At 67.2% G+C, this 54852-nt stretch carries 58 protein-coding genes and 1 pseudogene (1 of these 59 only partly in view); 19 read left to right on the top strand and 40 right to left on the bottom strand.

Going from position 1 to position 54852, the window contains the following annotated elements; genetic code table 11:
* From creB to AC1RWI_RS00280, 4 genes are all read left to right on the top strand, one after another.
* Positions 1–347 carry the 3' end of a two-component system response regulator CreB gene (gene creB / locus AC1RWI_RS00295; protein WP_492863758.1) on the top strand. The gene continues 352 nt to the left of window position 1, outside the view, so only the last 347 of its 699 coding nucleotides appear in the window; its start codon lies beyond the left edge, outside the window; the stop codon is at positions 345–347.
* Positions 348–388: 41 nt separating this feature from the next.
* Positions 389–1831, top strand: a complete 1443-nt coding sequence (gene creC, locus AC1RWI_RS00290) for a two-component system sensor histidine kinase CreC (RefSeq protein WP_492863756.1) — start codon at positions 389–391, stop codon at positions 1829–1831.
* Between the two features lie 128 nt (positions 1832–1959).
* A complete protein-coding gene (gene creD / locus AC1RWI_RS00285; RefSeq protein WP_492863754.1) occupies positions 1960–3393 on the top strand; it encodes a cell envelope integrity protein CreD in 1434 nt (477 codons plus the stop codon).
* Positions 3394–3409: 16 nt separating this feature from the next.
* Complete coding sequence (locus AC1RWI_RS00280; protein ID WP_043343046.1) at positions 3410–3643, top strand: hypothetical protein; 234 nt, start codon at positions 3410–3412, stop codon at positions 3641–3643.
* 50 nt (positions 3644–3693) lie between these two features.
* Here AC1RWI_RS00280 and slmA read toward each other — a convergent pair whose 3' ends face one another.
* The 3 genes from slmA to argB are packed head-to-tail and all read right to left on the bottom strand — an operon-like array spanning position 3694 to position 6315.
* Complete coding sequence (gene slmA, locus AC1RWI_RS00275) at positions 3694–4353, bottom strand: nucleoid occlusion factor SlmA (RefSeq protein WP_043343042.1); 660 nt, start codon at positions 4351–4353, stop codon at positions 3694–3696.
* A complete protein-coding gene (locus tag AC1RWI_RS00270; protein WP_043343039.1) occupies positions 4350–5330 on the bottom strand; it encodes a pyrimidine 5'-nucleotidase in 981 nt (326 codons plus the stop codon). The genes slmA and AC1RWI_RS00270 overlap by 4 nt, the downstream gene beginning before the upstream one ends.
* A gap of 55 nt (positions 5331–5385) precedes the next feature.
* Positions 5386–6315 carry an acetylglutamate kinase gene (gene argB, locus AC1RWI_RS00265; RefSeq protein ID WP_006162725.1) on the bottom strand — a complete coding sequence of 310 codons (930 nt, stop codon included), beginning with the start codon at positions 6313–6315 and terminating at the stop codon, positions 5386–5388.
* Positions 6316–6597: 282 nt separating this feature from the next.
* Between argB and AC1RWI_RS00260 the strand changes: the two genes are divergently transcribed.
* From AC1RWI_RS00260 to AC1RWI_RS00250, 3 genes are all read left to right on the top strand, one after another.
* The gene (locus AC1RWI_RS00260; protein ID WP_043343036.1) at positions 6598–7179 is read left to right on the top strand and encodes a sigma-70 family RNA polymerase sigma factor; all 582 of its coding nucleotides are present in this window, start codon (positions 6598–6600) and stop codon (positions 7177–7179) included.
* A gap of 90 nt (positions 7180–7269) precedes the next feature.
* A complete protein-coding gene (locus AC1RWI_RS00255; protein WP_043343035.1) occupies positions 7270–7497 on the top strand; it encodes a zf-HC2 domain-containing protein in 228 nt (75 codons plus the stop codon).
* Positions 7494–7721, top strand: coding sequence for a cysteine-rich CWC family protein (locus tag AC1RWI_RS00250; protein ID WP_043343034.1), 228 nt, complete (start codon positions 7494–7496; stop codon positions 7719–7721). Before AC1RWI_RS00255 ends, AC1RWI_RS00250 begins: the two co-directional genes overlap by 4 nt.
* Here the strand turns inward: AC1RWI_RS00250 and AC1RWI_RS00245 are convergent, their stop codons facing one another.
* Positions 7722–8234, bottom strand: coding sequence for a DMT family transporter (locus AC1RWI_RS00245; protein WP_043343033.1), 513 nt, complete (start codon positions 8232–8234; stop codon positions 7722–7724). It abuts the gene before it with no gap.
* A gap of 94 nt (positions 8235–8328) precedes the next feature.
* Here AC1RWI_RS00245 and AC1RWI_RS00240 point away from each other — a divergent pair, with 94 nt between their 5' ends.
* Positions 8329–9264: a LysR family transcriptional regulator gene (locus AC1RWI_RS00240; RefSeq protein WP_043351158.1), complete on the top strand. Its 936-nt coding sequence runs from the start codon at positions 8329–8331 to the stop codon at positions 9262–9264.
* Between the two features lie 35 nt (positions 9265–9299).
* Here AC1RWI_RS00240 and AC1RWI_RS00235 read toward each other — a convergent pair whose 3' ends face one another.
* The gene (locus AC1RWI_RS00235; protein ID WP_043343032.1) at positions 9300–9779 is read right to left on the bottom strand and encodes a copper chaperone PCu(A)C; all 480 of its coding nucleotides are present in this window, start codon (positions 9777–9779) and stop codon (positions 9300–9302) included.
* Positions 9780–9993: 214 nt separating this feature from the next.
* Here AC1RWI_RS00235 and AC1RWI_RS00230 point away from each other — a divergent pair, with 214 nt between their 5' ends.
* Together AC1RWI_RS00230 and AC1RWI_RS00225 are read left to right on the top strand one after the other, a co-directional pair.
* On the top strand, positions 9994–11397 hold the full coding sequence (locus AC1RWI_RS00230; RefSeq protein ID WP_043343031.1) for an ATP-binding protein: 1404 nt from the start codon (positions 9994–9996) through the stop codon (positions 11395–11397).
* Complete coding sequence (locus tag AC1RWI_RS00225; RefSeq protein ID WP_492863749.1) at positions 11394–12017, top strand: response regulator transcription factor; 624 nt, start codon at positions 11394–11396, stop codon at positions 12015–12017. The genes AC1RWI_RS00230 and AC1RWI_RS00225 overlap by 4 nt, the downstream gene beginning before the upstream one ends.
* A gap of 23 nt (positions 12018–12040) precedes the next feature.
* On the opposite strand, the gene AC1RWI_RS00220 is transcribed toward AC1RWI_RS00225, so the two are convergent.
* A complete protein-coding gene (locus AC1RWI_RS00220) occupies positions 12041–12337 on the bottom strand; it encodes a hypothetical protein (protein ID WP_043343029.1) in 297 nt (98 codons plus the stop codon).
* Between the two features lie 259 nt (positions 12338–12596).
* Positions 12597–13178: a hypothetical protein gene (locus AC1RWI_RS00215; RefSeq protein ID WP_043343028.1), complete on the bottom strand. Its 582-nt coding sequence runs from the start codon at positions 13176–13178 to the stop codon at positions 12597–12599.
* A 255-nt stretch (positions 13179–13433) separates the two neighbouring features.
* Here AC1RWI_RS00215 and AC1RWI_RS00210 point away from each other — a divergent pair, with 255 nt between their 5' ends.
* A complete protein-coding gene (locus tag AC1RWI_RS00210; protein ID WP_052494401.1) occupies positions 13434–13985 on the top strand; it encodes a YcnI family copper-binding membrane protein in 552 nt (183 codons plus the stop codon).
* Between the two features lie 79 nt (positions 13986–14064).
* Here AC1RWI_RS00210 and hslU read toward each other — a convergent pair whose 3' ends face one another.
* From hslU to AC1RWI_RS00190, 4 genes are all read right to left on the bottom strand, one after another.
* Complete coding sequence (gene hslU / locus AC1RWI_RS00205; protein WP_043343026.1) at positions 14065–15396, bottom strand: ATP-dependent protease ATPase subunit HslU; 1332 nt, start codon at positions 15394–15396, stop codon at positions 14065–14067.
* A 92-nt stretch (positions 15397–15488) separates the two neighbouring features.
* The gene (gene hslV / locus AC1RWI_RS00200; RefSeq protein WP_006162714.1) at positions 15489–16025 is read right to left on the bottom strand and encodes an ATP-dependent protease subunit HslV; all 537 of its coding nucleotides are present in this window, start codon (positions 16023–16025) and stop codon (positions 15489–15491) included.
* A gap of 242 nt (positions 16026–16267) precedes the next feature.
* Complete coding sequence (locus AC1RWI_RS00195; RefSeq protein ID WP_043343022.1) at positions 16268–17254, bottom strand: tripartite tricarboxylate transporter substrate-binding protein; 987 nt, start codon at positions 17252–17254, stop codon at positions 16268–16270.
* A gap of 328 nt (positions 17255–17582) precedes the next feature.
* On the bottom strand, positions 17583–18482 hold the full coding sequence (locus tag AC1RWI_RS00190) for an alpha/beta fold hydrolase (RefSeq protein WP_492863745.1): 900 nt from the start codon (positions 18480–18482) through the stop codon (positions 17583–17585).
* A gap of 147 nt (positions 18483–18629) precedes the next feature.
* On the opposite strand from AC1RWI_RS00190, the gene AC1RWI_RS00185 reads away from it, so the two are divergent.
* The 6 genes from AC1RWI_RS00185 to AC1RWI_RS00160 all read left to right on the top strand — a co-directional run bounded on the left by AC1RWI_RS00185 (position 18630) and on the right by AC1RWI_RS00160 (position 25675).
* The gene (locus AC1RWI_RS00185; RefSeq protein ID WP_492863743.1) at positions 18630–19151 is read left to right on the top strand and encodes a Fur family transcriptional regulator; all 522 of its coding nucleotides are present in this window, start codon (positions 18630–18632) and stop codon (positions 19149–19151) included.
* A gap of 101 nt (positions 19152–19252) precedes the next feature.
* A complete protein-coding gene (locus tag AC1RWI_RS00180; RefSeq protein ID WP_043343014.1) occupies positions 19253–20341 on the top strand; it encodes a CobW family GTP-binding protein in 1089 nt (362 codons plus the stop codon).
* Positions 20342–20930: 589 nt separating this feature from the next.
* Positions 20931–21350, top strand: a complete 420-nt coding sequence (dksA, locus tag AC1RWI_RS00175; RefSeq protein WP_006164034.1) for an RNA polymerase-binding protein DksA — start codon at positions 20931–20933, stop codon at positions 21348–21350.
* A 253-nt stretch (positions 21351–21603) separates the two neighbouring features.
* The gene (gene zigA / locus AC1RWI_RS00170) at positions 21604–22899 is read left to right on the top strand and encodes a zinc metallochaperone GTPase ZigA (RefSeq protein ID WP_043343004.1); all 1296 of its coding nucleotides are present in this window, start codon (positions 21604–21606) and stop codon (positions 22897–22899) included.
* Positions 22889–23356: a hypothetical protein gene (locus AC1RWI_RS00165; protein WP_492863740.1), complete on the top strand. Its 468-nt coding sequence runs from the start codon at positions 22889–22891 to the stop codon at positions 23354–23356. Before zigA ends, AC1RWI_RS00165 begins: the two co-directional genes overlap by 11 nt.
* A 168-nt stretch (positions 23357–23524) precedes the next feature.
* Complete coding sequence (locus AC1RWI_RS00160; protein ID WP_492863738.1) at positions 23525–25675, top strand: TonB-dependent receptor; 2151 nt, start codon at positions 23525–23527, stop codon at positions 25673–25675.
* Between the two features lie 65 nt (positions 25676–25740).
* Here AC1RWI_RS00160 and AC1RWI_RS00155 read toward each other — a convergent pair whose 3' ends face one another.
* Positions 25741–26364, bottom strand: a complete 624-nt coding sequence (locus AC1RWI_RS00155; protein ID WP_043343001.1) for a glutathione S-transferase family protein — start codon at positions 26362–26364, stop codon at positions 25741–25743.
* Between the two features lie 283 nt (positions 26365–26647).
* On the opposite strand from AC1RWI_RS00155, the gene AC1RWI_RS00150 reads away from it, so the two are divergent.
* The gene (locus AC1RWI_RS00150) at positions 26648–28234 is read left to right on the top strand and encodes an ABC transporter substrate-binding protein (RefSeq protein WP_492863735.1); all 1587 of its coding nucleotides are present in this window, start codon (positions 26648–26650) and stop codon (positions 28232–28234) included.
* A 69-nt stretch (positions 28235–28303) separates the two neighbouring features.
* Here AC1RWI_RS00150 and AC1RWI_RS00145 read toward each other — a convergent pair whose 3' ends face one another.
* Together AC1RWI_RS00145 and AC1RWI_RS00140 are read right to left on the bottom strand one after the other, a co-directional pair.
* Positions 28304–30712: a hypothetical protein gene (locus AC1RWI_RS00145; protein ID WP_492863733.1), complete on the bottom strand. Its 2409-nt coding sequence runs from the start codon at positions 30710–30712 to the stop codon at positions 28304–28306.
* Positions 30713–30729: 17 nt separating this feature from the next.
* Positions 30730–32259: an SLC13 family permease gene (locus tag AC1RWI_RS00140; protein WP_492863731.1), complete on the bottom strand. Its 1530-nt coding sequence runs from the start codon at positions 32257–32259 to the stop codon at positions 30730–30732.
* A gap of 158 nt (positions 32260–32417) precedes the next feature.
* On the opposite strand from AC1RWI_RS00140, the gene AC1RWI_RS00135 reads away from it, so the two are divergent.
* Positions 32418–33155, top strand: coding sequence for a GntR family transcriptional regulator (locus tag AC1RWI_RS00135; protein WP_492863729.1), 738 nt, complete (start codon positions 32418–32420; stop codon positions 33153–33155).
* Positions 33156–33165: 10 nt separating this feature from the next.
* On the opposite strand, the gene AC1RWI_RS00130 is transcribed toward AC1RWI_RS00135, so the two are convergent.
* From AC1RWI_RS00130 to AC1RWI_RS00005, 26 genes and pseudogenes are all read right to left on the bottom strand, one after another.
* Positions 33166–33780: a GNAT family N-acetyltransferase gene (locus tag AC1RWI_RS00130; RefSeq protein WP_492863727.1), complete on the bottom strand. Its 615-nt coding sequence runs from the start codon at positions 33778–33780 to the stop codon at positions 33166–33168.
* Positions 33781–33800: 20 nt separating this feature from the next.
* Complete coding sequence (locus AC1RWI_RS00125) at positions 33801–33926, bottom strand: hypothetical protein (RefSeq protein WP_492863725.1); 126 nt, start codon at positions 33924–33926, stop codon at positions 33801–33803.
* Positions 33923–34519 (bottom strand): GatB/YqeY domain-containing protein, encoded by a 597-nt coding sequence (locus AC1RWI_RS00120; RefSeq protein WP_416050215.1) that lies wholly within the window; start codon positions 34517–34519, stop codon positions 33923–33925. Before AC1RWI_RS00120 ends, AC1RWI_RS00125 begins: the two co-directional genes overlap by 4 nt.
* Positions 34520–34591: 72 nt before the next feature.
* Entirely contained in the window at positions 34592–35524 is a 933-nt protein-coding gene (locus AC1RWI_RS00115) for an MBL fold metallo-hydrolase (protein WP_492863723.1), read from the bottom strand.
* 22 nt (positions 35525–35546) lie between these two features.
* Positions 35547–36236 carry a 2-hydroxychromene-2-carboxylate isomerase gene (locus tag AC1RWI_RS00110; RefSeq protein ID WP_043342982.1) on the bottom strand — a complete coding sequence of 230 codons (690 nt, stop codon included), beginning with the start codon at positions 36234–36236 and terminating at the stop codon, positions 35547–35549.
* Between the two features lie 12 nt (positions 36237–36248).
* Positions 36249–36518 carry a DUF1289 domain-containing protein gene (locus AC1RWI_RS00105; RefSeq protein ID WP_043342979.1) on the bottom strand — a complete coding sequence of 90 codons (270 nt, stop codon included), beginning with the start codon at positions 36516–36518 and terminating at the stop codon, positions 36249–36251.
* A gap of 60 nt (positions 36519–36578) precedes the next feature.
* A complete protein-coding gene (locus tag AC1RWI_RS00100) occupies positions 36579–37136 on the bottom strand; it encodes a YbaK/EbsC family protein (RefSeq protein ID WP_492863721.1) in 558 nt (185 codons plus the stop codon).
* A 25-nt stretch (positions 37137–37161) separates the two neighbouring features.
* On the bottom strand, positions 37162–38097 hold the full coding sequence (locus AC1RWI_RS00095) for a hydroxymethylglutaryl-CoA lyase (RefSeq protein ID WP_492863719.1): 936 nt from the start codon (positions 38095–38097) through the stop codon (positions 37162–37164).
* A gap of 118 nt (positions 38098–38215) precedes the next feature.
* Positions 38216–39157 (bottom strand): 2-hydroxyacid dehydrogenase, encoded by a 942-nt coding sequence (locus AC1RWI_RS00090; protein ID WP_043342975.1) that lies wholly within the window; start codon positions 39155–39157, stop codon positions 38216–38218.
* Between the two features lie 95 nt (positions 39158–39252).
* Positions 39253–39432 carry a biotin/lipoyl-containing protein gene (locus AC1RWI_RS00085; RefSeq protein ID WP_492864055.1) on the bottom strand — a complete coding sequence of 60 codons (180 nt, stop codon included), beginning with the start codon at positions 39430–39432 and terminating at the stop codon, positions 39253–39255.
* 81 nt (positions 39433–39513) lie between these two features.
* Positions 39514–40377: pseudogene (locus AC1RWI_RS00080) on the bottom strand (biotin carboxylase N-terminal domain-containing protein); the annotation flags it as partial.
* Positions 40378–40474: 97 nt separating this feature from the next.
* Positions 40475–41521 (bottom strand): biotin synthase BioB, encoded by a 1047-nt coding sequence (gene bioB / locus AC1RWI_RS00075; protein WP_043342973.1) that lies wholly within the window; start codon positions 41519–41521, stop codon positions 40475–40477.
* 57 nt (positions 41522–41578) lie between these two features.
* The gene (gene bioD, locus AC1RWI_RS00070; protein ID WP_043342970.1) at positions 41579–42301 is read right to left on the bottom strand and encodes a dethiobiotin synthase; all 723 of its coding nucleotides are present in this window, start codon (positions 42299–42301) and stop codon (positions 41579–41581) included.
* On the bottom strand, positions 42298–43515 hold the full coding sequence (gene bioF / locus AC1RWI_RS00065; RefSeq protein ID WP_043342968.1) for an 8-amino-7-oxononanoate synthase: 1218 nt from the start codon (positions 43513–43515) through the stop codon (positions 42298–42300). Before bioF ends, bioD begins: the two co-directional genes overlap by 4 nt.
* A complete protein-coding gene (bioA, locus tag AC1RWI_RS00060; protein WP_492863716.1) occupies positions 43505–44992 on the bottom strand; it encodes an adenosylmethionine--8-amino-7-oxononanoate transaminase in 1488 nt (495 codons plus the stop codon). Before bioA ends, bioF begins: the two co-directional genes overlap by 11 nt.
* A gap of 273 nt (positions 44993–45265) precedes the next feature.
* On the bottom strand, positions 45266–46171 hold the full coding sequence (locus tag AC1RWI_RS00055; protein ID WP_492863714.1) for a dienelactone hydrolase family protein: 906 nt from the start codon (positions 46169–46171) through the stop codon (positions 45266–45268).
* A gap of 62 nt (positions 46172–46233) precedes the next feature.
* The gene (locus tag AC1RWI_RS00050; protein WP_492863712.1) at positions 46234–46920 is read right to left on the bottom strand and encodes a glutathione S-transferase family protein; all 687 of its coding nucleotides are present in this window, start codon (positions 46918–46920) and stop codon (positions 46234–46236) included.
* Positions 46917–47342 carry a YchJ family metal-binding protein gene (locus AC1RWI_RS00045; protein WP_492863710.1) on the bottom strand — a complete coding sequence of 142 codons (426 nt, stop codon included), beginning with the start codon at positions 47340–47342 and terminating at the stop codon, positions 46917–46919. The genes AC1RWI_RS00050 and AC1RWI_RS00045 overlap by 4 nt, the downstream gene beginning before the upstream one ends.
* Positions 47339–48028: an HAD family hydrolase gene (locus AC1RWI_RS00040; RefSeq protein ID WP_492863708.1), complete on the bottom strand. Its 690-nt coding sequence runs from the start codon at positions 48026–48028 to the stop codon at positions 47339–47341. Before AC1RWI_RS00040 ends, AC1RWI_RS00045 begins: the two co-directional genes overlap by 4 nt.
* Complete coding sequence (locus AC1RWI_RS00035) at positions 48025–48726, bottom strand: 2-hydroxychromene-2-carboxylate isomerase (protein ID WP_043342957.1); 702 nt, start codon at positions 48724–48726, stop codon at positions 48025–48027. The genes AC1RWI_RS00040 and AC1RWI_RS00035 overlap by 4 nt, the downstream gene beginning before the upstream one ends.
* A 119-nt stretch (positions 48727–48845) precedes the next feature.
* On the bottom strand, positions 48846–49976 hold the full coding sequence (locus tag AC1RWI_RS00030; protein ID WP_267605185.1) for an acyl-CoA dehydrogenase family protein: 1131 nt from the start codon (positions 49974–49976) through the stop codon (positions 48846–48848).
* A gap of 48 nt (positions 49977–50024) precedes the next feature.
* Positions 50025–50705: an SDR family oxidoreductase gene (locus AC1RWI_RS00025; protein ID WP_043342950.1), complete on the bottom strand. Its 681-nt coding sequence runs from the start codon at positions 50703–50705 to the stop codon at positions 50025–50027.
* An 84-nt stretch (positions 50706–50789) separates the two neighbouring features.
* Positions 50790–51986, bottom strand: coding sequence for an acetyl-CoA C-acetyltransferase (locus AC1RWI_RS00020; RefSeq protein WP_043342947.1), 1197 nt, complete (start codon positions 51984–51986; stop codon positions 50790–50792).
* Between the two features lie 93 nt (positions 51987–52079).
* Positions 52080–52751, bottom strand: coding sequence for a carbonate dehydratase (gene can / locus AC1RWI_RS00015; protein ID WP_043342942.1), 672 nt, complete (start codon positions 52749–52751; stop codon positions 52080–52082).
* On the bottom strand, positions 52748–54592 hold the full coding sequence (gene aceK / locus AC1RWI_RS00010; protein WP_043342938.1) for a bifunctional isocitrate dehydrogenase kinase/phosphatase: 1845 nt from the start codon (positions 54590–54592) through the stop codon (positions 52748–52750). Before aceK ends, can begins: the two co-directional genes overlap by 4 nt.
* Positions 54593–54753: 161 nt before the next feature.
* Positions 54754–54852, bottom strand: a 99-nt coding sequence (locus AC1RWI_RS00005) for an acyl-CoA dehydrogenase family protein (RefSeq protein WP_492864053.1), incomplete at its 5' end; no start/stop codon positions are given.

Here is a 54852-nt window from a genome sequence, read left to right as displayed (position 1 = left end):
TCCTGCGGCGTGCCGGCAAGCACGCCGCACCGCAGGAGCCGGTGCAAGCCCCGGCGCCGCCCGAAGGCTTCACGCTCGATGCCGACGGTGCGCGCCTGGCCTGGCGTGGCCAGTGGCTCGACCTGACCCGCTACGAGTACCGCCTGCTGGCCTTGCTGCTGCAGCACCCCGGGCGCATCTATTCGCGCGCGCAGCTGATGGACCTGGTCTGGCACGATGCGCTCGACACCATCGACCGCACCGTCGATACGCATATCAAGACGGTGCGCGCCAAGCTGCGCGCGCTCGATCCCGAGTGCGATTCGATCCGCACCCATCGCGGCATGGGGTATTCGCTCGAAGGCTGAGCCCCGCTTCCACCTTATTCACCACCCACCCACGGCCACGCATGCATATCGGGCTTCGCATCTTCCTCGGCTTCTTCCTTATCGTCGGGCTGGCGGCTTTCCTCACGCTGCGGGTGTTCGTGCAGGAGGTCAAGCCTGGTGTGCGGCAGGCCATGGAAGACACGCTGGTCGACACCGCCCACGTGCTGGCGGTGCTGGCCGCCGACGACATGAAGAGCGGCCGCATTGCCAACGGCGCCTTTGCGCGCCGCCTGGCCCGGCTGCGCGAGGACAAGGTCGACGCCAATGTGTGGGGCATGCACAAGGATGCGGTGGGCTACCGCATCTACATCACGGACGAGCGCGGCATCGTGCGCTTCGATTCCGGCGAGACCGCCGTGGGCGCGGATTACTCGCGCTGGAACGACGTCTACCGCACGCTGCGCGGCGAGTACGGCGCGCGCAGCACCCGCGCCAACCCCGACGACGACGCCAGCACCGTGATGCACGTGGCAGCCCCCATCCGCGACGGCAGCAAGACCATCGGCGTGCTGACCGTGGCCAAGCCCAATGTGACCATGGCGCCGTTCATCGAGCGCAGCCAGCGCAAGATCCTGCTCAACGGCCTGCTGCTGATGGGCGGTGCGTTCGTGATCGGCCTGGCCTGCACGCTGTGGCTGGTGCACGGCCTGCGCCGCCTGCAGCGCTACGCGCGTGCCGTGGCATCGGGCGAGCGCGCCGAGATGCCGCTGCGCGGCGCCAGCGAGCTGGCCGAGCTGGGGCGCTCGGTAGAGAGCATGCGCCTGCGGCTGGAGGACAAACAGTACGTCGAGCACTATATCCACACGCTGACGCACGAGATGAAGAGCCCGCTGGCGGCCATCGGCGGCGCCGCCGAGTTGCTGCAGGAGGACATGCCGGCCACCGACCGCGACCGCTTCGTCGCCAATATCCGACGGCAGGCGCAGCGGCTTGAGGAAATGATCCGCAAGCTGCTGGCGCTCGCGGCGCTGGAGCAGCGCCAGAGCCTGGAGACCCACGCACCGGTTGCACTGGAGCCGCTGATCGAGCAGTTGCTGCATGAGCTGGAGCCGCGCGCCCGCCAGCGCGACCTGACGCTGCGCTTGCTGCCGCCGGGCCAGCCCGCAGCGGTGGTGAGGGGCGATCCGTTCCTGCTGCACCAGGCGCTGGGCAACCTGCTGGAAAATGCCATCGACTTTGCGCCAGCGGCCAGTACGGTCGACGTGTGCGTGGCGCACGGCAATGCGCCCGCCAACATGATCGCCGTGCGCGTCAGCGATCACGGCCCCGGCGTTCCCGACTATGCGCTGCCGCGCCTGTTCGAGCGTTTCTATTCGCTGCCGCGCCCCGGCGGGCAAGACAAGAGCACCGGGCTGGGCCTGTGCTTCGTACGCGAGATCGCCACGCTGCATCGCGGTGACATCACGCTGGCCAACCGCGCCGAGGGTGGCGCGTGCGCGACGCTGACGCTGCCTGCGGCGTAGCGGCTTCACACGCCTCACACGCTTCACACTCAACACACAATCGCGCGAATCGCTTCACGCAGGCTTCCGCGGCGGCTCACATGGCAACCCTAAGCTAGCGGCATCGTCACTCCCGCGCGCCTGCCGCCATGAACCGAATCCTGTTTTTCAAATCCGCCATCACGGCGTTCCTGATCCTGCTGATCCTGATCCCGCTGCACCTCGTGGGCAACGCCGTGCAGGACCGCAAGCACTACCGCGAGGAAGCGGTGCGCAGCGTCTGGCAGAGCTACGCCGGCCCGCAAACCCTGACCGGCCCGGTGCTGGTGCTGCCGTACAAGGAGATCCTGCGCGTGACGGACAGCAGCGACCCCAAGCGGCCGAATGCCACCGTGCTGCAGGCGCAGGCCGGGCAGATGCTGGTCTTCCCCACCACGCTGCGGGTCAAGGGCGAGATCACGCCGAGCGAGCGCTACCGCGGCATTCACAAGGTGCTGGTGTACGAGATGCAAAGCCGCTGGCAGGGCACCATCGCGCTGCCCGATCCGGTCGAGCTGCCGCGCTCGGCCGGCCACGTCGGCTTTGAGGTAGGCCAGCCGTACATCACGATCGGCATCAGCGACACGCGCGGCCTGATGGCGGCGCCCGCGTTCGAGCTGGACGGCAAGGCGCTGAAGCTGGAGCAAGGCGCGCTGCTCAAGAGCCTGTCCCAAGGCCTGCACGCCGAGATCGACCTGCCGCCCGCCAAGGCCGTCAAGCCCGGCCTGGATGGCAGGTCCGCGCAGGCACGGCGCGTGGTGCCGTTCTCGCTGACCTTGCCGCTGCTGGGCGCGCAGTCGCTGGCCTTCACCCCGGTGGGCGACCAGAACGACATCTCGCTCGATTCCGCATGGCCGCATCCGAGTTTCGACGGAGACTTCCTGCCGCGCACCCGCAGCGTGAGCGCGCAGGGCTTTCGCAGCAACTGGAGCGTGACCTCGTACAACACCAAGGCCCGTGGCCAGCTCGCTGGCTCGGGCGACGGCACGCTGGAAACGGTGTCGGTGACGCTGATCGACCCGGTCAACATCTACCTGCAGGCGGAGCGCGCGGTGAAGTATGGCGCCATGTTCGTGCTGCTGACCTTCGCCGGCTTCTTCATGTTCGAACTGGTCAAGCGCCTGCGCATCCACGCGATCCAGTACCTGCTGGTCGGCCTGGCGCTGGCGGTGTTCTTCCTGTTGCTGCTGAGCCTGTCCGAGCATATCTCGTTCGCGCTGGCCTACCTGGCGGCCAGCGGTGCCTGTATCGGGCTGCTGGGTTTTTACTTGTCGTTCGTGCTGCAGAGCTGGCGGCGTGGGCTGGCCTTTGCCACGCTGCTGACGGTGCTGTACGGCGCGCTCTATGGCCTGCTGCTGTCGGAGGACAATGCGCTGATGCTGGGCTCGCTGCTGATGTTCGTGATCCTGGCCGCCATCATGGTCATGACCCGGCGCATCGACTGGTACGCCGCGGGCGCCGCATGGCAGCCGCTGCGCGACAAGCCCGCTGCCCCGTCCGGCGAAGAAGACGCCGCCGCCGCGGCGGCCCCGGCATCGGCCTGATCGAAGGCGCAACGCCATGCCAACCTACCTTCATTGCGCCCCGCCACTCGCGCTGGCGGCAGTGCTGGGACGGCGGCCGCTGCCGCTGGCCGGCGCGGGCCTGTTTGGCGCTGCGCGCTTCTGGCTGGAGTGTGCGTGGATCGGCCTGCCGCTGCTGGCGTTTGCCGCGCTCGGTGCTGCGCTGCGCCGCCGGTTCGATCGCATCGGGCCAGTCGATCGCCGCGTGCCGGTACGCGCCTGCGCGGACTAACAAGAAAGGGCAGGCGCAAGCCTGCCCTTGTTCATGACCGCTGGCGCAACCTAGCCGAGCAACACGCGCAACTGCGCGTCCGCATTCTCGCTGGGCAGTTTGCGAAAGCCGCTCTTGGCATAGCGATGCCACTGCCCCTGCACGGTCGCCACGATCAGCGCGGCGCGCACCGGCACATCGGCGTCGGGCGGAAACGCACCCTGGCTGATGGCGATCTTCAGGCACTGCCGCAGCGAGGCCTCGATCCGGTCCACTACCTGGTTGATGCGCTCCTGCAGGCGATCATGCTCGCCCACCAGCGCTTCGCCGGTCAGCACGCGCGTCATGCCGGGATTTTTCTCGGCAAAGGACAGCAGCATGCGCACCACGGCGTGCGCCTGGCGCAGGCCATGTTCTTCCTGGGTGGTGATCTGGTTGATCAGTCCGAAGACGGTCTGCTCGATAAAGCCGATCAGGCCTTCGAACATCTGCGCCTTGCTGGCGAAATGGCGGTACAGCGCCGCCTCCGATACGCTGAGCTTGGCAGCCAGCGCCGCGGTGGTGACCTTTTCCCCACGCGGCACTTCCAGCATCCCGGCCAGCGTCTGCAGTATCTGCACACGCCGCTCGCCAGGACGCGGGCGTTTGCGTGCCGGCGCCCCGTCGGCGCCTGCGCCCTGCCCGGCGGCGGCCGGAGCCGCACCCGATGGGTGCCCGTTACTGTGCATCATGACCCGATTCTCCGCATTCGTCGTTGGAGTTGATGCATGGATTGTACTTTTACGTCCACATAGCCGGGGCGATTTACGATCCGCGCGCGCACGCGCGGCGCCGATGCCGGCAGCGCCTGCGGCGCTGTCGTGCCAGTCGCCAGCGCGGGCGGATCCTGCGTCTCGGCCGCCACCAGCGTCACTGAATGTTCCTGCGCGGCGTGGCCGGTGTGCTGCCGGTCCTGCGCATCCAGCGTGCTGCGCAGCACGGCGTCGCCGCTGGCGCCCGCCACGGCGGAACCCGCGGGCATCGGCACGTCGTGCGGGCGCGATGGCGCCAGCGTGCGCAGGTAGCCCGTCACCCAGGCCGTGCGAATGCCCGTGCCCGCGTAGCGCTTGAGGTGGGACAACGTGTCTTCCACCAGCACCGCGCGGTGCGGCGCCACCCGCTGCTGCACCAGCAACCGGCGCAGCATGCGCCGGTCCGGCTTGGGCCGCAGATGGCCGTGCACCCACATGTCCTCAATGGCGACCACCCGCTCGAAACACTGTTGGATGCCAGCCACCTTCATGACCGCGCGCGCGTATTGCTCCGGTGCGTTGGTCACCAGGATCTTGCGCCCGGGCAGGCGGCGCAGGTGGCCGACCAGGCCACTGCGCACCCGCACCATCTCCGCCAGCTCGGGGAAATCATGCGCGGCGCGCAGGAAGTCGGCCGGGTCTACATCGTGGTGGCGGATCATGCCCAGCAGCGTCGCGCCATAGCGCTGCCAGTACTTCACCCGAACCTCGCTGGCGGTGGCCTCGTCACAGCCCAGCACGCGTGCGACATACGCCGTCATCAACTGGTTGATGGCGGGAAAGATCGCATGCGACGCGTCGTGCAGCGTGTTGTCGAGGTCGAACAGCCAGACCGTGCGGCCGGAATTGTCGCCCGCGGGGCGGCGTCGGCGCGCACCGCGCAGGCTGCGGCGCAAGGGCGGGGAAATAGTGGGCACGCGGGAAGAAAGAAGTGAAGCGGCAGCGCGCGGCGCGCGCTGCCGTAGATGCGTTCTAGTGCGAACGGATCATGGTACCGAACGCTTGTTCGGTCAGGATTTCAAGCAGCAGCGAGTGTTCGATGCGGCCGTCGATGATGTGCACCGAATTCACGCCGCTCTTGGCCGCGTCCAGCGCCGACGAGATCTTGGGCAGCATGCCGCCGGAGATGGTGCCGTCCGCGAACAGTTCCTCGATCTCGCGCGCCGACAGGTCGGTCAGCAGGTTGCCGGCCTTGTCCATCACGCCCGGGATGTTGGTCATCATGACCAGCTTCTCGGCCTTGAGGATCTCGGCCATCTTGCCCGCCACCACATCGGCGTTGATGTTGTAGGCCTGGCCGTCGTCGGAAAAGCCGATCGGCGAGATCACCGGGATGAAGGCGTCGTCCTGCAGGGCCTTGACCACCGCCGGGTTGATGGCCTCGATATCGCCCACGAAGCCGATGTCGATGAAGGCGCCGGGGCTTTCGCGGTCCGGCATCTTGAGGCGCTTGGCGCGGATCAGGCCGCCGTCCTTGCCGGTGAGGCCCACAGCCTGGCCGCCATATTGGTTGATCAGCATGACGATGTCCTGCTGCACTTCGCCGCCAAGCACCCATTCGACCACTTCCATGGTCTCTTCATCGGTGACGCGCATGCCCTGGATGAACGTGCCGACCTTGCCGACCTTCTTCAGGGCTTCGTCGATCTGCGGGCCACCGCCGTGAACCACGACCGGGTTCATGCCGACCAGCTTGAGCAGGATCACGTCGCGCGCAAAGCCGTGCTTGAGCTTTTCCTCGGTCATCGCGTTTCCGCCGTACTTGACCACAATGGTCTTGCCGTGGAACTTGCGGATATAGGGCAGCGCCTCGGCAAGGATTTCGGCCTTGAGGGCTGGGGCAATTGCGGCCACCGCGGTAGCGGCAGGCCCAGGGGTGTCGGCGTTCATGGCAAGGGACATCCGTGAGATTCAACAGGTATCATGGCAATTCTGACCGGCGGTGCACCATGGGTTAAGGGGCTTTTTACCCCGAATAGGCCACCTCCGGCCGCGGCAGGCGCCGATTTTACAAGAAACCGCGGCGCACGCGTGCAGACGGTGGTGCAGCGGGGGGTCAAAACCGGTGCATGCGTACTGCGGCGCACCATGGCGTTCTATCCACGCAACAGTTGTCCAACGGTTGTCCTGCCGTTGTCAAATAGCTGTCCAACAGTCGCATCGCCACCGAATAGCGGCAACACAATGAGCCTGCACCCCGACGATCTTAGCGCCCTGCGCCCCCATTTGCTGCGCTTCGCCCGCCTGCAACTGCGCGACCAGGCACTGGCCGAGGATACCGTCTCCGACACCCTGGTGGCCGCGCTGGAACACCCGGAGCGCTTCAGCGGCCAGTCCGCCCTGAAGACCTACCTCATCGGCATCCTCAAGCACAAGATCATCGATACGCTGCGCAGCGGCCGGCGCGAAGTGCGCCTGACCCTGGGCGGCGGCGGCGACGAGGACGGCGAGGCGCAGTCGGACATCGATGCCTTCGACGCCCTGTTCGCCAAGAACGGCCACTACCATACGCCACCTTCCGATTGGGGCAACCCGGACCGCGCGCTGGAGCGCCGCGAGTTCTTCGAGATCCTCCAACTGTGCGTGGACAAGCTGCCCGCCAAGATCGGCCGGATTTTCATGATGCGGGAATGGCTAGAGCTGGAAACCGAAGAAATCTGTCAGGAACTCGAGATCACGACGACTAATGCCTGGGTCATGCTGTACCGAGCCCGCATGCGCCTGCGCGAGTGCCTGGAACTGAACTGGTTTGGACAAAAGGCGTGAGCGCCCGACGCTCGCCCGACCTTGCAAGCAGGCCGGGGCAGCCAGGCAAGCCGCCCCGGCCCTAAACCGCCTCTCCGACCGAAGGAAGCCATGCCTGATACGCCCTCCCGCCGCCGGCTGCTGCCAAACTGCCGCGAGATCCACCACCTGACCATGGAAAGCATGGACCGGCCACTGAGCTGGTTCGAGCGCGTGCGCATGCGCGGACACATGGCCATTTGCGATGCGTGCACCAATTTTTCGGGCCAGATGCGGCTGATGCGCTCCGCCATGTCCCGGCTGGGCCAGGAAGACGAGCCGCCCAGGGACAAGCCGTGAGCGACCCGGCCACCGTGCTGACGGGGCAATTGCGCCCGATCGAGCATTGCAGCGCCTGCGGCGCCGGCTTTGTCTGCGGCTATGCCGCCGGTCTGCCCCACTGCTGGTGCGCCACCCAGCCGCTGCTGCCCGCCCGCCAGATCGTGCCGGGCCAGCACTGCCTGTGCCCCGCCTGCCTGACGCGCCGCCGCGAGGATGCCGGCCAGACGCAAACCAAAGGCTGATCAGTTCGCCGCCTGCGCTGGCGTTGTGCTGGCCGCGCCCGCCGCGGCGAACTGCATCACCACCACCCCCAGCACCACCAGCGCGGCGCCGGCCATGCGCCCCGGCGTCACGGCGCGCGCCGCGAAGCCCGCCAGGCCAAACTGGTCAAGCAGCAGCGCGCCCACCATCTGCCCCGCCACCACCGCCGCGATAAAGCCGCCGGCGCCCAGGCGCGGGGCCAGCACCAGCGCCACGGTAATGTAGAACACGCCCGCCACGCCACCGACCCACATCCAGCCCGGCCCGCCCACCGCCAGCGTGGGCAGCGGAACCTTCAGCAGCCACAGCAGCGGCACCACCACCACCAGGCTGACCAGCAGCGACACCACAGTGGCCCACAGCGGATGGCCCAGGCTGCGCCCGAGCGCGGCGTTGGCGCCGGCCTGAAAGGGGATCACCGCTCCGGAAACAGTGGCCACCAGAACAGGAACGAGGCCGGCTAGCGCCGGCGAAAAGTGATTGAGGCCATGCATTTTGGCATCTCCTTCGCCAAAAATTGGATGCCTCAGTGTGAAATATTGTGCCGCGAATTACCAATTCTCGTTTCATAGCGTTAATATGCGCCGCATGAATGATCTCCGCGGTATCGACCTGAACCTGCTGGTGGTGCTGGAAGCCCTGCTGGCCGAACGACATATTTCGCGCGCCGCCCTGCGCCTGCACCTCAGCCAGCCTGCGGTGAGCCACGCGCTGGGCCGCCTGCGCCAGTTGCTGGACGACCCGCTGCTGGTGCGCGGCCAGGGCGGCCTGGTGCCGAGCGCGCGCGCCCACGAACTGGCGGGCCCGCTGGCCGAGGCGCTGGCGCAGGTGCGCATCCTGCTGGGGCCTTCCGGCTTCCAGCCCGCCACGGCGCGCCGCAGCTTCCGCCTGGCCATGTCAGACTACGGCGCCATGGCGCTGCTGCCCGGCCTGCTGCGCGCGGTGCGCAAGATCGCCCCGGGCATCGACCTGGTGGTCAGCCAGGCCAGCCGCGAAGCCATGACAGCCAAGGTCGCGGACGGCGAGATCGACCTGGCGCTGGGCGTGTTCGGGCAGCCCCCGGAAGGCGTGCACAGCACGGAACTGTTCGAGGAAACCTATGCCTGCATGGTGGATGCGGCCACGGTGCGCGGCCTGGGCAAGCTTGACCAGGTGGCGTACCTGGCCCGCTCGCATGTGCTGGTGGCGACCCACAGCGAGCGCGTGGATGCCATCGACGCCGCCGTGGCCAAGGTGGGCGGGCGGCGCAAGATTGCCTGCGTGCTGCCCCACTGGAGCGTGGCGCCGGCGCTGATTGCCGGCACCAATCTGGTCCTGACCACGGCGCGCCGCAGCCTGGCCGCGTTCGAGGAGGATCCGCGCTTCGCGGTGTTCGATCCGCCCTTCCCCCTGCCGGGCTTTGGTTTCAGCCTGATCTGGCACGACCGCACTGACGCCGATCCCGGCCATAGCTGGCTGCGCGAGCGCGTGATCGCGGTGGCCGCCGGCGACGAGCCGGACGACGCGATCAGCCTGCGCAGCTAGGCAGCCCGGCTAGCTGCCTGTACGGCTTCAGTGCTTCAGTGCTTGTGGTCACCGTGCGCGCCGGCGGCCGGCGCCGTTGCGGTGAGGTCGCGCACTTCGGCGTCGACCTTCTGCTCGGTCACCTTGCCGCCCTGCTCGATCTTGAGCGTCAGCGCAACGGTGTCGCCCTTCTTCAGCGGCGCCTTGAGGCCCATCAGCATCACGTGATAGCCGCCCGGCTTGAGCTCGACGTCCTGCATGCGGGGCAGGTCGAGCGCGCCAATGGCGCGCATGCGCATCACGTTGCCATCCATCTTCATCTCATGCACTTCGGCCGTGGCTGCCGCCGGCGTACTGACGCCGATCAGCTTGGCGGGTTCGTGCGCATGCAGGGTCATGAACACGCCGGTGGCGGTCTGTGCCGGCACGGTGCCGCGCGCCCAGGCGTTGCTGACATCGACCTGGGCGAAAGCCGCGTTCGAGCACAGCGCGGCGAGCAGGGCGGCGGGCACCGCGACGAGGAATCTGGCTTGCATCTGGACTATCTCCACTGAGATTCAAAGGACTGCATAAAGAGAACATTAGACCATGACGCCCCTGGCGACGTGAGCCAGGCGGCGCAAATCGCGCCACTGACCGGTTGGCTACCTGGCAGCGAACCGTCCAGTCTGGCAGCGGCCCCGGCACCAACCAATGCGGCACGGTGTCGCACGCGGCAGGCCGGGCGCCGGTCGTTGTTAAACTCGCGGCATGGATACCATCGCAGCCGTGCCGCCAGACACGGCCCCCTCCCGCCCCGGCTCCGCCACGAGCATCATCCCGGTCCGCCACAACCTGATGAGCCTGCGCCGCCTGTTCTGGCTGCGCTGGGCGCTGATGGGCGGGCAAGCGGTGCTGCTGGTTTCGTGCGAGGCCGTGGCCGGCGTGATCCTGCCGTACAGCCCCCTGCTGGCGATCCTTTCCCTGCAAGCGGTGTTCAACCTGCTCACCGGCCTGCGCATGCGCATGCACACCAGCCGCGGCGGCATGCCGAGCGACGCCGAGCTGATGGGCCAGTTGATGGTCGACCTGACGGCGCTGTCGGCCAACCTGTTCTTCACCGGCGGCGCGACGAACCCCTTTGTCTCGTTCTACCTGCCGGGCCTGGCGATCGCCGCCGCCATCCTGCCGTGGCGCAACGTGATCGCGCTCGCCGCCTACGCGATGGCCTGCTACAGCCTGATGCTGATCGAGTATGTGCCGCTGAACCTGCACAACCCGGACAACGCCATCAACTATCACCTGGCCGGCATGTGGCTCAACTTTGTCGCCAGCGCAACCATGATCGCGGTCTTCGTGGCGCGCCTGTCCGGCGTGCTGCGCCAGCGCGACGCGGAGCTCAACCTGGCGCGCGAACAGTTGCTGCGCGACGCACGCATCGAAGCGCTGAACGACCAGGCCGCGGCGGTCGCCCACGAGATCGGCACGCCGCTGGCCACGCTGGCGGTCATCGCCGGCGAACTGCGCGCCGATGCGGCGGACCCGCGCCTGGCCACCACGCACGTGTGCGCCTACCTGCCGGACCTGCAGACCATGGAACAACAGCTCGAGCTGTGCAAATCGATCCTGGCCCGCCTGCGCGACGACCACGAGACCGCGGCTGCGCAGCGCATCGATGCGTGGCTGGACGGTTATGTGGAACGCTGGCAATTGCGCCACCCCCATGCCCGGCTGGAAGCCAATGTCATTGGCGAAGCCGCGGCCCTGCCGGTGGAGGCCGCGCGCGTGGGGCAGATCCTGACGATCCTGCTGGACAACGCCGCGCGCAGCCAGCTGGCCGCGGGGCACGAGCAGATTCCGCTGCGCCTGGCCATCGCGCTGGAGGACAACCGTGCGCTGCCGACGCTGATCTTCCGCGTCACCGACCGCGGCCTGGGCATCCCAAAATCCCAGCGCGCGCGTCTGGGCGAAGCACCGATGACCAGCATGCATGGCGGCCAGGGCATTGGCGTGTACCTGGCGCAAAGCGCGGCCCAGCAGATGGGTGGCCGGCTGGCCTGGCATGACCACCATGAGGGCGGCACCGTGGCCGAGCTGCGCCTGCCCGCGCCTTCCCTGGCAGCCTTACCGGCCGCCTCACCGTTTGCCTCACCCCTGACAACGAGCCCGCGATGACCGACGCCCTCCACAATCCCGCCGCCGATGGCGCACAGCCCGGCGCCAGCGATGCCGCCCCTTTCCTGGTCATCGACGACGATGCCGTGTTCGCGGGCGCCCTGGCGCGCGCGCTGACGCGCCGCGGCTATGCCGTGCAGATCGCCCACAACCGCCAGCAGGCGCTGGCGCTGGCCGCACAAACGCCGTTTGACTACATCACGCTGGACCTGCACCTGAGCGCGCCGCCGGAAGCCGGCAGCACCGCGCCAGCCGAGTCCGGCCTGCAACTGGTCGCGCCGCTGCGCGCGGCGTTGCCCGATGCGCGCATCCTGGTGCTGACGGGCTATGCGAGCATTGCCACCGCGGTGGCCGCGGTCAAGCATGGTGCCGATGAGTACCTGGCCAAGCCGGCCAATGTGGATTCGATCCTGACAGCGCTGATGGCCGGGGTATCGGAAGACGCGGCCGAAGCCGCCATGGAAGAGCCGGTGCCGCTATCGGTGGCCCGGCTGGAGTGGGAGCACATCCAGCGGGTGCTGTCCGAACACGAGGGCAATATCTCGGCCACCGCGCGCGCGCTCAATATGCATCGGCGCACGCTGCAGCGCAAACTGGGCAAGCGGCCGGTATCGCGCTAGGCGTTCGGCTGGAGTACCTGGCCTCAGAGGCGCAACTGCACGTAGTCCCAGTCCAGGTCCTCTTCCCGCCCAGAGGCTTGCTCGGCAATGCGCAGCGCGTCGCTGGCATGGCGGTCGGCGCGCGAGCCCAGATCGCCGGCCTGCACGGCCAGTTCCACCGCGGCTTGCGGCGTGGTGCCGGCCAACACGGCGGGCTTCGCCACCACTGGCGCGCTCGCCTGGCGATGTACGGGCGCGGCCTCCGGGCGCACGCAGAGAAAGACAGTGGCCGCGGCAAGGCCGCACAGTACGCCGAACGAGGACAGTAGCTCGCGTTTCATTTCGTTTCTCCTGCCAGGTTGGTGGTTGGGGATGCGGGTGCTAACCGGCCGGCTGCGATCCTTCGATCGTGCCGGCCGCCACTTTGGCATCGCATCGCAACACGCACCAGCGTGCTTACGAATGCTTACCTGTCTTACTCTTCTCTTTACCAGCGTGTCTTACCTGAGTCTCTTACCAGCGTGAATCTCGCTCCCACGCCTTCATTTGTGGATGGGTGATGTGCCGACCCGGCCTGCCGAGCCAGCGCGCGCAGGCAGGTTACTTGGCGTACTTGGCCTTCACGTCAGCCTGGCACTTATCCTTGGCGTCGCCGGACAGTGCATCGCACTTTTGCTTGTCAGCCTTGTAGGCGGCGTCCACGGTGTCCTTCCTGGCGTCGGCGCGCGCTTCGGCTACGTCGGTGCTGGTGCCGGTGGCGGCAGCCTTCTCGACCTTGGCCGAGCCCAAGGCCTGCTCGTGGGCAACCTTGGCGTCCTTTACGCACACTTCCTTGTCATTGCCCTTAGCGTCATCGCATTTTTCCTTGGCCACGCTGTAATCGGCATCGGCCTTGACCTTGTCCGCCTTGGCGCGCGCCTTGGCGGTGCCATCGCGGGTCGCTTCGGCGTTAGCCTTGGCCACGTCCTCGTCGCGCCTGGCTTGCTTCACGCACACGTCCTTGGCGTTGTCCTTGAGGCTGTTGCACTGGGTCCGCGCGGCCTTGTAGTTGGCGCTGGCAGCCTTCACGGCCGCGTCGTAGTCCGCTTTGGAACCTGCGGGTGCGGCATGCGCCAGCGTGAGGGCGGCAGGGCCGGCAAACATCATCGAACACACTGCTGCGCTCAGCCATTTCTTCATCATGTCGTGCTCCTTTTTCAGTGGCGGATATCGTGGAGGGCGGTCTCGCTCTCGGCCTTTGCCGCATGCGATCCGCGCTTGCCCACACCGTATGTACAGCGTACGCATGGGCGCCTCCTGCAATCAGGCGTGACGTTCCGAAAGCCGCGTAAGACAATTCCGACATGATTTCCGGGGCACACCATGCCTGCGGCCCTGCGCCGCAGGGCCGCCGACGGCCTTCGGCGCTAGACTGACGCGCTTCCCAGGAGAATCGACATGACCGCATCCCGCCTGCTGCCCGCAGTGACCATCGCGCTGGCCTCGCTTGGCGCAAGCTGGACGCCCCCCGCGTTCGCGCACATCGTGTTCGAGCAAAAGGCCGCGACGGCAGGCAGCTACTTCAAAGGCGCACTGATGGTGGGCCATGGCTGCAACGGCAGCGCCACCCGCGCCATCACCGTAACCATCCCGGAAGGCGTGCAAGGTGCCCATCCGCAGCCCAAGGCAGGCTGGCAACTGGAAGTGAAACGCGCGCCGCTGGCCAAGCCCTATGCCTCGCATGGCAAGACCGTGAGCGAGGACGTGCGCACGCTGCGCTGGTTTGCCGGCTCGCTGGCCGACGCGCATTTCGATGAGTTCGTGATGCTGATGAAGCTGCCCGAGCAGGCCGGCAAGCTGTATTTCCCGGTGGTGCAGGAATGCGAGGACGGCCGCACCGAATGGACGCAGATCCCCGCGGATGGCCAGAGCCTGCGCGAGCTGAAGACGCCGGCCGCAGAGCTGGAGCTGACCGCGCCAATGCCGGCGGGGCATGCGCACGCGCACTGAGCAGGCGCATTGCAAAACGACAAAGGGCGCACCGAAGTGCGCCCTTTGTCGTTGGATTGCCGCTGAACCGGGCTACGGCTTACAGCACGTAGCGCGACAGGTCCTCGTTGCCGGCCAGGTCGCCCAGGCGCTCATCCACATAGGCCGCGTCGATAGTGACCGTCTCGCCCGATGATTTGGTGGCGTGGAAGGACAGGTCCTCCAGCAGCCGCTCCATCACGGTGTACAAGCGGCGCGCGCCGATGTTCTCGACCTTCTCGTTGACCGAGAAAGCGATCTCTGCCAGGCGGCGGATACCGTCCGGCGCGAACACCAGCTGCACCTGCTCGGTGTTCAGCAGCGCCTGGTATTGCTTGGTCAGGCTGGCGTCGGTCTGCGTCAGGATGGCCTCGAAGTCGGAGACCGACAGCGATTCCAGCTCGACGCGGATCGGGAAGCGGCCTTGCAGCTCGGGGATCAGGTCGCTCGGCTTGGACAGGTGGAAGGCACCCGAGGCAATGAACAGGATGTGATCGGTCTTGATCATGCCGTACTTGGTGTTCACCGTGGTGCCCTCGACCAGCGGCAGCAGGTCGCGCTGCACGCCCTGGCGCGACACTTCGGCGCCGCCCACGTCGCTGCGGCTGGCGATCTTGTCGATCTCGTCCAGGAACACGATGCCATTCTGCTCGACGTTGGCGACAGCCTTGTGCTTGACCTCTTCGTCGTTGAGCAGCTTGGCGGCTTCCTCGTCGATCAGCAGCTTGAAGGCTTCGTGCACCTTCATCTTGCGGCGTGCCTTCTTGCCCTGGCCCAGGCCGGCAAACATGGTGCGGATCTGCTCGGTCATGTCTTCCATGCCCGGAGGACCCATGATGTCCATGTTCGGCGAGCCGGCGGCAACCTCAAGCTCGATCTCCTTGTCGTCGAGCTGGCCTTCGCGCAGCTTCTTGCGGAACACCTGGCGCGTATTGGAATCCTTTTCCTCGGGCTGATTGAAGCCGATATCGCGCGGCGGCGGCAGCAGCACGTCGAGCAGGCGGTCCTCGGCGGCTTCCTCGGCCTTGGCGCGCACTTTCTTCATTTCGGATTCGCGCGCCTGCTTGACCGCCATCTCCGCGAGGTCTCGCACGATGGTGTCCACGTCGCGGCCGACATAGCCCACCTCGGTGAACTTGGTGGCCTCGATCTTGATGAACGGCGCATCGGCCAGCTTGGCCAGGCGACGGGCGATCTCGGTCTTGCCGACCCCGGTCGGCCCGATCATCAGGATGTTCTTGGGCGTGATTTCCTGGCGCAGGGGTTCTTCCACCTGCTGGCGGCGCCAGCGATTGCGCAGCGCAACCGCTACCGCCTTCTTGGCCTTGTTCTGGCCGATGATGTGCTTGTCGAGTTCGGAAACAATTTCCGACGGGGTCATGGTATGCGGCATGGTATCCGTTCAGAGAAAGACGACGGACCGGAGCGGTGCGGCATCCGGGCCCAGGCGGCCACGCATCAGGTCATTGCGCGGCCCGCCGACGCTCATTCCAGCGTCTCGATGACGAAATTGGTGTTGGTGTAGATGCAGAGCTCGCCGGCAATGCCCAGCGACTTCTCGACGATGTCCTTGGGCGAAAGCTCGGTATTCTCCACCAGCGCCTTGGCGGCCGACTGGGCATAGGCGCCACCCGAGCCGATCGCGGCCACGCCGCCTTCGGGGTCGAGCACGTCGCCGTTGCCGGTGATCACCAGCGTGGTGTCGCGGTCGGCGGTGATCAGCATGGCCTCGAGCCGGCGCAGCGCGCGGTCCGAGCGCCAGTCTTTGGCGAGGTCGACGGCGGCGCGGGTCAGGTTGCCCTGGTACTTCTCCAGCTTGGCCTCGAAGCGGTCGAGCAGCGAGAAGGCATCGGCGGTGCTGCCGGCGAAGCCAACCAGTACCTTGCCGTTGTAGATGCGGCGGACCTTGCGGGCAGTGCCCTTCATCACAATATTGCCGAGTGTGACCTGGCCGTCACCGCCAACTGCAACCTGGTTGCCGCGCCGGACGCTGACGATGGTAGTGCCGTGATACTGTTCCATGGTGGCTTCGCGAAAATGTGTCAGGGAGGTAGGTGGCGACGGCTGCGGTGAATTCAAGGGCCGCCTCAAGCGGCTCTGCGTGCACATCCGTTAGCGCACCGAAGGCAACCAGAACAATATAGACGAGGCGGCGTTGGCTGCGCGCGGCCAACGCCGCTGAAAGACAAAAGGCCACGCATTGCGCGTGGCCTTTTCACCGTCCGCCGGCGGGTGCCAGCGGACGAGCCGGAGTTTGCGCCCGGTCAGTCTGCGTAGACGCCGGCCTTCTTGATCACCGGGGTCCACTTGCCGATCTCTCCGGCCAGGAAGACCTTCAGCGACTCTGGCGTGGCGCGCTGCGCGGGCACGGCTTCGGCGCCCAGCTCAGCCATCTTGGCGCGGAAGTTGGGGTCCGTCACCGCCTTTTGCAGCGCTGCCGAGAGCTTGTCCACCACCGGCTTGGGCGTGCCCTTGGGCGCGTACATGGCGTGCCAGATCTTCACTTCGACGCCCGGCAGGCCTTGCTCCGCGGCCGTCGGGATATCCTTGAAGGCTTCCACGCGGCGGCTCTGCATGGCGGCGTAAGGCTTGAGCGCACCCGCCTTGAGCTGGCCGGCGATATTGGTGGTCTGGTCGCACATCAGGTTGACCTGGCCGCCCAGGATATCGGTCAGCGCCGGCGCCGTGCCCTTGTAGGGCACCGTGGTCAGGTCAGTCTGGATCGCGCTCAGGAAGAGCAGGCCGCACAGGTGCGAGGCCGAGCCGATGCCCGCGTTGGCCAGCGACAGCTTGCTGGCATTGGCTTTGATATAGGGCAGCAGTTCCTTGAAGCTGGAGGGCGGCAGGTTCTTGTTGCCGACCATCACCATCGGCACGTCGGCGATCTCGCCCACGGTTTCGAAGTCCTTGAGCGGATCGAAGCCGAGGTTGCGGTACAGCGCCGGCGCGGTGGACATGCCGATATGATGGATCAGGATGGTGTAGCCATCACCCTTGGCCTGCGCCACCTTCTTGGCGCCGATGGTGCCGCCAGCGCCGCCAAGGTTCTCGATCACCATCGTGGTACCCAGGTGCTTGGACATGATCATGACCAGCTCGCGCGAGACCTTGTCGGTAGGGCCGCCCGCGGCAAAAGGCACCACCACCGATACCGGCTTGCTGCCGGGGAATTCCTCTGCCTGCGCGCCCGCATGCATTCCCATCACGCCGACCGTCAGCGCGGCAGCCACAAACTGTGCAACTCGTTTCATGCTATCTCCTGGATACCCTTCTATTCCCGTCCCGACACTGCCCCGGCCGGAGTGGCGCGCCCTGTCGGACACTGCCATTCCTGCGCTGCCAGCCCGATCCGGGCGGCAGCGCCGACCATGACGCGGGCACAGCGCATACGGCCGCGGCGGCTTGGGCCGCGCGACCGGAGCGCAATGCTATCAATGTCGAAAAGTGGCAAATATCCGGAATAACCCGCTAAGACATTTCTTCGCAAAGGTACGCCAAATGTATCGAACTCGACGCAGCCTGCGGGAATCGGTGCTCAACGGGAAAACCACAGGAGACCAGCGCAAGCTTGGCAGAAAATCAACAGAAGAAGCCGAGCATTTCCTCCTGCAGCACCCCGGGCGCCTCCTCCGGGATGTAGTGCCCGCAGGGCACCGCGCGGCCACTGACCTCGCTCGCCACCTCCTGCCACAGCGACAACGGCTCGAAACAACGCGCCACCACGCCATGCTCGCCCCACAGCACGCGCAGCGGGCACGCCAGCCGGCGGCCATCGGCGCGGTCCGCCCGATCATGGTCCAGGTCGATGGTGGCTGCCGCGCGGTAGTCCTCGCACATGGCGTGCACGTGGGCCGGATCGCGCATGGCGGCGGTGTAGGCGGCCATCGCCTCGGGCGCGAACGGGCTCAATCCGGCGTGGCGCAGGCCCATCAGCTTGTTGAGGTAGAACTCGGGCTCCGCGTTGATCAGCGTTTCCGGGAACGGCGCCGGCTGGATCAGGAAGAACCAGTGCCAGTAGGCGGCGGCAAATGCCATGCTGGTGCGTTCGTACATGGCCAGCGTGGGAGCGATGTCCAGCAGCATGGCGCGCGTGACCCGGCCTGGATGGTCCGCGATCAGCCTGTGCGCCACGCGCGCGCCACGGTCATGGGCGCATAGCGCGAAGCGGTCGAAACCCAGCTGCGCCATCACCGCCACCTGGTCCTGCGCCATCGTGCGCTTGCTGTAGGTCTCAAAGCCGGCCTTGCCCGGCGGCGCGCTGCTGCTCCCATAGCCGCGCAGGTCGGTGGCGATCACGGTGAAGCGGTCTGCCAGCGCGGGTGCCACCTTGTGCCAGATCAGATGGCTCTGGGGATGGCCATGCAGCAGCAACAGCGGCGGCCCGGAGCCGCCGCGCACGCCGGCGATCCCCACGTCGCCGATATGCAGGCGAAAGGGCTCGAAGTTGGGGAACAGCAGGGCGCTGGCGTCGTTCTGCATAGGGTGTCTCCTCGGGTCTCGGGGGCCTGCTGGCGATGATAGACGCAAACCGCCGGCGCGACGGGGCGCACGCCGCGGGCGGCAGCCGGGGCACCGAGTTGACGCAACTGAATTGCATCACCCGGGGCGCTATGGTTAAATCGGTCCATGAGCAGCAGCCCCTCCCCCACCCAGGCCATGCCTGCATCCGCCATGCCCCCCGCGCCGGCCATCCTGGACGCCGCCCACGAACGCCTGCGCGAGCTGGGTGCGCGTGTGACCCAGCCGCGCCTTGGCATCCTGGCATGCCTGATGGAGAGCCATGAGCCGCTGACCCACCAAGCCGTGATCGACCGCATGCCGGCCGATGGCGAAGCGATCGACCGCGTGACCGTGTACCGCGTGCTTGACTGGCTGGTCGAGCAAGGGCTGGCCCAGAAACGGGCCGGCCACGACCGGGTCTTCCGCTTCAGCCTGGTCGAGCATGAGGCCGCGCGCGCGCAAGTGCACCGGCAGCACAGCCACTTCCATTGCAACCGCTGCGACCGCACCTTCTGCCTGGACGGCGTCAGCGCGCCGGCGCAAGCCGCGCCCAAGGTGCCGAGCGGCTTTGCCGTGGAGCATGTGGAGCTGACCGTGAACGGCGTTTGCGCCGAATGCGGCGCACGCCCCCCTGGCAAGCATGGCTAAGCGGCGTCACCGCCCGCTCGCCAGATGAACGAACAAGTTATCCAAACCAGACTTAACCCGCGCACGACAGGCCAAAGCGGCGTCCCTTCCCGGAGAAAACAATGTCCAAACTGATCCCGGTCACGATCCTGACCGGCTTCCTCGGCAGCGGCAAGACCACCCTGCTCAAGCGCATCCTGAGCGAGCAGCACGGCATGAAGATCGCCGTGATCGAAAACGAGTTCGGCGAAGAGAACATCGACAACGAGATCCTGGTGCAGGATGGCCGCGAGCAGATCGTGCAGATGAGCAACGGCTGCATCTGCTGCACCATCCGCGGCGACCTGGTGGCAGCACTGTCGCAGTTGATGACCCGCCGCGACGCCGGCGAGATCGATTTCGACCGCGTCGTGATCGAAACCACCGGGGTGGCCAATCCGGGCCCGGTGGCCCAGACCTTCTTCATGGACGACGAGATCGCCCAGCGCTACCTGCTGGACGCCGTGATCACCCTGGTGGACGCCAAGCACGCCAACCAGCAGCTCGACAAGCAGGAAGAAGCGCAGCGCCAGGTTGGCTTTGCCGACGCCATCTTCGTCACCAAGGCCGACCTGGTGCCGGAAGGCGAGATCGCCGACCTGCGCCACCGCCTGCTGCACATGAACCCGCGAGCGCCCGTGCGCACAGCGCATTTCGGCGAAGCGCCGATCGACACAATCTTTGACCTTCGGGGCTTCAACCTGAACGAAAAGCTGGAAATCGACCCGGATTTCCTGCGTGCCGAGGCCGAAGAGCACGATCACGACCATGCGCACGAACACGCTCATGGCGATCACTGCGCCGATGACTGTGGCCATGACCACCACGATCACGGCCATGATCACAAGCACGACCACCACCATCACCACCACCACACCGACCGCATCGGCTCGTTCGTCTTCCGCAGCGAAAAGCCCTTCAATTACGCCAAGCTGGAGGAATTCCTGTCTGGCATCCTGTCGGTCTACGGGGAAAGCCTGCTGCGTTACAAGGGCGTACTCTATATGGATGCGGTGGACCGGAAAGTGGTCTTCCAGGGCGTGCATCAGCTGATGGGCAGCGATATCGGCGCAAAATGGGGCGATGAAACCCCCGGCACCAAGATGGTCTTCATTGGCGTGGACCTCCCCAAGGATGCCATCCTGAAGGGCCTGGCCACCTGCCTGGCCTGAAGCCGACGGGCAGCGCCGCCCGCCCTGCCGCCCCCCCTCGTCGGAGGGGGAGCCGGGATATCAGGGAAAACTCCCCGCTTTTCTCCCATATCTCCAAATTTTTTGTTCAAGTACAATAGGCTGGATTTAGTGCGGGTAACGTAGCCTTTTGTCTTCTGGCAACAGGCGATTGGCGATGGCGCCCGCAATGCAGGGCGGCGGTCGTCGTCAGCATGAGGCGGGCTGCCGGCAGGTGCGGTCGCAGTGCTTCATGCGGAGACCGCCCTCCGCTTGGGGCACCCGTCACGCGCCGTCATCGATCGACGCGAGAGAGAGGTGTCCCATGGTAGCCGCAACGAAAACGAAACAAAGCCGCAGCAAAAGCAGCAGCGCTGCGGCCGAGACGCTGAAGGCGCAGTCCATGGAGGCTGCGCCTGCTCCCCGCGGCAGTACGGCGCACGCCGGTGCGGGCGAGGCCAAGGGAGGCACGCACAGCAGCCAGTCTGCAGCCAGCCAGAGCGAAACCTCCGCGCCGCGCAAGCGGCCGGACACTGCACCCGAGCGGACCAAGACGCCGCCGGTCGCACCAACAAGAGAATCAGCAGCAACCATGAGCAGCAATAAACTTCTGACTGAAGCTGAAATCCTGAAGATGGGCGACAAGGATTACATGAACGAAGCGCAGCTCGGCTTCTTCAAACATCGCCTTGAGCAGCTGCGCGACGATATCCTGAAAAACGCCGACCAGACCACCGAGCACCTGCGCGAAACGGTCATCGTGCCGGACCCGGCGGACCGCGCCACCATCGAGGAAGAGCACGCGCTGGAACTGCGCACGCGCGACCGCGAGCGCAAGCTGCTCAAGAAGGTCGAGCAATCGCTGGCCCGCATCGAGTCCGGCGACTACGGCTGGTGCGAGGAAACCGGCGAGCCGATCGGCGTGCCGCGCCTGCTGGCCCGGCCCACCGCCACGCTGTCGCTGGAAGCCCAGCAACGCCGCGAACTGCGCCAGAAGCTGTTCGGCGACTGATTCCGCGACTGCCCGGGGCTTGTCGCCCCGCGCGCCAGACGGCCCGGTTCTCCGGGCCGTTTTGTTTGAGCGGCGCGACACCGCCAGTCATCTTTCGCCTTTGTGGTGTCACAGGCACGGGCCTATCATTAGGAACGCCGGGATTCGTGCGGCCATCGCGCGCCCCGAATTGCCTGCTTCCCCCCCTGCTTTCTGATACAGTCGCAACTTTGTTGCAATAACGCGCGCCCCAACCCCGGCGCGACTCGATGCCATGGCCGATCGCCTGCCCGTCACCGTACTGTCCGGATTCCTCGGTGCCGGCAAGACAACCCTGCTCAATCATGTTCTGGCCAACCGCGAAGGCAAGCGGGTGGCCGTGATCGTCAACGACCTGGCCGACGTCAACATCGACGCCCGCCTGCTTGGCGATGGCATGCTGGCGCAGGCTGGAGAGCGCCTGATCGAGCTGACCAATGGCTGCATCTGCTGCACGCTGCGCGAGGACCTGCTGACCGAGATCGGCAAGCTGGCGCGCGAGGGCCGCTTCGATTACCTGCTGGTCGAATCGACCGGGGTCGCCGAGCCGCTGCCCATCGCGGAGACCTTCACCTTCGAGGATGAGCAAGGCGTGGCGCTGGACACCGTCGCTCGCCTGGATACGATGGTGACGGTAGTCGATGCCGCGCACTTCCTGCAAGACTTCAACGAAGCCGACTTCCTCCAGGACCGTGGCCAGGCGCGCGACGAGGACGACGACCGCACCGTGGTCGACCTACTGATCGAGCAGGTCGAGTTCTGCGACGTGATCGTGCTCAACAAGCTCGACCTCGTCAGCGAGGCTGAGCGCGAGCGCCTCGCCGGCATCCTGCATTCGCTCAACCCGCGCGCGGCCATCGTGCCAGCCAGCTTTGGCAAGGTGCCGCTGGAGAGCATCCTCGACACCGGCCGCTTTGACTTCGACGCCGCCGCCGCCGCCCCGGGCTGGCTGGCTGAACTGCGCGGCGAACACGTGCCGGAGAGCGAGGCCTACGGCATCGGCAGCTTCGTCTACCGCCGCCGCCGCCCCTTCCATCCGCAGCGCTTCGCCGACCTGATCCACACAGAGTGGCTGCGCGAGCATGGCAACGTGCTGCGCTCCAAGGGCTTCTTCTGGCTGGCCACGCGCATGCACGCAGCCGGCACCTGGGGCCAGGCAGGCGGCGTATGCCGCCACGGCGGCGCCGGCGCCTGGTGGGCGGCGCTGGATTCGTCCGAATGGCCGGAAGACGACGCAGGCCGCGCCGAGCTCGAAGCCGATATGACGGTGGATGGCAAACCCGCGCCCTTTGGCGACCGGCGCCAGGAACTGGTGCTGATCGGCCAGGACCTTGAGCGCCCCGCGCTCGAAGCGCTGCTGGACGCCTGCCTGCTGACCGATGCGGAAATGGCTGCCGGCCCGGATGCCTGGGCGCAGTACGCCGACCCGTTCCCGAGCTGGGACGACGGCCTGGACGATGACGGCCACGAGCATGGCGACGACTGTGGTTGCGATGACCACGGCCACGATCACGGCGGGCATGGCCACTGACACCGTGCGGCCCTGGCAGCGCCTGCAGCGCCGGCGCGAGCGCGGCCTCGGCCTGTGGCCGGCGCTCTGGCTGGCGCTGTGCCTGCTGCTGGCCCAGCATGCCGGGCTGACACACCGCATTCATCACGGCGGGCTGCTCAGCCCGACGCTGCAGGCTGCCGCCAGCAACGGCGAGGCTGCCCTGCCTGTTACCGGCGCCGACGACAACGAAACCCAGGTCACCGATAGCGCCCGGGCCGATCCCGACCTGCCGCTCTCGCTCAAGCTGGCAGGGCACTTCTGCGTCTTGTTCGACGGCGCCACGGTGGCCGCCAGCCATTGCGGCACGCCGGTCATGCCGGCGCTCACGCACCTGCAATCGCCCGTGCCGTTCAGCGTGGGCTGGCGCCGGCCCCACCTGCAACATCCCCAGCCTTTCCGCTCGCGCGCCCCTCCGGCCGTTCACGCTCTCGCCTGAACCCCGGGCCGCGGTTGCCCAAGCCGCCGCCCGCCGCCTGTCGCATCGCGCCGCGCTCCTGAACCTTGCTGCCCGCCGCCGTCCCGCGCATTTAGCGCCGGACGGCACGCGGCCGGCATCCGGACGCTGGCGCCACGCGCTCGAACGCATCCAAGAACAATGCGAGCCATGTCTTTTTGCCTCCAACGAACCAATGTCCTGCGGCGCACGCCGCTCGCCGCCGTGGCGGCCCTGATCGCCTCCGCCTCCGTTTCCACGGGCGTATTCGCGCAAAGCGCCCCGGCTGCATCGACGGCTCCGGCAGCCCCCTCCGCCCCGGCCACGCTGCGCGAGGTGGTCATCACGGCCAACCCGCTGGGCAGCGAGCTCACCGACCTGGTGGCGCCAGTCTCCACCCTCGGCGGCGATGCCCTTGCCGTGCGCCAGGGCAGCACGCTAGGCGACACCCTTGACAAGCTGCCGGGTGTGTCCTCCAGCCACTTCGGCCCGAATGCCAGCCGCCCGATCATCCGCGGCCTGGATGGCGACCGCATCAAGGTGCTGCAAAACGGCGGCACCACCGTCGACGCCTCCACCCTGTCCAACGACCACGCCGTGCCAATCGATCCGCTGGTGGCCGAGCGCATTGAAGTGGTGCGCGGCCCGGCCGCGCTGATGTACGGCGGCAACGCCATCGGCGGCGTGGTCAACGTGATCGACAACCGCATCCCGAAGGAGCCGATCCAGGGCGTCGGCGGCGCGGTGGACGCCAGCGCCACCGCCGGCGGCGACAGCGCGCGCAACGCCAGCGGCCTGCTCGAGGCCGGCAATGGCCAGATCGCCATCCATGCCGACGCCTTCGCCCGCAAGACCAGCGACCTGCGCATCCCCGGCTACGCGCGCAGCGCCAGCCTGCGCAACAGCCAGCCGCTGCCGGAAGGCGAGAGCAAGGCCTACGGCCGCCTGCCCAACAGCAACGCGCAGCAGTCGGGCGGCTCGCTGGGTGGCGCGTACACCTGGGCCGACGGCTTCGTCGGCGCCAATTACAGCGAGTACCACAACGAATACGGCACCCCTGCCGAAGACACCGTGCGGCTGCAGATGCACCAGCAACGCTTCGCGCTCGAGGGCGAAGCGCGCAACCTGGCCGGCAATACCGGCGGCTTCATCGAATCGGTCAAGGGCAAGTTCAGCTACACCGACTACGAGCACAAGGAGATCGAGTCCGGGCAGACCGGCACCATCTTCAAGAACAACGGCTGGGACGCGCGCTTCGAGGCCAGGCACGCGCGCATCGGCAGTATGACGGGCGTGATCGGCACCCAGTTTGGCTCCACCCGCTTCTCGGCGCTGGGCGAGGAAGCCTTCGTGCCGAGCACCGACACCGACAACGCCGCCCTGTTCGTCTTCGAGGAAATGCCCCTGAGCGCCGGCGGCGACCTCAAGCTCAACCTGGGCGGGCGCATCGACCACACCAGCGTGAAGGCGCAGGCCAACGGCAACGACCGGTTCTCCGACGCCAGCCGCAGCTTCAATGCCGGCAGCGCCTCCGCCGGTCTGCTCTACAAGCTGGCGCCGGCCTGGTCGCTGACCAGCAACCTGGCCTACACGGAACGCGCACCGACCTTCTACGAGCTGTACGCCAATGGCCCCCACGTGGCGACCGGTTCGTGGGAGCAAGGCGACCCCAACGCCAACAAGGAACGCGCAACCTCGCTGGACCTGGGCGTGCGCTTCAAGTCGGGCCCGCACAGCGCCGGCCTGTCGGGCTACTACAGCCGCTTCGCGAACTACCTGGCGCTTACCAACACCGGCACCGCGCGCGACGCGCAAGGCGATTTCCTCGCGCCCGGCAGCGCCGGCGCATTGCCCGTGATGCAATACATGGGTGTGCCCGCCACGCTGTACGGCTTCGAGGCCGAAGGCCGCGCACGCGTGTGGCAGAAGCTGCTGACCGGCAGCGACACGGTGGACCTGGAGGCCCGCGCGGACTACGTGCGCGGCGAGAACCGCAACACCGGCGAGCCGCTGCCGCGCCTGTCTCCGCTGCGCCTGGGTGGCGCGGTGGTGTACGGCGCCGGGCCGTGGGGCGCACGCGCGGACGTGACCTACGCCGCCCGCCAGACGCGCGTGCCATCCAATGACACGCCCACCGATGCCTACACCTTGCTTGGCGTGTCCATCACGTACAAGTTCAAGATGGCGGGCACCCAGACGCTGGTCTACCTGCGCGGCGACAACCTGACCAACCAGGACGCCCGCAGCGCCACCTCGATCCTGCGCGACATCGCGCCGCTGGCAGGACGCAGCGTCAAGCTGGGCGTGCGCACGACGTTCTGAGCCTCTGCGCAACCGGCAAGAAACGGGGCAACAAACGGGGCGCGTGTTGCGCCCCGTTTCCTGACTCAGGCAATGCCGTTGCGCCCATGGCGCGCAAACCCTTCCCGCGCGCCAAGGCGCTCAAAGTACTCCGCCACCGCCGGATAGTCGGGATGCGGCAACGGCGTGGCATACCACCGGTTTACCGACAAGCCGATCGGGATATCCGCGAGCGTGAAGTGCTCGCCCGCGACATAGCCGCCCGTCACCGCGAGTTGACGCTCGAGGATGCCGATATGCCGCGACCAGCTGGCAATGGACGCCGCGATCTCCCGCTCATCCCGATGCAAAGGCGATTGCCTGACCAGCGCCATGAACGCGTAGCGCCACGCATTGTTCAGCTCCGTCGCCTGCCAGTCCATCCATTGGTCCACCCGCGCGCGCTCGCGCGCCGCAACCGGGTAGATGGCGCCATCGCCATACTGCGACGCCAGGTAGCGGATGATGGAGTTCGACTCCCACAGCACAAAGCCGTCGTCGTCGATCACAGGCACCATCGCGTTCGGATTGAGCGCGAGAAACGCCGCCGTATCGGTCGCGCGATAGCCCGAGCCCCAGTCCTCGCGCACGAACGGCAAGCCGAGTTCGTCGCAGCACCAGAGCACCTTGCGGACATTGATGGAGGAGGCCTTTCCGAGGATCTTCAGCATGGGCGGGGAGGCGCGCGTGGCGCAAAGAGAATGGCTTCCAATATAAAGCCGGACTGTCAGGCCGCACAGGCACAGTTGCGCCGGTTTGCGGCCTAACAGTTGCCAATTGACAGTTGGAAGTTTGTGCCACGCGGCAGGGCAAGCACCCCGCAAAACCGCACACCCGCTGTGCACGGCAGCCTCGCCCCGGTGCATCCGGCGCCGCGGGTCTGCCCGCCTTGACATGGATGTCTGCATCTCCTGACAATGCCTGCACCGCATCTTGCCTACCAGGGACCCATCGATGACGATCATCCGCCGCGCCCTTGGCGCCGCAGCACTTGCCACGAGCCTAGCCTGCGCCGCACTCGCCCCAGCCGCCGTGGCTGCCAGCCTCACCATCGGCATGTCGGGGGACATCACCTCGCTGGACCCGCACTATCACAACGTCACGCCCAACGCGAACGTGGCCGAGCATATGTTCGAGGCCCTGATAGCCAAGGACGAGAAGATGCGCTTCAAGCCCGCGCTGGCGCTCTCGTGGAAGCCGGTCGACGACACCACCTGGGAAATCAAGCTGCGCCCCGGCGTGAAGTTCCACGACGGCGGCGAGTTCACCTCGGCCGACGTGGTCTACTCGCTGAACCGCCCCGCCACGGTCAAGAACAGCCCATCGCCGTACACCATCTACACCAAGGGCTTCAAGGACATCACCGCGGTCGACAAGCTGACCGTGCGCATCACCACCCACGGCCCTTACCCGCTGGTGCCCAATGACCTCTCCACCATCTACATGCTGTCGAAGAAGGTCGCGGAGAACGCCAGCGGCGACGACTTCAACAGCGGCCGCGCGATGGTCGGCACCGGCCCGTACAAGTTCGTCAGCTTCCGCAAGGGCGACCGCATCGAGCTGACGCGCAACGACAGCTACTGGGGCAACAAGCCGGAGTGGGACACCGTATCGCTGCGCATCCTCACCAACGACGCGCCGCGTGTGGCGGCGCTGCTGGCCGGCGACGTGCAGGTCATCGAGAACGTGCCCACCTCGGATATCCGCAAGCTCTCCGCTGATCCCAGCGTGAGCGTGTTCAAGGTGCCGACCTTCCGCATGATGTACCTGCACCTGGACAGCAACCGCGACGTCACGCCCTTCGTCACCGACAAGGCCGGCAAGCCGCTCGCCAGGAACCCGCTCAAGGATGCGCGCGTGCGCGCCGCCATCTCGCACGCCATCTCGCGCCAGGCCATCGTCGAGCGCGTGATGGAAGGCGCTGCCGAGCCCACCGGGCAGCTCGTGAACTCCACGTTGTTCGGCCATGTGCCGGGCCTCAAGCCCGACACCTTCGACGCCGCAGGCGCCAAGAAGCTGCTGGCGGACGCGGGCTATCCCGACGGCTTCGCGCTCACGCTGCACGCGCCCAACAACCGCTACGTCAACGACGAACAAGTCGCGCAGGCGATTGCCTCCATGCTCGCGCGCATCGGCATCCAGACCCGGGTTGAAGCCATGCCGTCCGCCACCTTCTTCACGCGCGCCAACAAGCTGGAGTTCTCCTTCATGCTCGCCGGCTGGGGCGCGGACACGGGCGAGGCCGGCTCGTCGTTGAAGTCGCTGCTGGCCACCTACGATCCGGCCAAGGGCTGGGGCGCATCCAATCGCGGCCGCTATAGCAACCCGGCGCTGGATGCCAAGCTGGCCACGGCGCTGACCACCATCGACGATCGCGCGCGCGAGAAGTTGCTGCAGGACGCGACCGAGATCGGGATCAAGGACTACGGCGTGATCCCGCTGTATTTCCAGATCAACGTATGGGCGGCGAAGAAGGGGTACAAGGTGGTGCCGCGCCAGGATGAGCGCACCTACGCATTCGCCATCACCAAAGGCTCCTGAACGTTAGCCCGTCACCGCGATGACCGGCGCGCCAGCGCGCCGGTCATCGCCATCGCCGCGCGCCATGCCTCACGCGAAGGTGATGAACTGCGCCGACGACCACACCTTGCCGTCGTCTCTTTCCCGGCCATGAAAGTACACCGGGCGGTGGCCATGGGGCCCGTTCACCGGCTCGACGTCGACCACGCCGCTCACGTCCACCGGCAATGCCTTGTCGGTGAGCCGCTCCAGCGCGATAAACAGTTCCGTGCCGCCCAGCTCCAGCCGCAGGCCGTCATTGGCGAGCAGTTCGGCGCCGCTGACCTCCCAGCGAAAATCCGGCGCATGGGCGAAGGGATTGCGCTGCAGCGGATCTCCCACCTTGATGAAGCTGTCGATGTGCCCTTCGATCACGATGCGCGCGGCAGCAAGGTTGCTCACGTCGATTTCCACGCTGTCCGCATCGCCATAGGTATCGCTGCGAAAGCCGATGTCGGTCGCGCCTTCGCGCCAGCAGGCTTCTTCCTGATGCTCGAAGCCGTGCCCGCCGAAGCGGTTGATCGTGCCATTGAGAATGCGGATGCGGCCTTGCCAGGCGGCCCAGCGATAGCGGTCGCGGATCCGCGCGCCGCCCCAGCGCACGCGGATCAGGCGCTCGGAAAAGCCCGCCTCCCGATGCAGGTTGCGCTCCCAGATCAAGCCATTGTGATCGTAGGCTGCCAGGTACTCCCAGCCGGTCTGGCCGAGGAAGCGGTAGTCGAGCCGGGCCGGGCCGCCATGCGAGGCCGGCAGCGAGAACGCATCGCCCTGCACGAAGTCGCCGCAGCGTACCAGCAGCGCCGTGTGCTCGCCGGTGCTGGCCCAGGTGTGGCGTGCGCGCAGGGCACGGCCGATCGCCTGCCGGTCCAGCCGCTCGGCCAGCACGCCGGTCAGCCCGCCGCGCACGCCGAACACCTGCACGCCGGGCGGCCCGCCGCCGGGGCGGCCACGGTGCTCGTCGCCGCTGGCTGCCACGCCCAGCTGGTAGCCGCGCGCCATCACATCGCGGTATAGCCAGTCGAAATGCCCCCAGCTGGAAGCGATCTCCACCAGCCGCTCCAGCTCGGGATGATGCCAGTCCGGGATGTAGCGCCGCCCGCCCACGTGCGGCATGATCAGGTGCTGCTCGGGCGCGCCGACATAGGCGTCCCATAGCTCCTCGACCGGCCAGCGCCCCAACTCGGCCGCCGTGCCCTTCATGTCCTCGTTCCAGACCAGCGTGCGATTGTGTTCGCCGCGGGCGTTGTAGGGAAAATCCGGCGCGCCGTCGCCGAGGAACACGACGTTGTGATCCCCGCCGGCCGTGGAGCTGCCGCACCACTCCTGCACCGGGTAAGCGACAAAGCGGCCGGGCTCGTTGAAGGTTTCCACGGCTTGCAGCCCGAGCTGCCAGTTGGCATCGGTGATCTGGAAATCGTTGACGGTGTAGCCGAACACATCGATGCCGCCCACGTCGCGCGCATAGGCCACGTTATAGGCCGGGCTATTGGTGCCGACCGTGTCGTGCGCATGCACATGCAAGTCGGCGTAAAAGGCGCGCGGCGCATCGGCTGCGTCGAAGACCGTCAGCCACACCGAGCCCTTGGCAACGCGGGGCGCCTCCGTCAGGGAAGCTTCCAGGCGCAGCGTGCCGGCGCTGGCCGGCAGGTCGTCGATGCCCACCGATGCCCAGCCCGCCTGGGGCACGGGATAGTCGCGCTGGTGGACAAGCTCGTTGCCTTGCCACGCGGCAAGGCGTATCGAGCCGCCCGCCGCGGCGCAGATATTGCCCCACCTGTCCATCAGCGAAGCCCTGAGCGGCAACGGCATGCCCGGCCGGGCAAAGCGCGGCGCCTGCAGCAGGACCTGCGCCGGCTGCCCGGCGCGGATGTCGATCACCGCATCACCCGGCACCGCCACGAAGCGCGAAGTGCCTAGCGGGTCCACATAGAGCCGGAAGCGAAAGCTGTCTTCGATAAAGGTCTGCACGCGCGTGCCGGGCCCGCCGCGGCGCCGGTCGCCAAGGCGGATCAGGATGTGATCGCCGGCATTCAGGTAACCATCGACGACATCGACGATGATCGCTTTCTGGAACGGGCGCTCATGCCCCTTTTGCTCGAAGCGCACGTTGAGCGATTGCACGCTCGCGGGGCTCTGGCCAGGCACAAGCGGCGCGGCCTGGTATTCGGCGCTGATGTAGTTGGCGCCGCCCGGGTCGGTGGTCTGGAACAGCGCCCAGTCGGAGTAGAACTTGAATGTCGCCTTGAGCCAAGCGCCATCCGCCACGCCGCAGGCACCGACCTCGTAGTCGAGGATGATCTCGGCCCATTCGCCCGCTTCCAGCCGGCTCACGGAGCAGCTCACCCGGCCGGCGAACGGCAGCGCCTTGTTCTGCTCATACAGGCCGGCGGGCGCTTGATGCGTGCCCAGGCGCTCGCGCAGCGCGGCGTAGCGCGCGGCCAGTGTTGTCTTGTCGGTCATTGGGGGGAACTCCGATGTCAATGAAATGGCCACGGCGCGCTGGCATCCCACACCGGGATGCCCAGGTAGGCATACCAGGGCGCCATGACCAGCAGGCCATAGGCAATGCCGATCAGCACCGACACCACGCCCACGCGGGCGTAGTCCGCCGTGGTGAAGGTGCCGCTGCTATAGGCCACCACGGCTGCGGTGATCTGCGTGGGCAAGATGTAGGCGAAGCTGTCGCTGTCGCACACCAGCAAGGTGAATGCGGCGGGATGCAGCCCGAGCTTGGGTGCCAGCGCCAGCATGATCGGCGCGATCATCGTCACGGCGGCCACGTTGGACAGCATGGCCAGGCGCGCCACGTGCGTGCCAAGCATGACGATCAGCAACGCCAGCCACCACGGATGGCCCGCCGCGAAACGGTACAGCCAGTCGGCCACCCACGGCGCCAGGCCGGTCTCGCCAATCGCGGAGGACAGGCTCAGCGCGCCGGCCAGCAGGAAGAACGTGCCCCAGATCGTGCGGGCCTGGATGTCCCTCCAGCCCAGTCCCGTCACCCCGGGCACGAACAGCGCCGCCAGCCCGAGCAAGGCCACGATCTCGGAAGGCAGGCCATGCCACGACTCGGTCGCCCACAGCACAGCCACCACGGCAAACACCGCCAGGATCGCCCTGGATTGCACACCTGCCGGCGGCAACGCGGCACGCTCGGCGGCAATCGCCGCCTGGCCGCCAGGCAGCCGGACCGCGCGCGACTTGAAGTAGGACTGCACCCACAGCTGGGTCAGCACGAACATGCCCAGGTACGGCCATTGCAACTTGAACCAGTCGAGATAGGAGATGTGCAGGCCGAGGTTCTTCTGCAGCAAGCCGACGATCACCATATTGGGCAGGTGCGCGGTGAGAATGCACATGCCGCTGATCATCGAGCCATACACCAGCGACTGAATCACGATGGCCTTCTTCGCGCTGCGCTCACGCGGCGAGTCGCCGAACAGGCCCACAATGCCGTTGACCACCGGCAGCAACGTAGCCGCGCGCGCATTGGCCGCCGGCACGAGAAAGCCCAGCACGAAGTTGACCACGAACATCACCCAGATCACGCCATTGGCGGTACGCGTCTTCAGCTTGTCGAGCAGGAACAAGGCGATCCGCCGGTCCAGCCCGGCCGTCTGCATGATGGCCGAGAAGATGAACGCCGCCAGGCACAGGAACACCACGGGCGTGGCAAAGCCGCTGGCCGCCTTGGAGAACGGCGTCACCGCATGCGCCAGCACCAGCAAGGCGGGGATCAGCATGCCGCTCACGCCGACCGGCACGGCCTCGCTCATCCAGACCAGGCTCGCCCAGGCCACCACCGCCAGCGTGGCGCGGCCCGCGGGCGGCAAGCCCTCCGGCTGCGGGAGCACGAACAGGATGGCGAAGAAGGCGATCCACGCGGCCACGAAACCCAGCTGCGCTTTGCGCAATGGACCCGGCCGGAACCAGGCCGGCGGCTTGTGCAGGTATGCTAGCCAACCGGCGCGCGAATGCGCCGATGGCGGGTTGAGGGGAGAGTTCACTGCGGCTCCTTGGCGGTTTCCCGATACGCACGTCAGACGCCGCACTGGTCAGTCCGGCCTTGGAGGGCAATAATACGTTTTAATACAAGATGTCCAACGAAGGCATTGGCATATTGTTATGCTGTTTTTTACAAGCCTTTGATACAACAGGGTTTTACATGAGTGTTGCGCGTGAGAACGCCATTTCACTGTACGAGCAGATCGCAGATTTGTTGCGCGAAGAAATCCAGAAGCGGCGTTTCGACCCGTCCGGAAAACTGCCTTCCGAGGCCGAACTGGGCGAGCGCTTCGGGGTGAGCCGGGTCACGGTGCGCCTCGCGATCACGCGGCTGGTTGATGCCGGACTGGTCGAGCGCAAGCAAGGCAAAGGCACCTTCGTGGTCGACAAGCGGCTGCGCCATGGCCTGGATACGCTGCGCGGCTTCTACGATTCGCTGGTGCTGCAGGGACACGCGCCGGAGATGCAACTGGTCGCGCTGGAGCGGGTCGCCGTGCCGGCCCGGTTGCGCGGTATCTTTCCCGCCGCGCTCGGCCACTGCATCGCCTTGCACCGCCTGCATCGTCTCGATGGCGAGCCGATTGCGCTCGCCGAGACCCATATTGCCTGCGATGCCACGCCGGGCTGGGAAGATGCCGAGCGCAATCCGTCCTACACCTTGATCGGCCAGTTGCTGGGCGTGCCGGTCGACCGGGCCGACCTCGTCATCCGCGCGCGCTCGGCCGGCCAGCACCTGGCGGGCGTGCTGCAGACCTCGCGCACGCATCCGCTGCTGGAACTGGAACGCACGTCGTTCCTCGCGGATGGCGAGGTTTGCGAGCACACGCTGTTTTCCATACGGTCGGAGCGCTATGAGTTCGCGCTCAATAGCGCGGGGGGCGTGCGGGTGCCGGCGTAAATGGCTCCGTTCATCTCGCCTCCCCCTTGTCTGGATCCGTGCCCGTGCCCGTGCCCGTGTTCTTATCCCTGGACGGGCCGGCATTGTCGTACCACGGCGGCACCAGCGAGTACATCGCCGCCGAGCACGGCACGCCGTGCAGCACCAGCCGGTTGCGGGCGATGCATTCGAACTGCGCGCCGATCTTCTGCGCCACGGCGCGGCTGACCATATTGTGCTCGGCGGCGACCACTTCCAGGCGCGTCAGCCCGAGGCGGTGAAAGGCATAGCATGCCATCAGCTCTGCCGCGCGCGTGCCCAATCCCTGCCGCTGCCGGCTCTGGCGGATCCAGTAGCCGAGATTGCCGAAGTTGTAGTCGCGGTTGATCTGGTTGATGGACACGCCGCCATACAGCTGCCTGCCGTCGGGCGCGAATACGCCGATGTCGTAGGCCTCGCCGATGGCCATGCTCTGCGTGCACAGGTCGACCCAGTTCTCGGCATCGCGCACGCTATAGCCCGCGTGGCACCACGGCAGCCATTTGCCTACGGTATCGAGCGATTCGTGCACGGCCGCCACGAACTGGGGCACGTCGGGATAGCGGAAGGGGCGAAGGAGGAAGCCTTGGCCGTGAAGGGCTTGCATGGTGCGTCCTTGGGACTCGGTCAGCGCGGGAACTTGCCGGCGCTGGCCTCTGGCGGCGTAGCCGGCTCCGTCTGCATATTCATGTCGCGGTCCGGGATATCGGGGCAAATGACCTGCTTGCCGGCCAGAGGCGCGCTCGGCCTCATCTCGGCCTCATGGCCTCGCCGATCAGCAGCCTGGCCTGCACGCGCGCATGCAGCAGCGCCATGTCGGCATGGCGCAGGCTCGGGTGGCGGCTCAGCGCGGCCATCACCTTGCCGGACTGCTGGATCGAGCCAGCGCCGGCCTCGGCGGCGGCGCGGTCGATCAGCGCGTCGATCTCAGCGTCGGACAAGGGACGGGCAATGCGGGCGGCCAGGCTCAATGCCGTGTCGTCGAAGCGGGCGCCGTCGTCGAAATGAATGCGGCCCTCGATCCGCACCGGCAAGCCGTGCGGGTCGAGCTTGCCGAAGCACAATTCGCGGATGTCGACCGCGTGGTGGCGGCCGTCGAAGTAGAGCGAGCCGTCGATGTAGCCGGGCTCCGGGTTGAGCGGGAACACGAGGCGCCTGCCGGCCAGTTGTTCCAGGCTGTAGGTAGGCAGGTTCATGCCGTCGAGCCGGATCGCCGTGCGCACCGGCTCGCCGCCGAGCACGAACGGCGCCAGCTCGATCTCGAGGTCGGCGCCATGCGCGTGGATCGTGGAAGGAGAGAGATGCGCGACCAGGGGGTGAAGCAGTGCGACGGGAAAGGCAGGCATCGACAGTTTCCTCGCAAAGGGTCAGGGACTGGCGCCAGGGCATGGTGGCGCCCGCGTTACCGGTGTTACCGCTCAATCCCGGTTGTACACCTCGGCGCCTTCCAGCGCCAGCGCACCGGCGGCGGCCAGCGACGCCAGGATCCGGTCAAGCAGGGCCGACAAGTCCTGCGCGGGCATGAAGCGCGCATGGATGCGCTGCATCAGCGGCGCCTGCGCCATCCACGCCAGCAGCGCGTCGCGTCGCATGCGCTGTTGCTCCAGCAGCTTGAACTTCACCAGCACCTTGATGGCATGCGTGGCGTTGCGCCCGGCATCGGCGCTGAGGTAAGCCAGCCGCCCGTCAGCAATGTCAAGCGCGGCCGCCACGTTGGTGAAGGGCCGCCCGTGGCCAGGAATCACCACGCGCACATCCAGCGTGGCGATGCGCGCCAGCACGGCCGCCTGCTCGGCAAAGCCGCTCTCGCCGTCGAGTTCCGGGAAGATCACGCCAAAGCCGTTTTCCCACAGGGCATCGCCCGAGATCAGGATGCCCTCCTGAGGGGCGAACAGCATCACGGCATGGGGATCGTGGCCGGGCGCGCCCACCACCTGCCAGTCCAGCCCGCCCAGGCGCAAGGTGTCGCCGTCCTGCACCACGCCATCGAAGCTGAAGCGGTCGCACTGCTGGCCGGTGGCGCGGTAGCTGAGGGCGTCCACGTCCCACGTGCGCACCGCCTCGGCCTGCGCGGCGGGGATCAGCGTGCGCGGCCGCCAGCGGCGCTGCAGCGTGGCGTTGCCGCCGCAGTGGTCGGAGTGCAGGTGCGTGTTCACCACGCGCCGCAGCGCCCGCCCGCCGAGGCCGGCCTCGACCAGCGCCAGCGTCTGTGGCGCATGCGTGACGTAGCCGGAATCGACCAGCGCGGTGTCATCGCCATCGACAAACAGGATGTTGTTGGCGGATAGCCAGCCGCGCTCGAAAACGCGCATGGTGCCGGGCAGGGTGGGAGACGTGTAGGTGGTTGGCATCGGTGTGTAGGCAGTCGGCTGATCAGCGGCCGCGGGCCGCTGGGTTGCCCGCTGGCGCATCGGCGCGCCCCGCGCCAACTGGCAATGCGGCGGCGGCACGGAATGCGTCCGAGGCAAAGAAAGGATCCTGGGCAAGCCGCGCGGTGAGCATGTCGAGCGCATCCAGGCCCCAGAACAACAGCCCCTCGGCATCCCCTTGCAGCGCAGCGGTAGGTACGCCGAATACGCCGCGCGCCAGCGCTTCATCCCCGTTTTCCCGCAGGCGCGCCTTGACCGCATCTTGCGCCAGCGCAGCGGTGGGTACGCCCAGCGCACCGCACAACGCGTCGAACTCGGCCTGCTGCCGAGGCACGTGGCCTTGCTGCCAGACGAAGCGGAAAACCGGTGCCAGCGTGGCGTGCGAGAGCCGGCCTTCGAGCTCCAGCGCGACCGCCAGGCGCAGCAAGGGCAGCGGATTGAACGGGTGCACGGCGGGCATGGCGAGCGGCGTGCCGTCGCGGTGCGCGATCCAGGCAACGTGCTCGAAGGTAAAGCGACGCTTGGGCGCGATCTCGGCCGGACCGACGTTGCCCCAATGGCGCAGCAGCCCGGCAAACAGCAGCGGCACGTAGCGCACCGAAACATCGGCTGGCAAGGCCCGGGGCAAGCGCTCGAACGCCAGGTAGGCGAACGGCGAGATCGGGTCGAAGTACCAGTCGATGGCGTTTGTCATGGCCGGGTCACGCTATGTTGTGGGTGGGATGCATCCTGGCGCTGCCCTTGCAGCCAACGCCGCGGCGCGCTGCGCCAGCAGCAGCCAGATCCTGCGCCGCCCGGCCTCGTCGCTGCCTGACCATGCGGCGATCTCGTCGATGGTGCGCAGGCAGCCTTCGCAATAGCCGCTCGCGGCGTCCATGCGGCACACGTTGCGGCACGGCGACGGCACGGGCTGCGCGCGCTGGGCGGCCTGCGCGCCGCGCGTGAGCTCGGCGGCGAGGCGGGTGGCTTGCGACATCGCCTCAGCCCTCGCCCGGGATGCCGCGCATGACGCGCATGACGCGTACAAGCAGCGGCTTCATGCGGACTGGCGCTGCGCCACGTCGGCCACCTCGGCCCCGGTCATGCGCTGCAGCTCCTGGGGCGTGAGGTTGAACACCGCGTGCGGATGGCCGGCGGCGGCCCACAGGCTGTCGTAGCGGAACAGGTCGCTGTCAAGCAGCATGACGGGCGCCACCGCATGGCCGATAGGACAGACGCCGCCAATGGCGTAGCCGGTTTTCTCGCGCACGAACCTGGCATCGGCCTTGCCGAGCGGGCCCACCACGGCGGCGACCTTGGCTTCGTCGACGCGGTTGCTGCCGCTGGCGATCACCAGCACCGGCGCGTCGTCGGCGACGCGGCGAAAGATGATGGACTTGGCGATCTCGGCCACCGAACAGCCGAGGCCGGCCGCCGCCTCGGCCGAGGTCTTGCCGGTGGCGGGCAGCATGACCACGGGCTTGTCATGGCCAAGGCCGGCCAGCAGGCCAGCCACGCGCTGCGCCGCTTCGGGCAGCGCAGCGTTGTCGTTGGCGTTATCGTTGGCGTTATCGTTGGCGTTATCGTTGGCGTTGTCGGGAGAGTGAGCGTTCATATCGATAGCGTTCGGATGAAAGGCCTTATACGCAGGCAGGCGCAGCGTCCGCGGCGGCGCCCCACTTGGTCAGCAGCGCGCGTCCCACGCGCGAGCTGTTGGCGCGGCCGATCGACTGCGAGATGAAGTCGCCCGCGCGCACCACCTGCTCCAGGTCCACGCCGGTATGGATGCCCATGCCGTGCAGCATGTACAGCACGTCTTCGGTGGCTACGTTGCCGGTGGCGCCCTTGGCGTAAGGACAGCCGCCGAGGCCTGCCACCGAGGCGTGGAAGATCGAGATGCCGACCTGCAGGCTGGCCAGGATATTGGACAGCGCCTGGCCGTAGGTATCGTGGAAATGGCCGGAGAGCCGGTCGATGGGGAATTCGGCTGCCACCGCGCGCATCACCTCCTGCACCCGGCCCGGCGTGCCCACGCCGATGGTGTCGGCGATGTCGATCTCGTCGCAGCCGAGATCGCGCATGCGGCGCACTACGTCCACCACCGCGTGCACCGGCACCTCGCCCTGGTAGGGGCAGCCCAGCGCGCAGGAGATGCTGGCACGCAGGCGCAGGCCTTTTTCCTTGGCGGCGGCGGCAACAGGCGCGAAGCGCTCGATGGATTCGGCGATGGAGCAGTTGATGTTCTTTTGCGAGAACGCCTCGCTGGCGGCGCCGAAGATCACGACCTCGTCCGCGGACGCGGCCACCGCGCCCTCGAAGCCCTTCATATTGGGCGTGAGCACGGAGTACAGCGTGCCCGGCCGGCGCTGGATGCGCGCCATCACGTCGGCGCCATCGGCCATCTGCGGCACCCATTTGGGCGAGACGAAGGAAGCGGCTTCGATATTGACGAAGCCGGCGTCGCTGAGGCGGTTGATCAGGTCCACCTTGACCTCGGTCGGCACCATGGCCTTCTCATTTTGCAGGCCGTCGCGCGGGCCGACTTCTACGACTTTTACATAGTGTGGCAGGGTCATGATGTCTCCTCGCTGTCTGGTATCGGGGCGCGCGTCTTGCCGCGCGCGCCATTCAACTAATGTGCGGACATTGGGCCCGGGCTCCCGGCGGCTCGTTCCGCCCCGGCGCCCGGCTTGCTCAATAGCCGCGTTGCAGGTCGACCACGCCGGCGATCGGCTGGCCCGCGCCCAGCGCGCGGATCTTGGCCGCGATCTGGGCGACGCTGTCTTCGCGCAGCGTCAGTGCCGCGATATGCGGCGTGATGGTGATGCGCGGCTCGGCCCAGAACGGATGCCCGGCGGGCAGCGGCTCGGTGCGGAACACGTCGAGCGTGGCGCCGGCGACCTGGCCCGACTGCACGGCGGCCAGCAGGTCTTGCTCGACCAGGTGCGGGCCGCGCGCCACGTTGACCAGGTAGGCCCCCTTGGCGAGCTTGCCCAGCAGGCCGGCATCCAGGATGTTTTCGGTTTCCGGCGTGAGCGGCAGCACGTTGACCAGCACGCGCAGGCCATCCAGGAACGGCGCCTGGCCAGCCTCGCCGGCAAAGCCCTGCACCCCTTCGATATCGCGCGCCGTGCGGCTCCAGCCGCGCACCGGAAAGCCGAAGCCGGCCAGCGCCTGCGCGATCTGCGCGCCGAGCGTGCCAACGCCCATCACGCCCACGGTGAAATCGGCGCGGCGATGCGGCTTGAGAAAACGCCAGGTGCCGGCCTGCTGGGCCAGCGCGTACTCGTCCAGGCGGCGAAAATAGCGCAGTACCGCGTGTGTCACGTAATCGATCATCTGCGCGGCCATGCCGGCATCGTCCAGGCGCACGATGGGCACGCCGGCCGGCAGCGCATCCGGGTCGGTGTCGCGCAGGCTCAGGATGCCGTCGACGCCGGCGCCCAGGTTGAACACGGCTTTCAGGTCGGTGCGCCCGCGCAGCATCTCGAGCGGCGGGCGCCACACCACGGCGTAGTCGACCTGCTCGTTCCTGCTGTCTTCCCAGGTCAGGCATTGCGCTTCGGGCAGGGCCTCGGCAAAGCCGTCGATCCAGGGCTGGTAACGGCCATCCGGTACATACAACTGCAACTTCATCTCATCTCCACTCTGGTCTTCTTTCTCTTCTATTTTCGCAGAGGATGGGCGCGGCCTGCGGTTTTCTTGCAGCGGGAGCAGCCTGAACGGGCGGCTCAGCCGTTGCCGGCATCGAAGGACAGCAATTGCGCGCCTTCGCCGACCTGCTCGCCCACGCCATACAGCACCTCGCCCACCACGCCGTCGGCCGGCGCACTGATGGTGTACTCCATCTTCATGGCCTCCATCACCAGCAACGGCGCGCCGCGCGCGACCCGGCTGCCGGCCTCGGCCATGACCGCGATGACCTTGCCGGGCATGGGCGCGGTGAGCTTGCCGCCCTTGGCGGCATGCGCGAGCGGGTCGATCCAGGTGAGGGCCACATGGCGGTGGCCGCTGAATACATGGAAGGTATCACCTTCCGCGCGGACCTGCCCACGGGCGCGCCGCGTGCCGAGATCGACACGAATATCGTCCGCCGCGCACTGTGTCCGGAACGGCGCTGCCTGGTCGGCGAAGAACAACGTGCTGCCGCGCGCATCGGTGGCGAGCGTCGCATCGGCGATGTGGCTGCCTGCCGGGCCACCTACCGAGAAGCGCAGGGCGCACCGCTCCCCGCCATTCAACCGCCATGCGCCCGCATGTTGCCAGGGCGAATACGCGGCGGCCACGGCGGCTTCGCCCATCGCGCGCCGGCGTTCCTCGCTCGTGCCGGGGGCCGGCGCTTCTTCCAGCACCTTCTGGTGGCGACGCTGCACGGAGCAGTCGCGCTCGAACAGGTAGACACAGTTGCCATGCGTGTCGGCAAAGACCTGGATTTCAATGTGGCGGGGGCGGGTCAGGTACTTCTCGACCAGCACGCGGTCGTCGCCGAAGCTGGCGCTGGCCGCGCTCTTGCTGCCGATGGCGCGGATGCTGGATGCCGGCGGGCCGATGAAGATGAGGCCGGCTTCGGCGCAAGCCTCGGCAAAGCCATCGTTCTCGGAGAGGAAGCCGTAGCCGGGATGGATGGCCTGCGCGCCGGTGGCCTTGGCCATCCCGATGATGTGGTCGCCGCGCAGGTAGCTGTCGCGCGCCGGCGCGCCGCCGATATGCACGGCCTCGTCGCACAGCGCCACGTGGCGCGCGTCGGCGTCGGCGTCGGAGTAGACGGCTACCGTGCGGATGCCGAGGCGGCGGCAGGTGGCTGCCACGCGGCAGGCGATTTCGCCGCGATTGGCGATCAGGATCTTGTTGAACATGGCGCCCTCCCCTGATGAACCTCTGCCCGCAGCCAGTGTGGTTGCGGGGACGGCGGCCATTGACCGTGGGCCCGTGGCCGCCGCCATTGGCGCCAGCTTACCCTGCGTAGCCCTCGGTGCGGATATCCAGCCGCGCCAGCAGCGCCCGATCGCGATCGGCCTGGGGGTTGGCGGTGGTCAGCAGGCGCTCGCCGTAGAAGATGGAATTGGCACCGGCCATGAAGCACAGGGCCTGCAGCGCGTCGTCCATGGTCTCGCGGCCGGCGGACAGGCGCACCATGGCGCTGGGCATGGTGATGCGCGCCACCGCGATGGTGCGCACGAACTCGAACGGGTCGATCGGCGCGGTGTCGGCCAGCGGCGTGCCCTTGACCGCCACCAGGTTGTTGATGGGCACCGACTCGGGATACGGGTCGAGGTTGGCGAGCTGCGCGATCAGCCCGGCGCGCGCCTCGCGCGATTCGCCCATGCCGACGATGCCGCCGCAGCACACGTTGATACCGGCCTCGCGCACATGGCCGATGGTGTCCAGGCGGTCCTGGTAGGTGCGGGTGCCGATGATCTCGCCGTAGAACTCGGGCGAGGTATCGAGGTTGTGGTTGTAGTAGTCCAGCCCCGCGTCCTTCAGGCGCTGCGCCTGCTCGGCTTCCAGCATGCCTAGCGTGACGCAGGTCTCCAGGCCCATGGCCTTGACCTCTTTCACCATTTCGATGACCGGCTCAAGGTGGCGGTCCTTCGGGCTGCGCCAGGCGGCGCCCATGCAGAAGCGGCCAGCGCCGCTGGCCTTGGCGGCGCGCGCGGCTTCCAGCACTTCGTCGAGCGCCATCAGCTTGCCCGCGGTGACGCCGGCATCGTGGTGCGCGCTCTGCGGGCAATAGCCGCAATCCTCTTCGCAGCCGCCGGTCTTGATCGACAGCAGCGTCGAGAGCTGCACGGCGTTGGCATCGAAATGCTCGCGGTGCACCTGCTGGGCGCGGAACAGCAGATCGTTGAACGGCAGCGCGTACAGCGCGGCGACCTCGGCAACGGTCCAGTCGCCCGGCTTGGTGGCGGGCGCGGGCTCGGTAAAGCGGCGGGCGGTCTGGCGCAGGGTGTCGGCGGAAATGGTGGCGACGGTTTCGCCGGCGTGAGTGGTTGCGGTCATGTTTGCTATCTGTTCCGGTAATTCGTTCAGTGTTTTCAGTCTTGGTCCGGCGCGCGCTCAGGCGGCGATGCCATTGCCTGCGGCATGGCAAGCGGCAAGCAGCGGCGCCAGCGCGAGCTGGCTGGCGGCTTCGGCCGGCGCGAGCTGCCACGGCAGCGTGCCAAGCCAGGGCGCGCCCAGCGCCGCGCGCAGCGTGTCGATGTTCTCGTCGGCGAGCGGCATGCCGGGATCGATGCGGTTGGCGATCCAGCCAGCCAGGTGCAGGCCGCGCGCGCGCACGGCTTCGGCTGTGAGCAGCGCATGGCTGATGCAACCCAGGCGGATGCCGACCACCAGCACCACCGGCAGGCCGAGCATCACGGCGAGGTCGGCCGTGTCCCAGCCGCCTTGGTCGCGCGGCGCGCCGTCCAGCGGCACGCAAAAGCCGCCGACGCCTTCCACCACCACCGCGCCGGCCTGCGCCTGCAACGCGGCAAACGCGGCGCGGATCGGCTCGCGCGTGATGCGCGCGCCCTCGATAGCCGCGGCCAGGTGTGGCGAAGCCGGCGTGCGCAGCAAGAACGGGCATGTCTGCGCCTGCGGCACGGTCACCGCGCTGGCGGCGCGCAGTTGCGCCACGTCATCGTTGTGCCAATGGTCGTTGCGCCATTCGCTGCCGCTTGCCACCGGCTTCATGCCAACGGCCAGGTGGCCGGCGGCGCGCAGCGCGTGCAGCAAGGTGACGCTGGCGTGCGTCTTGCCGATGCCGGTGTCGGTGCCCGTGACAAAACAGGCGATCATGACGCCTCCTTGCGCGGCACCACGCTGGCCAGGCTGGCCAGCAGGCGCTCGACATCGGCCACGGTATGCGAGGCCGACAGCGTGATGCGCAGGCGCGCGGTACCAACGGGCACGGTGGGCGGGCGGATCGCGCCAACGCGGATGCCGTCGGCCTCCAGCGCCGCGGACAGTGCCAGCGCCGCTACGTTGTCGCCCACGATCACGGGCTGGATCGCCGTCGAACTCTCGCCCAGGCGCCAGCCAGCCGCCCGCGTCAGGCCGGCCAGGCCGCTGCGCAGCGTATGGATCAGCTTATCGAGCTGCGCGCGGCGTTGCCGCCCTTCGTCGCCGGCGATCAACGCCAGGCTGGCGGACAAGGCGTGCGCCACAGCCGGCGGCGAGGCCGTGGTGTAGATGTACTGCCGCGCGGTGTTGACGAGATGATCGATGATGGTCTCGTGCGCGGCCACGAACGCGCCCGCCACGCCGGCGGCCTTGCCCAGCGTGCCGATATAGATGAAGCGCGGCGACGTCAGCGCGAGGTGCTCCAGCACGCCGTGGCCTTGCTCGCCCAGCACGCCGAAGCCATGCGCGTCATCCAGGATGATCCAGGCATCGTGCCGCTCGGCCAGCGCCAGCAGCTCGGCCAGCGGCGCGAAGTCGCCGTCCATGCTGAACACGCTGTCGGTGACGATCAGCTTGAGCGGGCTGGTGCTGGCGACCAGCAAGCCCTCGAGCTCGGCCATGTTGCGATGCGCATAGCGGCGGACCTCGGCGCGCGCCAGGCGCGCGCCGTCGATCAGCGAGGCATGGTTGAGCGCTTCGCAAAAGAGCGTGGCATCGGCGCTGCCTAGCGCGGTCAGCACCGCCATGTTGGCCATATAGCCGGTGCTGAAGTAGAGCGCGGCCGCGTGCGGAATGTTCGGCGCGAACCACGCCGCCAGCTCCCCTTCGAGCCGGTGGTGGGCCAGCGAATGGCCGCTCACCAGGTGGGAGGCCCCGCTACCCGCGCCGAACTGGCGCGCGCCCTCGGCCATGGCCGCGATCAGCGCGGGATGGTTGGCCAGGCCCAGGTAGTCGTTGCTGCAGAACGTCAGCAACGAGTGCATCTCGCCGCCGCAGGCATCGCTCACGGCTTGCTGCGGCGCACAGGCGGAGTACGCGGTGCGGCGGCGCCGCGTCAGTGCCTTTTCGTCGCGCTCGGCGGCGGCCAGGGTCAAGTGCTCAAGCAGCATCGCATATCTCCGTGGGTGCGCCGGTACCATTGCCAGCGCTGTCGTTCTGGTCCATGCCGGCGAGTACCGTGTCGAGCGTGGCTTGCAGCTGGCCTGCCAGCCATTGCGCAAGCTGCGCGTCGAACACGTACGGGGGCATGATGTAAAGCGTGCGGCCAATCGGCCGGATCAGCACGCCGTGCTTGCGCGCGGCATGATGGAAGCGCGCGGCGAACTCGCCCGCGTCGGCTGCGTATTCTTCGCGCACGTCGGCGGCCCAGATCAGGCCGCGCTGGCGTACGTGATGCAGCCGGGCATCCGCCGCCAGCCCTGCCATGGCTTGCGTGAGCCACTGCGCGCGCTGGCGGTTCTGCGCCACCACATCTTGCCTGGCGAACAGGTCGAGCGTGGCCAGCGCGGCGCGGCAGGCCAGCGGGTTGCCGGTGTAGGAATGCGAGTGCAGGAAGCAGCGGGCGCGGTCCGGGTCGCGCGCCTCGGCCACGAAGGCCTGCTGGATCGCGCTGCGCGACAGCACCAGCGAGAGCGGCAGGTAGCCGCCGCTGATGCCCTTGGACAAGCACAGGAAATCCGGCCACAGGTGCGCCGGCAGCGGTGCGCCGGGCTCCGCCGCGCCGCGTGCCTGCTCCCACGCGAAAAACGTGCCGGTGCGTCCGCACCCCACCGCAATCTCGTCGGCGATCAGGTGCACGCGGTAGCGGTCGCACAGCGCGCGCACGCCTTCCAGGTAGAGCGGATCATGCATGGCCATGCCCGCGGCGCACTGCACCAGCGGCTCGATGATGAGCGCTGCAATCTGGCCGCCGCGCGCCTGCAGCAGCGCCTCCAGCGCATCCAGCGCGCGCTGCGCAACCTGCGCGGCGCTCTCGCCCGGCGCGGCCTGGCGCGCATCCGGCGACATCACCACGTGCGAGCTCATCAGCATCGGATCGTAGGCATCGCGGAAGATCGCCACGTCAGTCACCGCCAGCGCACCCACGGTCTCGCCGTGGTAGCCATGGCGCAGGCAGACGAATTCGCGCTTGCCGCCCAGGCCGGTGTTGCGCCAGTAGTGGAAGCTCATCTTCAGCGCAATCTCCACGGCGGACGCGCCGTCGCTGGCATAGAACGCATGGCCGAGCGCGCCGCCGGTCAGCGCCGACAAGCGCTCGGCAAGCTCCACCGCCGGCGCATGCGTGCAGCCGGCCAGCATCACGTGCTCGAGCGTGTCGAGCTGCTCGCGCAGCGCGGCGTTGATGTCCGGGTTGGCGTGACCAAACAGATTGACCCACCAGGAGCTGGTGGCGTCGAAATAGCGCTGGCCGCCGGTGTCGTGCAGCCAGGGGCCCTCGCCGCGCGCGATGGCCAGCGGCGGCTCGCCGGCATCGGGCCGCAGCGGCGTGCACGGATGCCATACCGCGCGCAAGCTGCGCTCGCCGAGCGTGGGCTGGGCAAGATGCGCGCTCGGCGCCAGGGACGCGGAATTGGACTGGTCTTCCAAGGAAACCCTCCTTTGTTGACCGCGCGCTGGCCGGCCCGGGCAGGCAAAGCCTGGCGTGGCGGCACTTGCGTGCGGGTTGGGGAGAGTCATGGTAGGGAGCTATCTGGTGAATTGGCAAACAGCGCCGAATTTACACGTTGGCGACACGTTGAACGACAAAGCACGAAGAAGAACCTAACCGCCTTGTATCCCGACGCTTGCGTGCGCCTGGCTCCACCCTGCGCAACTGGATGCGGCGCGCGATTCCATCCGTCTATCTAAAAAAATCACTCGTCATGGCTGCGGATCGAACGAAAGCCCGATCTCCTTGAAGAACCGCCCCACCTCCGGCAGCCAGATCGGCACGCCCGCGCGGGCGCCGAACAGCGTATGGGAGTCGCCCGCGAATGTGCCGTATTCCACCATGCGGGCGTTAGCGGCAGGGCCATGCGCCTGCGCGGTATAGGCCTCGAAGAACTTTGCCGGCAGGGGCTGCGGCCAGTAGCTGTCGTTATCGCCGTACAGCCACAGCGAGGGATAGCGCGCCTTTTTGCCGTAGTCGCCGAACGCGTCCACCAGGTTGAATTCCCAGCGGCTGCAAGACTCGTCGCGCAGGCCGCCGGCAAAATTGATCACGCCCAGCACGCCCGGATAGGCGATGGTGCTGAATGCCATGGTGGTCAACCCGCCATGCGACTGGCCGATCACCACGATGCGCGATTTGTCCACATAGGGCTGCTTGATCATGTATTCGAGCGTGGCCACCACGTCTTCGGCCTGCACCAGGCCGTTGCTCTCGACATTGCAGCCGCCGCCGATATAGGCGCCGCCGGATTTGGAAAAGCCCTGGCGCATCGGCAGCGCCACAACGTAGCCGCGCTTGACGAATTCCGCGCTCTGCGCGAGGTAGCGTGCGCGCGACTGGAAGGCTGGCTTGCCCAGCGCCTTGCCGTGATTGATCACGACCAGCGCAAACGGGCCGTCGCCGGGTGGCTTGAAGATGGTGGTTTCCAGCTCCAGCGAGAACATGACGCCGGGCTTGGGAACCATGGCGACCTGCTCCGACGATCCGGAGACGATGGCGGCGATCGTCGTCTCTGGTGCCTGCGTGGCCTGATTCGCGGATGGCGCCCGCGCCATTGCCCCGGTGAATGGCAGGGTCAGCAGCAGGGCCAGGGCCAGTCGTTGCGTCCACCTCATGATCTGCCTGCTCCTTGGTTGCCCCTGCCGCGCGAGGCGCCGCCTCCCTGCTGCCCGCCGCCTCAGGCCGTGCGCCTGGGCAACGGATGCCCCGGCAGCAGGTCGTACGGATGGCGCCAGCCCGGCAGCGCACGCAGCCGCTCGGTCCAGGCATGGAGTTGCGGATACTCCTTGCGCCAGTGCACGCCGATCTCGTCGTCGTAGAACACGTAGCCGGCCAGCGAAAAATCCGCGATGGTCAGGCGCTCGCCCAGCACGTAGGCCCGCCCGGACAAATGCGTGTTGAGCACGCTCCACGCGCCCTCGCAGCGCTGCCTCAGGAACTGCAGCACTGCCGGGTCCGGCGCTTTGGTGAAGGTGCGCAGGAAGCGGTAGGTTGCGGTGTATGACGTGAACTTGTGGTTATCGAACAGCAGCCAGCGCAAGACCTCGGTGCGTTCGGCCTCGCTGGCGGGCCCGTAGATGTCGAGGCGCTGCGCAAGCAGGTCCAGGATGGCGCCCGATTGCGACAACCGCCGTCCATCGAACTCCAGCACCGGCGCCTCGCCCATTTCGTTGATGGCGCGGTACTCGGGCGTGTGCGTCTCGCCGTTGAAGTAGTCGACGAAGCGCGGCGTCCACAGCTTGCGCCCACGCTGCACGCCGACGGTTTCCAGCAGCAATGCCACCTTGTAGGTGTTGCCGGATTGCGCGAAGCCATACAGCAGGTACTCCGTATCCCGCGCCGCAGCAGCCATCGATTCCGTCATGGTGTCTCCCCCAGCATTTCGCCATCGACATAAAGCCAGCGCGGCGCCTCGCCAGCGCAGCGCGGCTCACGTACAAAGCGGCTGCGCTCGTGCAGCCGCCAGGCGCGCCCGCCCACCTTGTAGCGCGCCACGAACTCCACCTGGGCATGCGCCTCATCCTGCTGCGCATGCGCCTTGACCGCGAGCCCGAGCCAGCGCGTGTCCGTGTCCGCGGCAAGGTCGTCCGGGCAGGTAGATGGATGCCAGGTATGGCGCAGCCAGTCCACGTCGCCGAGCACATAGGCGCTATAGCGCGAGCGCATCAATTGCTCGGCGTTGACCGGCAGCGCCTCGCCGCGATGAAAGCGCCCGCAGCAGGTGGCGTAGTCGCCCCCGCCGCATGGGCAGCCGCCGGTGCCGGCGCCTGACGCGCGCGCCTTCACCCGATCAGCCCCGGCAGCTCGCGCATATCGGTGAAGGTGGTGACTGCGCCGGCTGCCAGCAGCGATTGCGCCGCGTTGCGCGCAGCGTAGCCGAGCACCGTCATGCCCGCGGCAACGCCTGCGGTCACGCCCGTGGGACTATCCTCGATCACCACGCAGCGCTCCGGCTCCACATCCATGGTGCGCGCCGCCAGCAGGTACACGTCGGGCGCCGGCTTGCTGCGCTCGACCTCGGTCGACGAGAAGATATGCTCGCGCTCGTCCTGCTGGAACAGCGCCACCAGGCCGGTGCGCGTCAGTTGCAGCTTGACCTTGATGCGATCCGCGCCCGAGGCCACGCAGACCGGCAAGCCAGCCGCAACGATCGCGCGCACCGCCTCACGCACATGCGCCACCGCCTGCACTTCCGCCTCGAGGACTGCGTTGCGACGCACGAACCATTCCGACAGCCAGTTTTCCGGCAGCGGCGCGCCGCGCCGGCTGGCGATGTTGTCGAGCTCTTCGCGCACCGCGCGGCCGAGAAACCACTTGGTGGATTCCTCGATCGAGATACGGATGCCAAGTTCGTTGAGCATCTCGTTGAGCACGCGGTTGACGATGGGCTCGCTGTCGACGAGCACGCCGTCGCAATCGAAAATCACGCAGTCGAAGCGGGGATGGCCGATCGGCTTGATGCTGGCATTCATGCGGGTTTCTTTTCCTTGCTGCTCTCTGTGCTGTTATCCGTGCTGCTTGTGTTGTTTGTGTTGTTGTCCATGCCCGGCACGGCACGCAGCGCCATCGGGCGCTTGCTCTTGAGGTGTGCCTCGATCTGGTCGAAGCGGTCGAAGCCCCAGAATGGCTCGCCGTCGATGATCACAAAGGGCGAGCCGAACACGCCCTTGGCCATGGCCACGTCGATCTCGGCCTTGAGCTGGTCCTTGATCTGGAAGCCGCTGGCGCCGGCATCCATGGCATGCGCGTCGATGCCGAGCGGCTCGGCCAGCTTCACCAGCTCGGCCGGCTCGGCGATGTTGATGTCATCCACGAACAGGGCGCGATAGACCGACTTGGCAAACGCGGTGGCGATATCGTCGCCGTGATGGTTCTGCAGCCACAGCACGGCGCGGGCGGCCTGCGTGGTGGGCAGCGGGAAGTGCGTCGGACGCTTGTACTCGATATTGTGGAAGCGCGCGGTACGCTCGAAATCGCGCCAGGAATAGTCGCCCTTGAGCGGCACCTGCGGCAGTGGAGAACTGCCGGTGGTCTTGAACACCACGCCGAGCAGGATCGGATGCCAGGCGACGATGCGCCCGTACTTCTGCGCCAGCTCGTCGATGCGCGTGCTGGCGAAGTAGCCGTAGGGCGAGGAAAAATCGAAGTAGAAATCGATGGCGGCAGTCATTGTCTGGGGGCTCCTGGCTTCTGGCCGTTTGGCTTCTGGCGTCTGGCCGATTGGGTTCAGTGCTTCGGTGATTCGATGATGCGCCAACAGGTTGGTTCCGTGCTGCGCGCGAGCCGCCCTCAGGCCAGCGCCCGAGCGATCAGTATCTTCTGGATGTCGCTGGTGCCCTCGTAGATCTGGCAGACGCGCACATCCCGGTAGATGCGCTCGACGGGGAAGTCGCTGACATAGCCGTAGCCCCCAAAGACCTGGATGGCGGCCGAGCAGACCTCCTCGGCCATCTCGCTGGCATACAGCTTGGCCATGGCGGCCTCCTTCAGGCAAGGCCGCCCCGCATCCTTGAGCGACGCGGCATGCCACACCATCTGCCGCGCCACCTCGATCTTGGTCGCCATGTCGGCCAGGCGGAACTGCACGGCCTGGTGCGCGAACAGCGGCTGGCCGAAGCTCTCGCGCTCCTTGGCATACGCCAGCGCCGCGTCGAACGCCGCGCGCGCCATGCCGATGCTCTGCGAGGCGATGCCGATGCGTCCGCCTTCCAGGCCGGACAGCGCCATCTTGTAGCCGGCGCCCTCCTCGCCCAGCATATTGGCTGCCGGCACGCGGCAATCCTCGAACAGGATCTGCGCGGTGTCCGACGAATGCTGGCCGAGTTTTTCCTCCAGCCGCGCGACGATGTAGCCGGGCGTGGCGGTGGGCACCAGGAAGGCGCTGATGCCGCGCTTGCCCGCCGCCTTGTCGGTGACCGCGAGCACGATGGCCACGTCGGCGTTCTTGCCGCTGGTGATGAATTGCTTGACGCCGTTGAGCACGTAATCGTCGCCGTCCCTCACCGCGCTGGTGCGCAGCGCGGCGGCATCCGAGCCCACGTGCGGCTCGGTCAGGCAGAAAGCGCCGAGCATCTCGCCGCGCGCGAGAGGCACCAGCCACTGCTGCTTCTGCGCCTCGCTGGCAAAAGCCATCAACATGCTGCACACCGGGCAATTGTTGACGCTGATGACGGTCGAGGTGCCGCCGTCGCCGGCAGCGATTTCTTCCAGGATCAGCGCCAGCGAGAGATAGTCGAGCCCGGCGCCGCCGTATTGCTCGGGCACGGCCACGCCGTAGGCGCCGAGCGCGGCCAGCTCGCGGTGCACCGCCTGCGGGAAGGTCTTGTCGCGATCCCACGCGGCGGCGTGCGGCGCGATCTCCTGCTGCGCGAACTGGCGCACGGCGTCGCGGATCATTTCCTGTTCTGGCGTGAGCAGCATGTCAATTCACCAAGGTGTTAGCGGAGTCGGGAACAACGAACGCCGTGCTCACCACGGGATCACGCTGCCATCATAGTTGCGAAAGCCGCCGTTATCCTGGCGCGTCGCGCCGGCGATCACGCCGCGCATGCCGGATACGCTTTGCTGCGGCGTGAGGTCGGCTTCCTTGCCGCCCATCTCGGTCTGCACCCAGCCCGGGTGGAAGGCCAGGCAGGTCGCGTGGCGCGCGTCGAGCGAGGCGGCCTTGAGCGCCGCGTTGGCCGCGGCCTTGCTGACCCGGTAGAGCCAGCTGCGGTTGCTGTCCATGGTGCCGATGCTGCCCATGCGCGAGGCCAGCACCGCCAGCACGCCGCCCTTGCCCGAGCGCCCGGCCTCGACCAGCGGCAGCAGCAACGGCAGCGCCATCATCGGCCCCAGCACATTGACGTGCATCACCTTGTCGAAGTCCTCGCGGGTGACCGGCTGCGCGCCTTCGGTGCGCGGGCCGATCACGCCGGCGTTGTAGATCGCTACGTCGATGGACTCGCCGTCCAGCTTCCAACCCAGCCCGGCGACCTGGCCGGCGTCGGTCAGGTCGGCGCGCAACGCCTGCGCGCCAAGCGCTTCGATGGCCTTGATGCCATCATCGCTGCGCGCGACGGCCAGCACCCGCCAACCATCGGCACGGTACTGGCGCACAAATTCGAGACCGATGCCACGCGAGGCACCAAGGATGAGAGCGGTTGGCAAGACGGTACTCCTTCTTCCATATTGATTGCGGCCTGGCTGCCGCGCGGGGGCGGCAGCCGCTCTGTTGCGGTCAATGCCGCGGGTTCAGACGATCTCCAGCCCCACTGCGGTGGCTTCGCCGCCGCCGATGCACAGGCTGGCCACGCCGCGCTTGCCGCCGGTCTTGCGCAGCGCGCCGATCAGCGTGGCCATGATGCGCGCGCCCGAGGCGCCGATGGGGTGGCCCAGCGCGCAGGCGCCGCCGTGGATGTTGACCTTGTCGCGCGGGATCCTGAGGTCGTGCATGGCGGCCATCGGCACCACGGCGAACGCTTCGTTGATCTCGAACAGGTCGACGCTGTCGGTAGTCCAGCCGAGCTTGCGGTAGAGCTTGTTCATTGCTTCCACCGGCGCGGTGGTGAACCAGCCGGGCGCCTGCGCATGCGTGGTGTGGCCGAGCAGGCGGGCCAGCGGTTCCAGGCCGAGCCGCCTGGCGGTGGATTCGCGCATCATCACCAGCGCGGCGGCGCCGTCGTTGATCGACGACGACGAGGCGGCGGTGATGGTGCCGTCCTTGGCAAAGGCGGGCTTGAGCGATGGGATCTTGTCGACCTTGATGCGGCGCGGGCCTTCGTCGGTGTCGATGACTGTGTCGCCACCGCGCCCCGGCACCGTCACCGGCGCGATCTCCCAGCGGAAGTCGCCGCGCTCGGTGGCCTGCTGGGCGCGCCGCACGCTTTCCATGGCGAACGCGTCCTGCGCCTCGCGGGTAAAGCTGTACTTGGCCGCGCAGTCCTCGCCAAAAGTACCCATCGAGCGGCCTCCGCCTTTTTCGTCCTTGATGTAGGCGTCTTCCAGACCGTCCAGCATCATGTGGTCGAAGATCATGCCGTGGCCGATGCGGTAGCCGCCGCGGCCCTTGGGCACCAGGTACGGCGCATTGGTCATGCTCTCCATGCCGCCGGCGATGCCGATCTCGAACGCGCCCGCGATCAGCGCGTCATGCACGTTCATGGCGGCGCGCATGCCGGAGCCGCACATCTTGTTGACGGTGGTGCAAGCCACGCCAAGCGGCAGGCCAGCGCCCAGCGCGGCCTGCCGGGCGGGCGCCTGGCCCAGGCCCGCGGGCAGCACGCAGCCGAACACCACTTCCTCGATCTGCTCCGGCGCGAGGCCCGCGCGCTCGACCGCCGCGCGGATGGCGGTGGCGCCAAGCTGCGGCGCCGTCAGCGTGGCGAATTCGCTCTGGAACGCCGCCATGGGGGTGCGGGCGGCGGATACGATGACTACTGGATCATGCATGGGGTGTCTCCAATGATTGGGGCGCTGGCTGGCGGCGATTGATGGCTCTTTGCGGAAATCTTTATGTACTTGCCGACGACGGATGACCGATGCTTAGCGGATCGACGCTTGCGGCGGATCGCCGAACTGGCGATAGGCGGCCTCAAGCTGCGCGTGCAGTTCGTCGTTGCTGCTGGCGGCCATGCCCAGGTCGCGCAGCAGGCCGTCGGACACGCCGTAGACCCAGCCATGCACCGTGACCGGCTGCCCGCGGTCCCACGCGTCCTGCAGCACCGTGGTCTGGCACACGTTGCTGACCTGCTCGATCACGTTGAGCTCGCACAGGCGCGTATGCGCGTCTTCCTCGCGGGTGATGGTGCCAAGGTAGGCGCCGTGCTTGTCGGCCACGTCGCGCACGTGGCGCAGCCAGTTGTCGGCCAGGCCGATGCGCTGGCGCTTGAGCGCGACCTTGACACCGCCGCAGCCATAGTGGCCCACCACGGTGATGTGGCGCACCTTGAGCACTTCCACCGCGAACTGGATCACGGCCAGCGCGTTGAGGTCGCTATGGGCGATGACGTTGGCGATATTGCGGTGGACGAACACCTCACCCGGTGCCAGCCCGAGGATCTGGTTGGCCGGCACGCGCGAATCCGAGCAGCCGATCCAAAGGTACTCGGGCGCCTGCTGGTTGGCCAGGCGCATGAAGAAGCTCGGGTCTTCCGCGTTGACGCGGTCCACCCACTCGCGGTTGTTGCGGAAAAGCTGGGCGATGGCGTCACTCATGCGACTCTCCTTGCGGGAACAGGATCGTTGCCGTGCGCACGCGCTTCGGCGTCGCCGCTGCCGGCGGCATAGCGATGGATAAAACGTTCAGAAACATCATAGGCATAGAAATCATGGATTTGCCCGGCCAGCAGCCGGTCCTTGTGAGCCTGCCACATGGCAGGGTCGAAAAAATCCGCATGGTGCCGCAGGAAGGCGGCACGCACGCGCGCGTCGCCGAGCAAGAAGGTGCGATAGGTCTCGGGGAAGATGTCGTGCCGCCCGACGCTGTACCAGACCTCGCCCGAAAGCTCCTCCTCCTCATTGCGCGGCTGCGGCACGTGGCGGACGTTGGTGTCCGTCATGTACTCGATCTCGTCGTAGTCGTAGAACACCACGCGCCCATGGCGCGTCACGCCGAAGTTCTTGTAGAGCATGTCGCCGGGAAAGATATTGGCGGCGATCAGCTCCTTGATGGCGTTGCCGTACTCGACGATGCCGTGCTCGACCTGCGCATCCGAGCCTTCCTGCAGCCAGATGTTCAGCGGCGTCATGCGGCGCTCAATATACACGTGGCGCACGACAATTTCCTCTCCGCCATCCTTGCCGCGCTGGTATTCGATCATCGACGGCGCATGCAGCTCCAGCTCGCGCACCAGCGCATCGTCGAAGCGCGACAGCGGAAAGGCCACGTCGGAGTACTCCAGCGTATCGGCCATGCGCCCGACACGGTCGTGCTGCTTGACCAGCTGGTACTTCGACTTGATCAGCTCGCGCGTGGTCTCCTTGGGCGCCGGGTAATAGTCCTTGATCACCTTGAACACGTATGGGTACGACGGCAGCGTGAACACCAGCATCACCAGGCCCTTGATGCCGGGGGCGCTGATGAAATTGTCCGATGAATGCTGCAGGTGATGCAGGAAGTCCCGGTAGAACAGGTTCTTGCCCTGCTTCTGCAAGCCCAGCGAAGTGTAGATCTCCGCGCGCGGCTTGCGCGGCATGATGTCGCGCAGGAAGGTCACGTATGCCGACGGGATCTCCATGTCGACCATGAAGTACGAGTGCGTGAAGGAGAACAGGATCAGCAGTTGCACCTTCTTGAGCAGCACCGTATCGAGCGACAGCTTGCCATCGGGCGTGTGCACGATGGGAATCGCCAGCGGGAAGGTGCGGTCCGCATTCAGGATACGGCCGATGATGAAGGCCGACTTGTTGCGAAAGAACAGCGACGACAGCACATGGATCTGGAAATTTGGCGCAATGCGGAAGTCACCGAAATACTCGGTGACGGCGCGCACCACATAGCCGATATCGCGCGTGAGATCGTCAAACGGCCGCTCGAGCTGGAAGTTATGGACGATGCGTTCGAAGCATGCCGCCATGCCCTTGCGGCTGCCCGGATAGTAGGCACGAAAGGTCGGCCGGGTGGGCGACTCTTCGTTCTCGATGTATTCGGTCGAGATGGCCGGGCGCACGAAGATGAAATCGTTGTTGAAGTACGAACGGTGCAGGATGCGCGTGCACACCGAGTTGAAGAACGTCTCGGCCAGTTCGGGCTGGTGATGGTTGGTCAGCAGCCCGATGTAGTGCAGCTTGATCTGCTGCCAGATCTCATCCTCGATATTTTCCGCGTCGTATTCGTCTTCCAGGATCACGCTGGCTTCGCGCACCCGCTCGTTGTAGAAGTCGATGCGGTCGCGCTGCAGTTGCTGCAGTCCGGGCCAGTCGGCCGCTTCGAACTTCAGCTTGGCCAGGTGGCCGGCTTCGCGGAACAGCCGGTAATGCTTGTCAAACCCGTCCAGCATGGTCCGGGCCACGTCGTAGGCGATCTGCGAGGACAGCAGCTTGGGGAAGTGGGACATGTCGCAGACCGGTGGCTAAGGCTGGAGGTGGTTTCCGGAGATTGTAAATTGGTTCGGCGGCCGGGCGAGTGCTCTTTCGGTCGATTCGGCGCGAGCGGCAGGGCAGTCAGGCTGGCGCTGCCGCCTTGCGGCGCCGCGCCCGGCCGCGTGCCGCGCCGGCATCACATGGTTTGCGAGAACAGCTCGCGCCCGATCAGCATGCGGCGGATTTCCGAGGTGCCGGCGCCGATCTCGTAGAGCTTGGCGTCGCGCCACAGGCG

Source organism: Cupriavidus sp. MPR-AND1C, from assembly GCF_058809705.1.
The sequence above is the reverse complement of the archived record's forward strand: the minus strand, read 5'-3'. Positions and strand labels throughout refer to the sequence as shown.

Coding starts and splice junctions, on each gene's coding strand:
- AC1RWI_RS00230 (WP_043343031.1), top strand. CDS start 9,994: ATGGATACCATCGCAGCCGTGCCGCCAGACACGGCCCCCTCCCGCCCC.
- AC1RWI_RS00035 (WP_043342957.1), bottom strand. CDS start 48,726: ATGACTGCCGCCATCGATTTCTACTTCGATTTTTCCTCGCCCTACGGC.
- AC1RWI_RS00260 (WP_043343036.1), top strand. CDS start 6,598: ATGAGCCTGCACCCCGACGATCTTAGCGCCCTGCGCCCCCATTTGCTG.
- AC1RWI_RS00210 (WP_052494401.1), top strand. CDS start 13,434: ATGACCGCATCCCGCCTGCTGCCCGCAGTGACCATCGCGCTGGCCTCG.
- AC1RWI_RS00050 (WP_492863712.1), bottom strand. CDS start 46,920: ATGACGGAATCGATGGCTGCTGCGGCGCGGGATACGGAGTACCTGCTG.
- dksA (WP_006164034.1), top strand. CDS start 20,931: ATGAGCAGCAATAAACTTCTGACTGAAGCTGAAATCCTGAAGATGGGC.
- AC1RWI_RS00235 (WP_043343032.1), bottom strand. CDS start 9,779: ATGCAAGCCAGATTCCTCGTCGCGGTGCCCGCCGCCCTGCTCGCCGCG.
- AC1RWI_RS00185 (WP_492863743.1), top strand. CDS start 18,630: ATGAGCAGCAGCCCCTCCCCCACCCAGGCCATGCCTGCATCCGCCATG.
- AC1RWI_RS00030 (WP_267605185.1), bottom strand. CDS start 49,976: ATGCTGCTCACGCCAGAACAGGAAATGATCCGCGACGCCGTGCGCCAG.
- bioB (WP_043342973.1), bottom strand. CDS start 41,521: ATGACCGCAACCACTCACGCCGGCGAAACCGTCGCCACCATTTCCGCC.
- hslU (WP_043343026.1), bottom strand. CDS start 15,396: ATGCCGCATACCATGACCCCGTCGGAAATTGTTTCCGAACTCGACAAG.
- AC1RWI_RS00125 (WP_492863725.1), bottom strand. CDS start 33,926: ATGAGGCCGAGCGCGCCTCTGGCCGGCAAGCAGGTCATTTGCCCCGAT.
- AC1RWI_RS00095 (WP_492863719.1), bottom strand. CDS start 38,097: ATGACCCTGCCACACTATGTAAAAGTCGTAGAAGTCGGCCCGCGCGAC.
- AC1RWI_RS00245 (WP_043343033.1), bottom strand. CDS start 8,234: ATGCATGGCCTCAATCACTTTTCGCCGGCGCTAGCCGGCCTCGTTCCT.
- AC1RWI_RS00195 (WP_043343022.1), bottom strand. CDS start 17,254: ATGAAACGAGTTGCACAGTTTGTGGCTGCCGCGCTGACGGTCGGCGTG.
- AC1RWI_RS00240 (WP_043351158.1), top strand. CDS start 8,329: ATGAATGATCTCCGCGGTATCGACCTGAACCTGCTGGTGGTGCTGGAA.
- bioD (WP_043342970.1), bottom strand. CDS start 42,301: ATGATCGCCTGTTTTGTCACGGGCACCGACACCGGCATCGGCAAGACG.
- creD (WP_492863754.1), top strand. CDS start 1,960: ATGAACCGAATCCTGTTTTTCAAATCCGCCATCACGGCGTTCCTGATC.
- AC1RWI_RS00120 (WP_416050215.1), bottom strand. CDS start 34,519: ATGCCTGCCTTTCCCGTCGCACTGCTTCACCCCCTGGTCGCGCATCTC.
- AC1RWI_RS00150 (WP_492863735.1), top strand. CDS start 26,648: ATGACGATCATCCGCCGCGCCCTTGGCGCCGCAGCACTTGCCACGAGC.
- AC1RWI_RS00215 (WP_043343028.1), bottom strand. CDS start 13,178: ATGATGAAGAAATGGCTGAGCGCAGCAGTGTGTTCGATGATGTTTGCC.
- slmA (WP_043343042.1), bottom strand. CDS start 4,353: ATGATGCACAGTAACGGGCACCCATCGGGTGCGGCTCCGGCCGCCGCC.
- AC1RWI_RS00090 (WP_043342975.1), bottom strand. CDS start 39,157: ATGAAGTTGCAGTTGTATGTACCGGATGGCCGTTACCAGCCCTGGATC.
- AC1RWI_RS00040 (WP_492863708.1), bottom strand. CDS start 48,028: ATGAATGCCAGCATCAAGCCGATCGGCCATCCCCGCTTCGACTGCGTG.
- zigA (WP_043343004.1), top strand. CDS start 21,604: ATGGCCGATCGCCTGCCCGTCACCGTACTGTCCGGATTCCTCGGTGCC.
- AC1RWI_RS00100 (WP_492863721.1), bottom strand. CDS start 37,136: ATGAACGCTCACTCTCCCGACAACGCCAACGATAACGCCAACGATAAC.
- AC1RWI_RS00220 (WP_043343029.1), bottom strand. CDS start 12,337: ATGAAACGCGAGCTACTGTCCTCGTTCGGCGTACTGTGCGGCCTTGCC.
- AC1RWI_RS00085 (WP_492864055.1), bottom strand. CDS start 39,432: ATGGCCGAGGCCGGCAGCCGGGTCGCGCGCGGCGCGCCGTTGCTGGTG.
- aceK (WP_043342938.1), bottom strand. CDS start 54,592: ATGTCCCACTTCCCCAAGCTGCTGTCCTCGCAGATCGCCTACGACGTG.
- AC1RWI_RS00110 (WP_043342982.1), bottom strand. CDS start 36,236: ATGACAAACGCCATCGACTGGTACTTCGACCCGATCTCGCCGTTCGCC.
- argB (WP_006162725.1), bottom strand. CDS start 6,315: ATGTCCCTTGCCATGAACGCCGACACCCCTGGGCCTGCCGCTACCGCG.
- AC1RWI_RS00130 (WP_492863727.1), bottom strand. CDS start 33,780: ATGCAAGCCCTTCACGGCCAAGGCTTCCTCCTTCGCCCCTTCCGCTAT.
- AC1RWI_RS00055 (WP_492863714.1), bottom strand. CDS start 46,171: ATGAGGTGGACGCAACGACTGGCCCTGGCCCTGCTGCTGACCCTGCCA.
- creC (WP_492863756.1), top strand. CDS start 389: ATGCATATCGGGCTTCGCATCTTCCTCGGCTTCTTCCTTATCGTCGGG.
- AC1RWI_RS00145 (WP_492863733.1), bottom strand. CDS start 30,712: ATGACCGACAAGACAACACTGGCCGCGCGCTACGCCGCGCTGCGCGAG.
- AC1RWI_RS00105 (WP_043342979.1), bottom strand. CDS start 36,518: ATGTCGCAAGCCACCCGCCTCGCCGCCGAGCTCACGCGCGGCGCGCAG.
- AC1RWI_RS00180 (WP_043343014.1), top strand. CDS start 19,253: ATGTCCAAACTGATCCCGGTCACGATCCTGACCGGCTTCCTCGGCAGC.
- can (WP_043342942.1), bottom strand. CDS start 52,751: ATGAGTGACGCCATCGCCCAGCTTTTCCGCAACAACCGCGAGTGGGTG.
- AC1RWI_RS00155 (WP_043343001.1), bottom strand. CDS start 26,364: ATGCTGAAGATCCTCGGAAAGGCCTCCTCCATCAATGTCCGCAAGGTG.
- AC1RWI_RS00225 (WP_492863749.1), top strand. CDS start 11,394: ATGACCGACGCCCTCCACAATCCCGCCGCCGATGGCGCACAGCCCGGC.
- AC1RWI_RS00135 (WP_492863729.1), top strand. CDS start 32,418: ATGAGTGTTGCGCGTGAGAACGCCATTTCACTGTACGAGCAGATCGCA.
- AC1RWI_RS00255 (WP_043343035.1), top strand. CDS start 7,270: ATGCCTGATACGCCCTCCCGCCGCCGGCTGCTGCCAAACTGCCGCGAG.
- AC1RWI_RS00280 (WP_043343046.1), top strand. CDS start 3,410: ATGCCAACCTACCTTCATTGCGCCCCGCCACTCGCGCTGGCGGCAGTG.
- AC1RWI_RS00115 (WP_492863723.1), bottom strand. CDS start 35,524: ATGCCAACCACCTACACGTCTCCCACCCTGCCCGGCACCATGCGCGTT.
- AC1RWI_RS00165 (WP_492863740.1), top strand. CDS start 22,889: ATGGCCACTGACACCGTGCGGCCCTGGCAGCGCCTGCAGCGCCGGCGC.
- hslV (WP_006162714.1), bottom strand. CDS start 16,025: ATGGAACAGTATCACGGCACTACCATCGTCAGCGTCCGGCGCGGCAAC.
- AC1RWI_RS00020 (WP_043342947.1), bottom strand. CDS start 51,986: ATGCATGATCCAGTAGTCATCGTATCCGCCGCCCGCACCCCCATGGCG.
- bioF (WP_043342968.1), bottom strand. CDS start 43,515: ATGCTGCTTGAGCACTTGACCCTGGCCGCCGCCGAGCGCGACGAAAAG.
- AC1RWI_RS00160 (WP_492863738.1), top strand. CDS start 23,525: ATGTCTTTTTGCCTCCAACGAACCAATGTCCTGCGGCGCACGCCGCTC.
- AC1RWI_RS00190 (WP_492863745.1), bottom strand. CDS start 18,482: ATGCAGAACGACGCCAGCGCCCTGCTGTTCCCCAACTTCGAGCCCTTT.